The organism is Duganella qianjiadongensis (assembly GCF_009857915.1).
Taxonomy (GTDB): Bacteria; Pseudomonadota; Gammaproteobacteria; order Burkholderiales; family Burkholderiaceae_D; genus Rugamonas; species Rugamonas qianjiadongensis.
The window spans coordinates 1-55880 of record NZ_WWCM01000013.1; the positions used below are offsets into that span (position 1 = coordinate 1).

At 59.9% G+C, this 55880-nt stretch carries 52 protein-coding genes, 2 tRNA genes, 1 rRNA gene and 1 riboswitch (1 of these 56 running past the window's edge); of the genes, 22 read left to right on the forward strand and 33 right to left on the reverse strand.

From position 1 onward, the window contains the following. Positions 1-5 precede the first annotated feature (5 nt). A 5S ribosomal RNA gene (rrf, locus tag GTP27_RS17075) occupies positions 6-118 on the forward strand. 276 nt (positions 119-394) lie between these two features. Further along, positions 395-1765 carry a CHASE domain-containing protein gene (locus GTP27_RS17080; protein WP_161040378.1) on the forward strand — a complete coding sequence of 457 codons (1371 nt, stop codon included), beginning with the start codon at positions 395-397 and terminating at the stop codon, positions 1763-1765. A gap of 273 nt (positions 1766-2038) precedes the next feature. On the opposite strand, the gene GTP27_RS17085 is transcribed toward GTP27_RS17080, so the two are convergent. The 3 genes from GTP27_RS17085 to GTP27_RS17095 form a co-directional block, all read right to left on the reverse strand. After that, entirely contained in the window at positions 2039-3064 is a 1026-nt protein-coding gene (locus GTP27_RS17085) for an IS110 family RNA-guided transposase (protein WP_161040379.1), read from the reverse strand. A gap of 98 nt (positions 3065-3162) precedes the next feature. Next, the gene (locus GTP27_RS17090; RefSeq protein WP_161040380.1) at positions 3163-4419 is read right to left on the reverse strand and encodes a nitronate monooxygenase; all 1257 of its coding nucleotides are present in this window, start codon (positions 4417-4419) and stop codon (positions 3163-3165) included. A gap of 141 nt (positions 4420-4560) precedes the next feature. After that, complete coding sequence (locus GTP27_RS17095; protein ID WP_161040381.1) at positions 4561-5046, reverse strand: YajQ family cyclic di-GMP-binding protein; 486 nt, start codon at positions 5044-5046, stop codon at positions 4561-4563. A gap of 154 nt (positions 5047-5200) precedes the next feature. Here GTP27_RS17095 and murB point away from each other — a divergent pair, with 154 nt between their 5' ends. Further along, complete coding sequence (murB, locus tag GTP27_RS17100; RefSeq protein WP_161040382.1) at positions 5201-6229, forward strand: UDP-N-acetylmuramate dehydrogenase; 1029 nt, start codon at positions 5201-5203, stop codon at positions 6227-6229. Positions 6230-6302: 73 nt separating this feature from the next. Here the strand turns inward: murB and ppnP are convergent, their stop codons facing one another. The 6 genes from ppnP to GTP27_RS17130 all read right to left on the reverse strand — a co-directional run bounded on the left by ppnP (position 6303) and on the right by GTP27_RS17130 (position 14166). Further along, on the reverse strand, positions 6303-6617 hold the full coding sequence (ppnP, locus tag GTP27_RS17105; protein ID WP_161040383.1) for a pyrimidine/purine nucleoside phosphorylase: 315 nt from the start codon (positions 6615-6617) through the stop codon (positions 6303-6305). 53 nt (positions 6618-6670) lie between these two features. Then, a complete protein-coding gene (locus GTP27_RS17110; RefSeq protein WP_161040384.1) occupies positions 6671-7903 on the reverse strand; it encodes an argininosuccinate synthase in 1233 nt (410 codons plus the stop codon). A 25-nt stretch (positions 7904-7928) separates the two neighbouring features. Then, positions 7929-8855 (reverse strand): ornithine carbamoyltransferase, encoded by a 927-nt coding sequence (argF, locus tag GTP27_RS17115; RefSeq protein ID WP_161040385.1) that lies wholly within the window; start codon positions 8853-8855, stop codon positions 7929-7931. 150 nt (positions 8856-9005) lie between these two features. Beyond that, the gene (locus GTP27_RS17120) at positions 9006-11837 is read right to left on the reverse strand and encodes an ATP-binding protein (protein WP_161040386.1); all 2832 of its coding nucleotides are present in this window, start codon (positions 11835-11837) and stop codon (positions 9006-9008) included. Between the two features lie 92 nt (positions 11838-11929). Further along, positions 11930-12901 (reverse strand): ribosome small subunit-dependent GTPase A, encoded by a 972-nt coding sequence (gene rsgA, locus GTP27_RS17125; protein WP_161040387.1) that lies wholly within the window; start codon positions 12899-12901, stop codon positions 11930-11932. Beyond that, positions 12898-14166 carry a M48 family metallopeptidase gene (locus GTP27_RS17130; protein WP_161040388.1) on the reverse strand — a complete coding sequence of 423 codons (1269 nt, stop codon included), beginning with the start codon at positions 14164-14166 and terminating at the stop codon, positions 12898-12900. The genes rsgA and GTP27_RS17130 overlap by 4 nt, the downstream gene beginning before the upstream one ends. Positions 14167-14219: 53 nt before the next feature. Between GTP27_RS17130 and orn the strand changes: the two genes are divergently transcribed. Next, positions 14220-14816, forward strand: a complete 597-nt coding sequence (gene orn, locus GTP27_RS17135; RefSeq protein ID WP_202416891.1) for an oligoribonuclease — start codon at positions 14220-14222, stop codon at positions 14814-14816. 72 nt (positions 14817-14888) lie between these two features. Here the strand turns inward: orn and GTP27_RS17140 are convergent, their stop codons facing one another. Continuing rightward, positions 14889-15578 carry a UPF0149 family protein gene (locus tag GTP27_RS17140; protein WP_161040389.1) on the reverse strand — a complete coding sequence of 230 codons (690 nt, stop codon included), beginning with the start codon at positions 15576-15578 and terminating at the stop codon, positions 14889-14891. Between the two features lie 125 nt (positions 15579-15703). Here GTP27_RS17140 and GTP27_RS17145 point away from each other — a divergent pair, with 125 nt between their 5' ends. Together GTP27_RS17145 and GTP27_RS17150 are read left to right on the forward strand one after the other, a co-directional pair. Beyond that, positions 15704-16720 carry a serine/threonine protein kinase gene (locus GTP27_RS17145; RefSeq protein ID WP_443093192.1) on the forward strand — a complete coding sequence of 339 codons (1017 nt, stop codon included), beginning with the start codon at positions 15704-15706 and terminating at the stop codon, positions 16718-16720. Positions 16721-16836: 116 nt separating this feature from the next. Continuing rightward, entirely contained in the window at positions 16837-19134 is a 2298-nt protein-coding gene (locus GTP27_RS17150) for a coiled-coil domain-containing protein (RefSeq protein WP_161040391.1), read from the forward strand. Between the two features lie 85 nt (positions 19135-19219). Here the strand turns inward: GTP27_RS17150 and GTP27_RS17155 are convergent, their stop codons facing one another. From GTP27_RS17155 to GTP27_RS17165, 3 genes are read right to left on the reverse strand one after another with little or no spacing between them, the layout of a single operon-like run. Continuing rightward, positions 19220-20176, reverse strand: coding sequence for a hypothetical protein (locus tag GTP27_RS17155; RefSeq protein ID WP_229634112.1), 957 nt, complete (start codon positions 20174-20176; stop codon positions 19220-19222). A gap of 2 nt (positions 20177-20178) precedes the next feature. Beyond that, on the reverse strand, positions 20179-20556 hold the full coding sequence (locus GTP27_RS17160; protein WP_161040392.1) for a DUF8785 domain-containing protein: 378 nt from the start codon (positions 20554-20556) through the stop codon (positions 20179-20181). 36 nt (positions 20557-20592) lie between these two features. Further along, positions 20593-21651 (reverse strand): DUF475 domain-containing protein, encoded by a 1059-nt coding sequence (locus GTP27_RS17165; protein ID WP_161040393.1) that lies wholly within the window; start codon positions 21649-21651, stop codon positions 20593-20595. A 120-nt stretch (positions 21652-21771) separates the two neighbouring features. On the opposite strand from GTP27_RS17165, the gene GTP27_RS17170 reads away from it, so the two are divergent. The 4 genes from GTP27_RS17170 (at position 21772) to GTP27_RS17185 (ending at position 28710) form a co-directional block, all read left to right on the forward strand. Then, the gene (locus GTP27_RS17170) at positions 21772-22200 is read left to right on the forward strand and encodes a divergent PAP2 family protein (protein WP_161040394.1); all 429 of its coding nucleotides are present in this window, start codon (positions 21772-21774) and stop codon (positions 22198-22200) included. Between the two features lie 246 nt (positions 22201-22446). Continuing rightward, positions 22447-23655, forward strand: a complete 1209-nt coding sequence (locus tag GTP27_RS17175; protein ID WP_161040395.1) for an efflux RND transporter periplasmic adaptor subunit — start codon at positions 22447-22449, stop codon at positions 23653-23655. Positions 23656-23668: 13 nt separating this feature from the next. Further along, entirely contained in the window at positions 23669-26896 is a 3228-nt protein-coding gene (locus GTP27_RS17180; RefSeq protein ID WP_161040396.1) for an efflux RND transporter permease subunit, read from the forward strand. Between the two features lie 392 nt (positions 26897-27288). Then, positions 27289-28710: an OmpP1/FadL family transporter gene (locus tag GTP27_RS17185; RefSeq protein ID WP_161040397.1), complete on the forward strand. Its 1422-nt coding sequence runs from the start codon at positions 27289-27291 to the stop codon at positions 28708-28710. 66 nt (positions 28711-28776) lie between these two features. Here GTP27_RS17185 and GTP27_RS17190 read toward each other — a convergent pair whose 3' ends face one another. Next, a complete protein-coding gene (locus GTP27_RS17190) occupies positions 28777-29019 on the reverse strand; it encodes a hypothetical protein (RefSeq protein WP_161040398.1) in 243 nt (80 codons plus the stop codon). 58 nt (positions 29020-29077) lie between these two features. Further along, complete coding sequence (locus GTP27_RS17195) at positions 29078-30478, reverse strand: L-cystine transporter (protein ID WP_161040399.1); 1401 nt, start codon at positions 30476-30478, stop codon at positions 29078-29080. Between the two features lie 290 nt (positions 30479-30768). On the opposite strand from GTP27_RS17195, the gene GTP27_RS17200 reads away from it, so the two are divergent. Both GTP27_RS17200 and GTP27_RS17205 read left to right on the forward strand, forming a co-directional pair. After that, the gene (locus tag GTP27_RS17200; RefSeq protein ID WP_202416893.1) at positions 30769-32388 is read left to right on the forward strand and encodes a methyl-accepting chemotaxis protein; all 1620 of its coding nucleotides are present in this window, start codon (positions 30769-30771) and stop codon (positions 32386-32388) included. 33 nt (positions 32389-32421) lie between these two features. Next, positions 32422-32868 carry a hypothetical protein gene (locus GTP27_RS17205; protein WP_161040401.1) on the forward strand — a complete coding sequence of 149 codons (447 nt, stop codon included), beginning with the start codon at positions 32422-32424 and terminating at the stop codon, positions 32866-32868. 13 nt (positions 32869-32881) lie between these two features. Here the strand turns inward: GTP27_RS17205 and GTP27_RS17210 are convergent, their stop codons facing one another. Then, on the reverse strand, positions 32882-33478 hold the full coding sequence (locus tag GTP27_RS17210) for an IMPACT family protein (RefSeq protein WP_161040402.1): 597 nt from the start codon (positions 33476-33478) through the stop codon (positions 32882-32884). A 72-nt stretch (positions 33479-33550) separates the two neighbouring features. Further along, positions 33551-33865: an NINE protein gene (locus GTP27_RS17215; RefSeq protein ID WP_161040403.1), complete on the reverse strand. Its 315-nt coding sequence runs from the start codon at positions 33863-33865 to the stop codon at positions 33551-33553. Between the two features lie 172 nt (positions 33866-34037). Between GTP27_RS17215 and GTP27_RS17220 the strand changes: the two genes are divergently transcribed. Both GTP27_RS17220 and GTP27_RS17225 read left to right on the forward strand, forming a co-directional pair. Further along, on the forward strand, positions 34038-36020 hold the full coding sequence (locus tag GTP27_RS17220) for a helicase-related protein (RefSeq protein WP_161040482.1): 1983 nt from the start codon (positions 34038-34040) through the stop codon (positions 36018-36020). 151 nt (positions 36021-36171) lie between these two features. Beyond that, positions 36172-37299, forward strand: coding sequence for an acyltransferase family protein (locus tag GTP27_RS17225; RefSeq protein ID WP_161040404.1), 1128 nt, complete (start codon positions 36172-36174; stop codon positions 37297-37299). A 6-nt stretch (positions 37300-37305) separates the two neighbouring features. Here the strand turns inward: GTP27_RS17225 and GTP27_RS17230 are convergent, their stop codons facing one another. From GTP27_RS17230 to GTP27_RS17255, 6 genes are all read right to left on the reverse strand, one after another. Next, positions 37306-37602: a hypothetical protein gene (locus GTP27_RS17230; RefSeq protein WP_161040405.1), complete on the reverse strand. Its 297-nt coding sequence runs from the start codon at positions 37600-37602 to the stop codon at positions 37306-37308. Positions 37603-37850: 248 nt separating this feature from the next. Next, entirely contained in the window at positions 37851-38507 is a 657-nt protein-coding gene (locus GTP27_RS17235; protein ID WP_161040406.1) for a VOC family protein, read from the reverse strand. Between the two features lie 92 nt (positions 38508-38599). Further along, positions 38600-39523 carry a TIGR02285 family protein gene (locus GTP27_RS17240; RefSeq protein ID WP_161040407.1) on the reverse strand — a complete coding sequence of 308 codons (924 nt, stop codon included), beginning with the start codon at positions 39521-39523 and terminating at the stop codon, positions 38600-38602. A 246-nt stretch (positions 39524-39769) separates the two neighbouring features. Further along, entirely contained in the window at positions 39770-40030 is a 261-nt protein-coding gene (locus tag GTP27_RS17245; RefSeq protein WP_161040408.1) for a hypothetical protein, read from the reverse strand. Between the two features lie 246 nt (positions 40031-40276). Then, on the reverse strand, positions 40277-40780 hold the full coding sequence (locus GTP27_RS17250; RefSeq protein ID WP_161040409.1) for a hypothetical protein: 504 nt from the start codon (positions 40778-40780) through the stop codon (positions 40277-40279). A gap of 7 nt (positions 40781-40787) precedes the next feature. Continuing rightward, positions 40788-41495 carry a hypothetical protein gene (locus GTP27_RS17255; protein ID WP_161040410.1) on the reverse strand — a complete coding sequence of 236 codons (708 nt, stop codon included), beginning with the start codon at positions 41493-41495 and terminating at the stop codon, positions 40788-40790. A 363-nt stretch (positions 41496-41858) separates the two neighbouring features. Between GTP27_RS17255 and GTP27_RS17260 the strand changes: the two genes are divergently transcribed. The 3 genes from GTP27_RS17260 (at position 41859) to drt2 (ending at position 45232) form a co-directional block, all read left to right on the forward strand. Then, a complete protein-coding gene (locus GTP27_RS17260) occupies positions 41859-42497 on the forward strand; it encodes a hypothetical protein (RefSeq protein WP_161040411.1) in 639 nt (212 codons plus the stop codon). A gap of 6 nt (positions 42498-42503) precedes the next feature. Further along, the gene (locus GTP27_RS17265) at positions 42504-43589 is read left to right on the forward strand and encodes a helix-turn-helix domain-containing protein (RefSeq protein WP_072790423.1); all 1086 of its coding nucleotides are present in this window, start codon (positions 42504-42506) and stop codon (positions 43587-43589) included. Between the two features lie 350 nt (positions 43590-43939). Continuing rightward, positions 43940-45232: an antiviral reverse transcriptase Drt2 gene (drt2, locus tag GTP27_RS17270; protein ID WP_161040412.1), complete on the forward strand. Its 1293-nt coding sequence runs from the start codon at positions 43940-43942 to the stop codon at positions 45230-45232. A gap of 88 nt (positions 45233-45320) precedes the next feature. On the opposite strand, the gene GTP27_RS17275 is transcribed toward drt2, so the two are convergent. The 10 genes from GTP27_RS17275 to GTP27_RS17320 form a co-directional block, all read right to left on the reverse strand. Beyond that, positions 45321-45396 (reverse strand) — tRNA-Lys (locus GTP27_RS17275). A gap of 11 nt (positions 45397-45407) precedes the next feature. Further along, a tRNA-Lys gene (locus GTP27_RS17280) sits at positions 45408-45483 on the reverse strand. A gap of 56 nt (positions 45484-45539) precedes the next feature. Next, positions 45540-46295, reverse strand: coding sequence for a tol-pal system protein YbgF (gene ybgF / locus GTP27_RS17285; protein WP_161040413.1), 756 nt, complete (start codon positions 46293-46295; stop codon positions 45540-45542). Positions 46296-46402: 107 nt separating this feature from the next. Beyond that, the gene (pal, locus tag GTP27_RS17290; RefSeq protein WP_161040414.1) at positions 46403-46933 is read right to left on the reverse strand and encodes a peptidoglycan-associated lipoprotein Pal; all 531 of its coding nucleotides are present in this window, start codon (positions 46931-46933) and stop codon (positions 46403-46405) included. A 26-nt stretch (positions 46934-46959) separates the two neighbouring features. Further along, complete coding sequence (gene tolB / locus GTP27_RS17295; protein WP_161040415.1) at positions 46960-48252, reverse strand: Tol-Pal system beta propeller repeat protein TolB; 1293 nt, start codon at positions 48250-48252, stop codon at positions 46960-46962. Beyond that, positions 48252-49163 carry a cell envelope integrity protein TolA gene (tolA, locus tag GTP27_RS17300; protein WP_161040416.1) on the reverse strand — a complete coding sequence of 304 codons (912 nt, stop codon included), beginning with the start codon at positions 49161-49163 and terminating at the stop codon, positions 48252-48254. Before tolA ends, tolB begins: the two co-directional genes overlap by 1 nt. Before the next feature lie 12 nt (positions 49164-49175). Further along, positions 49176-49613 carry an ExbD/TolR family protein gene (locus GTP27_RS17305; RefSeq protein WP_161040417.1) on the reverse strand — a complete coding sequence of 146 codons (438 nt, stop codon included), beginning with the start codon at positions 49611-49613 and terminating at the stop codon, positions 49176-49178. Between the two features lie 13 nt (positions 49614-49626). Further along, positions 49627-50319: a protein TolQ gene (gene tolQ / locus GTP27_RS17310; protein WP_161040418.1), complete on the reverse strand. Its 693-nt coding sequence runs from the start codon at positions 50317-50319 to the stop codon at positions 49627-49629. A gap of 5 nt (positions 50320-50324) precedes the next feature. Beyond that, positions 50325-50747, reverse strand: a complete 423-nt coding sequence (gene ybgC / locus GTP27_RS17315) for a tol-pal system-associated acyl-CoA thioesterase (RefSeq protein WP_161040419.1) — start codon at positions 50745-50747, stop codon at positions 50325-50327. A gap of 185 nt (positions 50748-50932) precedes the next feature. Then, positions 50933-51682 (reverse strand): SDR family oxidoreductase, encoded by a 750-nt coding sequence (locus GTP27_RS17320; protein ID WP_161040420.1) that lies wholly within the window; start codon positions 51680-51682, stop codon positions 50933-50935. A gap of 154 nt (positions 51683-51836) precedes the next feature. After that, positions 51837-51960: riboswitch (ZMP/ZTP riboswitch) on the forward strand. 96 nt (positions 51961-52056) lie between these two features. Here GTP27_RS17320 and glyA point away from each other — a divergent pair. The 5 genes from glyA to GTP27_RS17345 all read left to right on the forward strand — a co-directional run. Beyond that, positions 52057-53304 (forward strand): serine hydroxymethyltransferase, encoded by a 1248-nt coding sequence (gene glyA / locus GTP27_RS17325; RefSeq protein ID WP_161040421.1) that lies wholly within the window; start codon positions 52057-52059, stop codon positions 53302-53304. A 56-nt stretch (positions 53305-53360) separates the two neighbouring features. After that, the gene (gene nrdR / locus GTP27_RS17330; protein WP_161034735.1) at positions 53361-53831 is read left to right on the forward strand and encodes a transcriptional regulator NrdR; all 471 of its coding nucleotides are present in this window, start codon (positions 53361-53363) and stop codon (positions 53829-53831) included. A 113-nt stretch (positions 53832-53944) separates the two neighbouring features. Next, complete coding sequence (gene pilV, locus GTP27_RS17335) at positions 53945-54514, forward strand: type IV pilus modification protein PilV (protein ID WP_161040422.1); 570 nt, start codon at positions 53945-53947, stop codon at positions 54512-54514. Beyond that, positions 54511-55479 carry a PilW family protein gene (locus tag GTP27_RS17340; protein WP_229634114.1) on the forward strand — a complete coding sequence of 323 codons (969 nt, stop codon included), beginning with the start codon at positions 54511-54513 and terminating at the stop codon, positions 55477-55479. Before pilV ends, GTP27_RS17340 begins: the two co-directional genes overlap by 4 nt. A gap of 2 nt (positions 55480-55481) precedes the next feature. After that, on the forward strand, positions 55482-55880 hold the 5' portion of the coding sequence (locus GTP27_RS17345; RefSeq protein ID WP_161040423.1) for a pilus assembly protein. The gene runs 99 nt beyond the window's last position; only the first 399 of its 498 coding nucleotides appear in the window; its start codon is at positions 55482-55484; its stop codon lies off the right edge, out of view.

A 55880-nucleotide genomic window follows, 5' to 3' on the forward strand; every position in this document is an offset into this window, starting at 1 on the left:
CAAAGCTTGATGACCATAGCAAGTTGGTCCCACCCCTTCCCATCCCGAACAGGACCGTGAAACAACTCTGCGCCGATGATAGTGCTGCAACCAGTGTGAAAGTAGGTTATCGTCAAGCTAGTTATTAGAAGAACCCCCATCATCTGCCTGAACGCGCTCAAGATCGCGTTCAGCGCCGAAGATGGGGGGTTTTTGCTTTGCGCCTGCGTAAATGAGCCTGTTTTTCCCTTCTGTTCGCTGCCATGATGAGTCTGTTGGGCAACTAAAATTGCGTCTGGTAATTCTTTTCTTGGCAAAATCAATTTAATCGCCTAAATTGATAAAAACGAGAGAAATATGTCGCGGGTAAGGTGTAACAAGGTTATGGCCCGCCTGTAGTGAGCTGGAGGTGAATATGAACGCTTTCCGGGAACGTCTGGCGCGGACGTCCAAAAAAATCGCGCAATGGTGGTTGGCCCTGCGGCCTAATCGTACTGCTGCTATCGCAATTCTGCTCGGTCTGGCGGTGACGCTGGCCGGCTGGCAGTGGATGCGTATGCAGGAACGCGTAGATGACCTCGCCCAGTTCCAGACTTCGTCCGATCGCCTGCTGACCACGCTGCAGCAGAGAATCGACCAGCATCAGTTGATACTGCGGGGCGCGGTAGCCTATCGTCAGGCCTATCCTGGCATGAACGAGAGCGACTGGCATCGTTATACCGAGAGCATGAAGCAGGGCCAGACCCTGCCTGAGCTGCTGGCACTGGAGTTCCGGCCTGCGGCGGGCGAAACCCTGGCGCCGACTGATCCACGGCATACGGCATGGCTGAAAGCGCGTGATAGCGGTCAGCTGGTAATGAGCGCACCGCTGGCTGCGAGCGCATTGCCTGAAGCAGGCAAAGGCTTGCTGGTGGCGCTTTATCTGCCCGTGTATCGTCAGGACGCGCTGTTGCAATCGGTGGAACAGCGCCGTGCGGCGTTGCAGGGCTCGGTCGTTGCGCTGCTCCGTCTTGATGTGCTGCTGAACCGCCTGCTGGTGCGCGCCTACCCTGATGTGGCAGTTCAGCTTTATAGCGGCATACTGGCCGATCCGCAACGGCAGGTATATGGCACGCGCAAGTCTGGTGCCAAAGAGCTGAGCCTGACCCGTCAGCTCACGTGGGGCGGGCAGAACTGGACCGTAGTGTTCAATTCGCGTACGCCTGCGGGTCTAGAAAGTCCTAGTTGGCAGTGGCTGCTGTTCGGTCTGTGCGTGAGTGCTGCGCTAACGCTGCTGCTCAATCATCAGGCCATTATCCGCGCCCGCGCCGACAGTGTTACCCGCATGATGAGCCGTCGATTGGTGCGTAGCCAGACCGAATTACGTGCAGTGCTTGATGCTGCCGTGGAAGGCGTGCTGAATCTCGATAGCGATGGCTGTGTGGTGTCGGCCAATCAGGCGGCCGAACATATTTTCGGGGTCGCTACCGGTAAGCTCATCGGCGTCCGGCTGGATGCCCGTATCCCCGGTTTCGATAAACTGCAACTGTCGGCGCTGTGCGGCGCCCATGTTTCGACAGCCGGGCTGATGCCCATGGTGCGGGCCGAAGCGACGGGCGTGCGTTCCACCGGTAGCCGGTTCCCCTTGGCGCTGAGCCTGCGCCGTTTCGAGCTGGATGGCGAAGCTCATTATTCGCTGATGCTGCGTGATGTGAGCGACGAGAAGATGGCGGAACTGATGATGCAGCAGAGCCTCATGAGTCTGGCTGCAGCGCGCGAGGCACCAGCTCTGACGCCCGCTGCCTGATAGATAAAAAATCTATGGTCACCCTCTTTTTTGCAAGCTGATTTTTTGTATGCTGTAAGTAGGCTCGCTTAAATCTATCCGGCGTCTGGTTGGAGATAGTCTCCGCGCCACGATGAGAGTCGCGCCTGTCGGTCCTAAAAAACGGCTCGGCTTCTCAAGCAGCCGATTTTTTTATCAGGGTTTCCGTCAGGCCGGTGTGCCGTTTACGTCATCCAATCTATCAGCAGTCGCAAAACCGGTAGGTGTACTTCAACTGTGAGTCCGAGGTTCCGCTTATTGTGCAAGCGGGACCTCTTTTATTTTAAATTGCTCGTGGTGAGCCGCGATGGCCCAAGTGATTCGTGCCAGCTTATTGGCCAAGGCACACGCCACTACGTTGGAATGCCGACGCATCAACATGCCCCTGACCCACTGAGCCAGGCGCCCCTGCTGCCGCTCTAGGCGCTGCATATACGCTCGGGCGCACTGTACCAACAAGCGCCGTAGATCCTTATCTCCGCGCTTGCTGATGCCCAGCAGCTTACTCCTGCCTCCCGTGCTGTACTGGCGCGGCACCAATCCGACCGACGCCGCAAAATCCCGCCCGCAGCGGTAGTGCTTGCCATCGCCCACTTCTGCGGCGAGCACGCTGGCTGTGATCGGTCCAATACCTGGCACGGTCATCAGCCGCTGGCCCAGGTCATCCTCGGTCACCTCCCGGGTCAGCTCTTTTTCAATGTCGGCGATCTGCGCCTCAAGATATTTGAAATGAGCATGCAGTCGTTCCAGCACCTGCACCAGCTTTGGCGGAAGCTCCTGCTCTGCCAGGACGAGGGCTAGGCGGCGGATCGCCGCATGCCCAATTGGCAGGCTGATACCAAACTCCAGCAGAAAACCATGGATTTGGTTGCTAGCCTTGACGCGCTCACGTACTAACGAATCACGCACCCGATGCAATGCCGCTAAGGTTTGTTGTGCCTCATTTTTGGGTGTCACGAAACGCATCGTCGGACGGCAAGCTGCCTCGCAAATTGCTTCGGCGTCAATGAAGTCATTCTTGTTACTCTTAACGAAGGGACGCACAAACTGCGGCGAGATCAGCTTCGGTTCGTGCCCCAGTGCGGCCAGCTGCCGCGCCATATGGTGTGCGCCAGCGCAGGCCTCCATCACGATAGTGCAGGGAGGGAAATTGGCGAGGAACTCCATGAGCTGCTTACGGCTGAACTTCTTGCGCAGCAGTGCCTTGCCTTGACGGTCCTGTCCGTGGACATGGAAACTGTGTTTGCCAAGGTCGATACCGATCAACGTTACGCTGTCCATGATGGCGCCCTCCAGAAATGAAAACACCCTATAAGTTTAGGACTTATAGGGTGAGGGTGACCATCTCATTAACGGCGCTCAGTGAGCGCCGTTATCGTTTATTCCGCTTCCTTTTCAGGCAGGGCAATCTGGTTGTCCGTGCTGAACTGGTAATCCTTGAAGATGTGTTCCGCCGTCAGCAGCTGGTATTCGCCGTTGGCCTTCTTGTGCGTGGTGTCCTTGAGGCGGTAGGTGTAGTGGCCGCAGGTCCAGCAGTTGAAGTTGCGCATATGGGTGCACAGGCAGGTCTTGTCCATGATGACCAGATTCTTGTCGGAACCCGTGGCGGCCACTTCGCGGTTATACGAATTGATGTAGGCGCAGTTGCCCGTCGAATCCAGCAGGTAGCCATACGATTCGCAGCCGGGACGGATGCCGGCGCCGATGGCCGGCGTGTTCTTCAGCATGCGCATCGGGTAGCCGGTAGGCGAGACGCCGTTGACGATGATGTCTTCTTCGCTGGCCTTGAAATATTCCTGCTTGACCTTGTCCGGCAGGCCGCATTCCTTGGCGACCGTGAAGCGGGTAGCAACCTGCACGCCGGCGGCACCTGCTTCGAGGAAACGCACCGCATCGCTACCGGTGAAGATACCGCCTGCAGCGATCAGCGGGATGTCGAGGTTTTCGGCTTTCAGGTAGTCCAGCAGTTCCTTGGTGATGGTCATCAGGTCGAAGTCGGCCCAGTCCATGCCGAAGCCGAGGTGGCCACCAGCGAGCGGGCCTTCGACGATGATGTAGTCAGGCAGACGGTCCAGCTTGGCGTTCTTGCGCAGGAAGATCTGCAGTGCACGCACCGACGAGACGATGATGCCCAGCTTGGCTTCGCGGAAGCGCGGGTGATCAGCCATCAGCGCGAACGAGCCGAAGTGCAGACCGGCGGACAAGGTAATGCCGTCCACGCCAGCGTCCAGTGCTGCGTTCAGGCGGGTGCGCAGGGTTTCGCGCGGGCCGTTCATGGTCAGCTTTTCCATGCAGTTCACGAAGATCAGGCCCGGGCCTTTTTTCGCTTCCATGGTTTTGCCGATGTGCAGGCGCTGTGCTTCGGCCAGATTGGCCAGGTCGAACTGCACCAGCGCCTTGTCCATGTTGTTGATGTTGTGTTTGTAGAGCTTGGTCTTTTCCTTGACGAAGCCCGTATCGAAGCGGCGGTCCGACACATCTTCCACCATGGCATCGGAAATATGGCCGATACCGCCCAGACGGGCTGCTTCCAGCGCCAGTTCCGAGGTCGAAATATCCACACCCATTCCGCCTATCATGATGGGCACATACTCGTTTTTGCCAAAGCGCAGGCGGAAATCATCAACACGTTTCATTGCTATCCTTAGACTACCGAAAGTGGTTGCCGGGCAGTACACCCGGCGTTAGCGCAGTAGTAGCGCGCAGGAAGTCCGAGACGATTGTACTCCTGCTGTACTACAGCTTTGTGACGGCGCGTCTGTGCGCGCCGGAGTGGTTTAATCGCGGAAGTTGTTGAACTCCAGCGGGGTCTCGGGTACTTCTTTACGCAGCATCTGCATGGCGGCCTGCAGGTCGTCGCGCTTGGCGCCGGTAACACGCACGGAGTCGCCCTGTATGCTGGCTTGCACTTTCATCTTGCTATCCTTGATCACGCGGACGATTTTCTTCGCGCTATCGGACTCCAGACCATTTTTGACCTTGATCACCTGTTTGACCTTGTCGCCGCCGATTTTCTTGATGTCGCCTTCTTCGAGGAAGCGCACATCAACCTTGCGCTTGGCCAGCTTGTTGGTCAGTACTTCGCGTACCTGCTGCAGCTGGAAATCGGAATCCGCGATCACGGTCAGTTCGGTGTCTTTCTGCTCGACCGAAGCGCCGGTGCCCTTGAAGTCGAAGCGGGTGGCGATTTCTTTCTGGGCTTGCTCGACACCGTTTTTTACTTCGATCATATCGGCTTCAGAGACTACGTCAAACGATGGCATGCTGGTTTCCTTTTCGTGTGGCTTGCAGCGGCCGTAAAAGCCGCGCATCAAAGGCTGATATTTTAACGGACAACTGTCCACAAGCCGTCATATACACCGTGGTTTTTTACGGGTTTGGCTCTATAATCGTCAAAATATTTTGCTTTTCTCCTTCATGTCCTCCCTCTCCGCGATCCAGTACGATTTTCCGCTGCAAACTCTCAACACTTTTGGCATCGCCGCGAAGGCGCACGCATATTTGCGCGTGACGAAAACCGAGCAACTGTTCGGCGTTTATGCTGATGCCATATGGGCTACTTCATCGAAGCTGATACTCGGCGGGGGCAGTAATCTGCTGTTCACGCAGGATTTCTCCGGCCTAGTGCTGCATATGGATCTGCGTGGCCGCGAGCATGTGCGCAGCGATGCAATGCACCACTATGTGCGTGCGGCGGCCGGTGAAAACTGGCATGCGTTTGTGCAGTGGACACTTGTACATGGATATGCGGGACTGGAAAACCTGTCGCTGATTCCGGGCACGGCCGGCGCCGCGCCTATCCAGAACATCGGCGCTTACGGAATCGAAGTCAAAGACGTGCTGCACAGCGTGACGGTGTTCGATGCGGGCACCCGGAGTACGCGCGAAATGCTGGCCGCCGAGTGCCGCTTCGGCTATCGCGACAGCATCTTCAAACAGCCCGAAGGACGTGATCTGATCGTGCTGGATGTGACGTTTGCACTGCCGCGTGCCTGGCAGCCCAACCTGCGCTATGCCGAACTGGCGCAGGCGCTGGCGCAGCAGAATCTGGCGGCGCCCACGGCCCAGCAGGTAGCCGATACGGTGATCGCCATCCGCCGCCGCAAACTACCTGATCCTGCGCAGATCGGCAATGCCGGCAGCTTCTTCAAGAACCCGGTAGTGAGCGGCGCGCAATGCGCGGCATTGCTGCAACAGTTCCCTGCGCTGGTGCACCACCGTCAGCCGGACGGCAGCGAAAAGCTGGCAGCAGGCTGGCTGATCGACCAGTGCGGCTGGAAAGGGCGCACGCTGGGTGCTGCCGGTGTGTATCCGCAGCAGGCGCTGGTGCTGGTGAATCAGGGCGGCGCAACAGGCGCCGAGGTGGTGGCGCTGGCGCGGGCCATACAGGCCGACGTGCAGGCGCGCTACGGCGTGCTGCTGGAACCGGAGCCGGTGTTTATCTAGACAGGGAAGTGCGCGGCAGCGAGTCTGGCGATGCGGACAGCGCGCAGGCGGATGCTGCGCGCTGTGGAGGCGATTAGCCGAAGTGGCAGACGTAGTCGAGCAGTTCTACCGTTTCGATATCGAAGCTCGAATTGGCAGCGATGCTGAACGACTGGCCAGCACCGTAGGTGGTCCACTCGCTGGCACCGGCCAGACGTACTTTGCACACGCCGCCGAGAATTTCCATCACTTCCGGCGCGCCCGTGTTGAAGGTCAGGCTGGAAGGGAAGATGACGCCGACACTCTTCTTGCTGCCATCGGCGAACAGCACGTTATACGAAATGCATTTGCCATCAAAGTATTTGTTGGCCTGTTTGACCACGGAGACCTGGTCGAATTGCTTGCTCATGCTAACTATCCTATTAAAAAAAAGGCCGCTCAGGGAGCGGCCTTCGAATGCGATTATTGACCGCGTTTCAGGCGGGCATTGGCAGCGATGCGCATACGCAGCGCGTTCAGTTTGATGAAGCCCCCGGCGTCGGCCTGGTTGTAGGCGCCGCCGTCTTCATCGAAGGTCGCAATGTTCATGTCGAACAGCGAATCGGTTTTGGAATCGCGCGAGACGACGATCACATTACCCTTGTACAGCTTGACGCGTACCCAGCCGTTCACGGTGGCCTGGGTGTGGTCGATCAGGGTTTGCAGCGCAACGCGCTCTGGTGCCCACCAGTAGCCGTTGTAGATCATCGAAGCGTAGCGTGGCATCAGGTCATCCTTCAGGTGCGCTACTTCGCGGTCCAGCGTGATCGATTCGATGGCGCGGTGCGCCTTGAGCATGATGGTGCCGCCCGGGGTTTCGTAGCAGCCGCGCGACTTCATGCCGACGTAACGGTTTTCTACCAGATCCAGACGGCCGATGCCGTGCTTGCCGCCCAGACGGTTCAGTTCCGTCAGCACGGTGGCCGGCGACATGCGCACGCCGTTCAGGGCGACGATGTCGCCGCGCTCGTATTCGATGTCCAGATACTCCGGCTGGTCCGGTGCCGCTTCTGGGCTGACACTCCAGCGCCACATGCTTTCTTCCGCTTCGGCGCTCGGGTTTTCCAGATGGCGACCTTCGAACGAGATGTGCAGCAGGTTGGCGTCCATCGAGTAGGGCGCGCCGCCGTTCTTGTGCTTCATGTCGATTTCGATGCCGGCGTCTTCGGCGTACTTGAGCAGTTTTTCGCGCGACAGCAGATCCCATTCACGCCATGGAGCGATGATCTTCACGCCCGGTTTCAGCGCGTAGGCGCCCAGTTCGAAACGCACCTGATCGTTGCCCTTGCCGGTGGCGCCGTGCGAGATGGCGTCGGCGCCGGTGGCGTTGGCGATCTCGATCAGGCGCTTGGCGATCAGCGGACGGGCGATCGACGTACCGAGCAGGTATTCGCCTTCGTACACGGTGTTGGCGCGGAACATAGGGAAGACGAAGTCGCGCACGAATTCTTCGCGCACGTCGTCGATGTAGATATTTTCCGGCTTGATGCCGAACTTCAGCGCCTTGGCGCGGGCTGGCTCCAGTTCTTCGCCCTGACCCAGGTCAGCGGTGAAGGTGACGATTTCGCACTGGTAGTTATCTTGCAGCCATTTCAGAATGACGGAAGTATCGAGGCCGCCCGAGTAGGCGAGGACTACTTTTTTAATATCGCTCATGCTAGTTCCAATGGGTTGAAGTGTGTTATTTGGTGTCGACGCGGCCGATCAGCAGGTATTCGATCAGGGCCTTCTGGATGTGCAGGCGGTTCTCTGCTTCATCCCAGACCACCGATTGCGGGCCGTCGATGACGTCGGCGGAGACTTCCTCGCCGCGGTGCGCTGGCAGGCAGTGCATGAACAGCGCGTCCGGTGCGGCGCGCGCCATTTTGGCGCTGTCCACGATCCAGCCGTCGAAGGCTTTGATACGGGCAGCGTTTTCGGCTTCGTAACCCATGCTGGTCCACACGTCGGTGTTGACCAGATGCGCGCCCTGGCAGGCATCGGACGGGTTGTCGAAGAAGGTAAACCGTTTGGTCGAGACCAGCGACATGTCCATGTCGTAGCCTTTCGGGGTGGAGACATTGACGTGGAAGCCGAACACTTCCGCTGCCTGCAGCCACGAGTACAGCATGTTGTTGGCATCGCCTATCCACGCCACGGTCTTGCCCGTAATCGGGCCGCGGTGTTCGTAGTAGGTGAAGATATCGGCAAACACCTGGCATGGGTGGTGTTCGTTGGTCAGACCGTTAATCACCGGCACGCGCGAATTGGCAGCGAAACGCTCGATGATGTCCTGACCGAAGGTACGCACCATGATGATGTCGCACATGCGGCTCATCACCTGGCCGGCGTCTTCCACCGGTTCGCCGCGGCCCAGCTGCGAGTCGCGCGTGTTCAGGTAGATGGCGGCGCCGCCCAGCTGGTGCATGCCCGCTTCGAACGACAAGCGGGTACGGGTGGAGTTCTTCTCGAACACCATCACCAGCGTACGGTCGATCAGCGGATGGTAGATTTCATAGTTCTTGAACTTCCGTTTGATCAGGTGCGCACGTTCGATGACGTATTCGTATTCTTCCAGCGTGAAATCGGAGAACTGCAGATAGTGCTTGATCGGTTTTTGGGTAGACATAGTGGCAACTAACAGAAGTGCTGGCGTGAGACAAGAGGCCTGACCAGCTGAACCGGTCAATTATAAAGGCAATTCGGTGCAAAGGTCGAATTGCCGCACATTCTCCTGTCTATACAGCTGTCCCGTGGCTGGCATGGCAGGCCAGCCTGCTCAGGTGTAGATCTGGGTAGTGGTGGCTTGCTGATGCTGCGGCGCCGTGAGCGGCAAGTCGAGCGTGAAGCAGGTGCCGGCAGGTGAACTCTCCACACTGATCTGGCCGCCCAGTAGCGAAGTGACAATGTTGTAGCTGATCGAGAGTCCCAGCCCGCTGCCGCCCTGACCGAGCTTGGTGGTGAAGAAGGGATCGAAGATGCGCGACATGTTTTCGGCGGCGATGCCGCTGCCGTTGTCGCTGAAAGTGAGCTGAACGCGTTCCTCCGCCAGCGTGCGGGCGCTCAGGCGCATCAGGCCACCCTGTGCGCGGCCAAAGGCATGGAGCAGGGCGTTATTGATGAAGTTAGCAATCACTTGCCCGTACGGGCCCGGGTAGCTGTCCATCACGATGGTATCGGGCAGTTCCAGCTCGATGCGGTGGCTGGCTGCGCGCACCCGGTTCATCATGGTGGCGATGACTTCGTGGCTGACCTGATGCAGATTGAAGCTGCGCCGCTGCTCGGTGGTGCGGTCCACCGCTACCTGCTTGAAGCTGTTGACCAGATCGGCCGCGCTGGTCAGGCCGCGCATCACCAGTTCGTGCGCCGTGCGCGCGTCGTTCATATAGCTGGCCAGTTCCGAGCGGCGCAGGCCCGGCCCGTCGAGACGGCTGGCCAGCTCCTCGGTTTTCTGCGCCAGCGTGCTGGCGATCAGCAGGCTGTTGCCGATCGGGGTGTTCAGTTCGTGCGCCACGCCGGCCATCAGGGCGCCCAGCGCGGCCAGCTTTTCCTGCGATACCAGCTGGGTCTGGGCATCCTTGAGCTGGCGGTAGGCCTGCGCGTTGTCGAGCGCAATTGCGCCATAGGCGCACAGGGTGCGGAAGATCAGCCGTTCGCGCTCGCCGAAAGCATCGGCGTGCTGGGCCTGCACCGTCATGGCGCCCAGTGTGCGTTCGCCCACGATCAGCGGCACATACAGGGCACTGGCCATGAGCTGGGTGCCGGGCGCCAGCACGATATCGTCCGGCCCGACGCTGGCGATATAGATTTCGCGCCGTTCGCGCAGGCAGCGCGCCGCATTGGCGCGCGGGTGTTCGAGTGCGATGGTGTTGCCGGCCAGCTGGCGGCCATTTTCCATGCCGAACACGCGGCTGATGCTGTTGCCGTCGCGGCTGGCCAGATAGATGGCATAGGTATTGGCGGGCAGTAGCGCCTGCACGTGGCGGTTCAGCGCTTCGTACACGGCGCCCGCGTTCAGGTGGGTCGTGATTTCCTGTCCGATGGCAGACAGGCGCTCCAGTGTGTCGCTGGTCTGCTGTAGCAGTTCGGCGCGGCGCGCTTCCGAGGTAGCCAGTTCGCGGTGATGCAGCCCTTCCGCGCGGGCCTGCTCGGTCTGATGGTGTACCTGCATGGCGATGGCGCGGTTGGTCGCCTCCTGGCTATGGGTTTTCTGCCGCGCCGCTGCGGCCGTCTGGGCGCAGGCGTAGGCCTGGGCATAGTCGCCTATGCGGGCGTATTCGCGCCCCAGCGCATCGTGCAGGTCGCCGGGCAGGGTATAGCCTTCGATGCCTGTGCCTACTGCCAGAGCCTGATGCAGGTAGTGCAGCGTGGCGTTGGGCTCCGTCATGCCGGCCGGTGCGGGCAGGGTATGGCGCTCGTGGATCAGGGCCAGCACCCGCAGTGCTGCCACGTGGTTGTACAGATTGGTCTGCTCGGCGGCCAGCGCGACCGCGCGCAGGGCGATGCTGCGTGCTTCGACGGGACGGTCGAGGAAGCACAGGGCATGGGCCTGGCCGCGCCGCGCAATCGACTGGAAGTCGGCCTGCTGCATGGCGTCGGCGCGCGCCTGCATGCGCTCGAAGGCTTCCAGCGCCGTGACGTAGTCGGCCTGATCGAGCGCCAGATCGCCCAGATAGGATAGCGCGTGGGCATAGCTGCGCGCGCCGGGCAAGGGCGTCAGCACCTGCAGCGCTTCGCGCAGCAGTTCTTCGGCGGCGTCGAGCCGGCCCACGCGGCGCATGGTCTCGGCCGTGTGTACCAGTGCCGCGCCTATGCTGCGGGGCCAGCCGGTAGGGCGGGCCAGATCGAGTGCACTCTGCATCCATTCGAGCGCAGCGTGGTGGTCGTTCAGGCTGGTGAAATTCAGGCCGATGTTGATGGCTGCTGTGACGGCAACGCGGATCTGGCCCGTTTCCAGCGCCGCTTCGTAAGCGCGGATGTAGTAGCGTACTGCCGCGCCGTTGTTGCTGTGCTGGCTGGCCGCCAGTCCGATGAAGTCATATACGCCGGCCAGCACGGCAGGCGGATAGTCAGCGTTGGCGGGGAAGCGCGCGCCCCAGCGCCGCTCGGCGGAGGTCAGATCGTGCATCACCGCCCAGCGTGCCGACGCTGCTTCGGCAATGTCCACCCGCTGCTGGTCGCCGACACTGCGGGCGGCGGCGGCCATCAGTTCCAGTTCTTCGCCGGCGTCCTGATGCTGGCCGTGGTCGATGGCTATCCCTGCGCGCAGCCAGTGGGCATCGGCACAACCCTGATGGTCGCCCAGATGGCAGAAGGTCTGGTAGGCCGGATCGAGCAGCTCGCTGGCACTTTCCAGATTACCGCTGAGCCAGACGGTTTCGGCCTGCACCAGCTGCAAGCGGGCGTTGAGCTGGCGCTGGTGCGCAGCGGGCAGGGTAGAGGCGGCCAGCAGCTGCAGGCATTCCTGCACCAGTGCCGCAGCACGTGTACTGTCGCGCTGGCGCAGATGCCAGGTGAGCGGCAGCAGCACCGGCAGGCGCGCCGGGCCGCGCAGCGACAGCAGGGCGTGTTCCCAGCGTGCTAGCTCATCGTCATGCGCGAACATCTCCATCGGCATCCTTGCAGAGTAAAGGTTAATATTGCTCTGTGGAATTATACGGTGCAGCTCGCCGCAAGGGGGAGTGCGGCCCGGAGTTGTTATCCTTAGTACAGCGTTTGTGCTGATTCGTGCAACAACTGCCCGTACAGAGTATGCCGCATTTTGGCGATTTTGCCATCGGCCACGGCATCGAGCACGGCGCACTGGGGCTCGCTCAGGTGGCGGCAGTTGTAGAACTTGCAGTGGCCGAGATAGGCGGAGAACTCGACGAAGGCGCGCTCCAGCATGCCTTCGCTCAGGTGGTACAGGCCGAACTCCTGAAAACCGGGCGAGTCGATGATGGCCGAATCCGGCCCCAGTCCGGGCAGCTGGTACAGGCGGGTGAAGGTGGTGGTGTGTTTGCCCGTATCGAGCGCGGCGGAAATTTCGCGCACGGCGATATCGGCTTCCGGCACCAGCAGATTGATCAGCGACGATTTGCCCATGCCGGACTGGCCGATCAGGATGGACGACTGGCCCGCGAGCAAAGGCTTGAGGGTGGCCAGCGTCTGTTCCGGTTGCGCCTTGGCCGACACTTCATAGACCGGGTAGCCCAGCGCGGCGTAAGGCTGCACGCGCTCGCGGGTTTTGGCCAGCGATTCCACCACATCGACTTTGTTGAGTATCAGATGGGCCTTGATGCCTGCAGCTTCCGCCGCCACCAGTGCGCGCGAGACCAGATCGTCGGCGAAGCCCGGTTCGGTAGCCACCACGATGAACAGCTGGGTCAGGTTGGCCGCCAGCAGCTTGGATTTGTACTGGTCCGAGCGGTACAGCAGGGTGCGGCGTTCGCTGATTTCGTCGATCACGCCCTGATCGGCCGAAGTGCGGGTCAGCATGACCTGATCGCCCACCGCTACATTGGTTTTTTTGCCGCGCGTGACGCATTGCAGTTTTTCGCCGTCCGCTTCGGCCAGATAGTGGCGGCCGTGGGCGGCGATGATGACCGCTTGCAGTTGTTCGCCGCTGGCGTCGGCACCGTTGCTGCGCCGGGCGCTGGCCTTGCCGCTGGCGCGGCTGTGTTTGGGCGCGCTCATGCTGCCGCCGCGTGCAGGTGGCGGATGCGCACGCTGGCCGGCGGATGGCTATCGTAGAAAGCCGAATGCAGCGGATCGGGCGTCAGGGTGGAGGCATTGTCTTCGTACATTTTGACCAGTGCCGATACCAGATCCGCGGCCTGGGAGTGTTTGGCAGCGAAAGCGTCCGCTTCGAATTCGTGTTTGCGCGAGCTGAGCGAAGTCAGCGGGCCGAACAGGAAGGTGAACACGGGCAGCACCAGCATGAACAGCAGCAGGGCCATAGCGTCATTGCCCTGCGCGGGCAGCAGCAGCGGATCGACACCCAGCCCCGTGTAGAACCACAGCTGGTTTTTCAGGTAGCCGAGCAGGGCGAGGAAGCCTAGCGACAGGGCGAACATCATGGCGATGCGCTTGATGATGTGCTTGAGCTTGAAGTGACCGAGTTCGTGCGCTAGCACGGCTTCGATTTCCTGCGGCTGCAGGCGCGACAGCAGGGTGTCGAAGAAGACGATGCGCTTGTTGGCGCCAAAGCCGGAGAAGTAGGCATTGCCGTGGGCGCTGCGTTTGGATCCATCCATCACGAACAGGCCTTTGGAAGCAAAGCCTACGCGCTCCATCAGGCCTTCGATGCGCTGTTTGAGCGCGGCGTCTTCCAGCGGAGTAAATTTGTTGAACAGGGGCGCGATCACAGTCGGGTACAGTACCATCATCAGCAGCTGGAAGCCGCTCCACACGGCCCACGCATAGAACCACCACAGTGCGCCCGATTTTTCCATCAGCGTCAGCACCAGCCAGATCAGGGGCAGGCCGATCACGGCCGCCAGCAGCGCGCCTTTTAGCATGTCGGCGAAGAACAGGCCCGGCGTCATCTTGTTGAAGCCGAAGCGCTGTTCCAGATTAAATTGTTTGTAGTAGTCGAGCGGCAGGTCGATCAGGCCGGAAATCACGGTAAAAGCGGCCAGCAGGGCCAGCTGATAGGTCATGCCGGGGCCGGTGAGCTGGAACACGTGCAGCGACAGCCACTGCAGGCCGCCCAGCAGGGTGAAGGCGATCAGCATGCCGGTGCTGACCAGCAGGCTGACCAGCCCCAGCTTGGTGCGGGCGATGGTGTAGTCAGCCGCTTTCTGGTGGGCGGCGAGGGGGATTTTCTCGGCAAACTCGGCGGGAACGGCGCTGCGGTGGGTCAGCACATGGCGGATCTGGCGCGAAGCGAGCCAGAAACGCACGATCAGCGTCAAAATGATGAAAGAAACAAACAAAATCGAAAACGCGAGTGAATACATTCTATGCCTGTGAGAAAATGGCAGATTAGGATTAATTAAGCCAAGAGAGAATTATGTCACAAGCTAACGAATTGCCAGAAGGTTCCGAATCCGCCGCCATCAAGCCGGTGCAGAATGAGTTCAATCTGGTGTGGGTGGATATGGAAATGACGGGTCTGGAGCCCGACACCGACCGCATCATCGAAGTGGCCGTGGTGGTGACCGATATGCACCTGAACGTACTGGCCGAAGGCCCGGTATTTGCGATTCACCAGAGCGATGAAACGCTGGACAAGATGGATGCGTGGAACAAGGGCACCCACGGCCGTTCCGGCCTGATCGACCGCGTCAAGGCGTCCACCGTGTCGGAAGCCGAGGCCGAAGAAGCGCTGATCGCCTTCATGAAGCAGTGGGTACCGAAGGGCAAAGCGCCGATGTGCGGCAATACCATCGGTCAGGACCGCCGCTTCATGGTGCGCTACATGCCCAAGCTGGAAGCCTTCTTCCACTACCGGAATATCGACGTCTCCACGCTGAAAGAGCTGTGCAAGCGCTGGAAGCCGGAAATCGTGGCCGGTTTCAAGAAGCACCAGAAGCACACGGCACTGGCCGACATCATCGAATCGATCGAAGAACTCAAGTACTACCGCGAGCACTTCATCCAGCTGTAAGCAGCACGCCAAGCTAGCGGCAATAAAAAAGGGTCAGGCTAGCCTGACCCTTGTTACATCACGCCGCAGCGCTTATTCGTCGGCGCCACAGCACTTCTTGTATTTTTTGCCACTGCCGCATGGGCAATCGTCATTGCGGCCTACTTTCGGCTCGTCGCGCTTGACGGTGCTGACGGCAGCCTTGCGGCGCGGGACCCAGAACTTGTGGATGGCCGGCAGGTTGGCTTCCAGTTCCAGCGCCAGTTTGTGCGCTTTCACCGGGTCTTCTACCAGCGGCAGTTCGGCTTCGTCGATTTCGTCCGCGCCCAGCAGGTAGATAGGCTGCATCAGGTCTTTCAGCTCCGATTCCCAGATCGCATCCCACGAGCCGGGACGCAGTTCCATGCCTTCCCAGAAGCCCCAGCACCATGCTTCGGCATCGATCAGGGTCTGGCCTAGGTGTTCGTGCTCGACGAACAGGGGCTCGAATTCTTTCGGCGCGACTTCAAAGGTCACCAGCACTTCGTTCATAAAGCGCATGATCAGGTTGAGGATGCGCTCTTCTTCCTTGGCGTGCTTGAATTGCGGGATGTCGGTGTCTTCCTGACCCCACACGCGTTTCAGCCATTCCGCCGGCATGATGGTTTCCGGACCGATAGCGATGGCGGTCAGGTAGCCGTGCAGCATGTCCATGGTCATGGCATCTTCAGGGCTGCGCTCGGACAGCAGGAAACTGTCGAGTTCGTCGAATTCTTTTTCGCTCAGGGGCTGGTCGAGTTGCATAATCTGCTCTTTTTATTGGTTGGAAGCCGACAGTATACACGCCGCCCCCTTACAATGCCGTTATGAACCAAGATGACTACGATGACGAGGCGGCCGATGCCCGCGCTGCGGCGCTGGCGGCAGCCATGGCCGGACCGCCGGACAGCACGGTGGACCAGTGCCAGCCTGTGGCGCACCCCTATTCGGCGCTGACGCCCGATTGCGTGCTTGATGCACTGGAAAGTCTGGGCATCCACAGCGATGGCCGGCTGCTGGCCTTGAATAGCTACGAAAACCGGGTCTATCAGGTAGGCGTGGAAGAGGGCGCGCCGCTGGTGCTGAAGTTCTATCGTCCCCAGCGCTGGAGCGACGCTGCCATACTGGAAGAGCATGCTTTCACCCGCGAACTGGCCGAACGCGAAATTCCCGTGGTGCCGGCACAGGTGTTGAATGGCCAGACGCTGCACCATTATCAGGGTTTCCGTTTTGCCGTGTTTGCCCGGCATGGCGGCCGCGCGCCCGAACTGGGCGACCCGCAGGTGCTGGAATGGACGGGGCGCTTTATCGCCCGCATTCATGCCGTCGGCGCCCGGCAGGCATATACAGAGCGCCCTGCGCTCGACATCGCCAGCTTTGGCCACGCGTCTTGCGCTTTTTTACAGGAGCGGCGTTTTATACCGCCCGATCTGGCTGCGGCCTACGCCAGCGTGAGCCAGCTGGCGCTGGACGGCGTGCAGCGTTGCTACGAGCGGGCCGGCGCGCTGCCGCAGCTGCGGCTGCATGGTGATTGCCACGGTGGCAACGTGCTGTGGACCGACGCCGGTCCCCATTTTGTCGACTTTGACGATAGCCGCATGGGGCCGGCCGTGCAGGATCTGTGGATGATGCTGTCGGGCGAACGCAGCGAACAGCTGCGCCAGATGGGCGACATACTGACCGGTTACGAAGATTTCTGCGAGTTTTCTCCACGCCAGATGCATCTGGTGGAAGCCCTGCGCACCCTGCGCCTGATGCATTACTCGGCGTGGCTGGCGCGGCGCTGGGACGACCCGGCATTCCCGCTGGCTTTCCCCTGGTTTAACACCCAGCAGTACTGGCAGGACCGCATACTCGAACTGCGCGAGCAGGTGGCCCTGATGGACGAGCCGCCGCTGGCGATCTAGCGAATTAGCGGGATTTTCCCGCTCTGCTTGGCTTTAGGCGCTGGACAGCACTGCTTGATAATGAGAACTCAGAAATCCCGGCGGGTGCCGGGGTACATCGTCTAGCGAGAGTTCTCATGCAAGCACAACTGGCCCAGCGCAACAGCGCTCAAGACAGCGGTAACCTCAGCAATGCTGACCCTCAGTTGCAGCCACTGGTGGCACTGCACGATCCCGACGATGCCCCTGCCACCCCGCGCGCGGCGATGGAAATGAAGGCCATACAGGAAGCCATCGCCCGCGTCGAAGCGGACGCCAAAGCTGCCTGTGCTGCCGAAAGCCGCGCCCACGCCGAAGCCCGCGCCCGCGCACTGGCGGAAGACCGTGCCGCCATGGACGCTGCGGCGGCGGCGGTCGCACTGCAAAATGCCCAGGCCTCCGAAGAAGCGATTAGCGCCAACCGCGAGCGGCTGGAATCGCTGCGCGCTGCCGCCCAGGCCAGCGTGGCCCGGCTGGAAGCGGTCAAACAGGAAACCGCCGAACTGCGTGCCCGGGTGGAAGCCGATACCCAGATCCGTCTGGCCGCCGAACAGCGCGCCCGCGCCGAACAGGAAAGCCGCCAGCGCGCCCACGAACAGCTGGCCGCCGAAGCGGAACTGGCCGAGCAGGTGCAACGCGCCGCCTCCGAACTGGAAGCCCAGACCGAGCAAGCCCGCATGCAGGCCGCCGAACGTGTCGCCGCCGTGGAAGCGGCCAAGGAAGAAGTCGTGGGCATCGCCAGTGCCGATGCCCGCGTGGCCACGCTGGCGCGCGAACGCGAGCGTCATGCCCATGCTGCGCGCCAGACCGCACAGATGCTGGCGCAGGCCGAAGCGGAAGCGCTGGAGCTGACCGTCAAACGTGAACGTGCCGACCAGATCGCACTGGAAGCTGCGCTCAACCGTGCTGCCGCCGAAGTGCGCGCACTGGAAGAAGCCCGCGCGCTGGCCCATCTGGAACAGGAGCGCGAGCAGATCGCTCTGGCCAAGGCCGAATCCGACCGCAGCGCGGCCCAGTCGCTGCACCTGCGTCTGCAGACCGAAAAAGAAATCCGCGATGCTGCCATCCACCGCGAACGGCTGGAAATGGTGGCTGCCGCCAGCGCCCAGGCCCGCCGCGAAGCCGATGGCAAAATCATCGCCGCCACCGAAGCCCGTATCGAAGCCGACAGCCAGCTGCGTGCCGTGGCGCTGTCGCGCGTGCAGGCCGAACAGGAAGCCGAACTGGCCACGCTGGCCAAAGTGGAAGCCGAAAACCAGTTGACCGAGCAGGCGCGCCAGCGCGAAATCGCCGATGCCGCCGCCGCCGATGCCGCCCGCAGCGAACGCGAAGCCCAGCAGCAAGCCACCGAGCTGGCGCAGCAGCAGGCTGCGCTGACGGCCGAAGCTGCACAACTGGTGATCAGCCAGAACGCTGCTGCCGCACAGGAAGTGGCGACGCTGGCCGAGCAGGTGGAAGCCCAGCGCGTAGCCGATGCGCTGGCACGGGAAAAAGCCGAACATGCTGCTGCGCTGCTGGCTGCCGAACAGTCCCGCGCCGAAGCCGAACAGCAGGCCATCACCGCGCTGAAAGAAAAACTGGCACTGGAAGAGCAGGCCCGCAACGCCGCCCTGATCCGCACCGAAGCCGAGCGTGCCCAGGCGGAAGCGCTGGCGCAGAGCCAGGCGGCTGACCAGCGTCTGGCCGCCGCCGCCGAACAGGAAGCCGAAGCGCTGCGCGTGCTGGCCGAGCAGACCGCACTGGAAGCTGCACAGAAAGAAGTGGTCGCGCAGGCCCAGGCAGCGCAGGCCCGTCTGGCGCTGGAACTGGGCGAAGTCACGGCAGAACGCGCCCGCGTCGAGCAGGAAAAGGAAGTGGCAGCTGCCGCGCAGCTGCAGGCCGAAAAAGAATTTGTCGAAGCCGAGCGCAAATCGCTGGCGCTGATCGACCAGAAACTGACCCAGCAGCGTCTGGCCACGGCAGCAGAAAACCGTGCGTCGGAAGCTATCGCTGGCCGTCTGGAAGCAGAAAAAGCTGCCGTGCACGATGCCCGTCTGGCAGCGCAAGCCCAGCAGGCTGCCGAGCAGGCCATGGCGGACAAGACCGCCGCCCAGCACGCGCTGGTGGAAGCGGCCATGGCGCACGCCGCCATGCAGCGCAAAGTGGCCGATACCACGGCTGCCATGACGGCCGCCAAGATCAAGCAGCTGGAACTGGAAACCCGCCGCCACGCCGCTGCCCAGAAAGCGCTGGCAGCCGTGCAGGCCAAAGTGGCCGAAGCAGAACGGCTGTGCCAGAGTGTAGAAGACGGCTCCATCGTGGCTACTCTCGATGCCGCCCGTGCCCGCAAGGAAGCGGCCCGTCAGGGTGCCATGGCCGAAGGCAAACTGGTGAAAGCTGTGTGGCGCGCCCGCTAAGCGGTTTTACCCGCCGGCCCTAGCGCTGGCAACGCAGATCGACGACCACGCTTCGCTGTGGTCGTTTGTTTTTGTGGGGCGAAAATCAGTAGGTGTAGCCCAGACCCAGCATCAGCAGGTCGGCGTCGCGGTGGTAGTCGGTCACCACGCGATTGAGGCTGAGGGTGCCCACCACCCGTTTGCTGAAGTGGTAGCGCGTGGCCAGCGAGGCCAGTCCGGCCTTGTGCGAACGGGCGCCCGGCACATCGTGCACGTCGATGGCCAGATATGGCCCGACACCCATGCCCAGTTCGAGGTGGGTGGTAAGCGAACGGATCAGCCAGAGCTGGCTGGCCAGTCCGGTGCGGTGCGTGGCGGGCGAGCTGCCTTCGTAGAGATAGTTGACGGTCCAGTCGACGTAGCGGCCTACGGCGCGGCGGTATTCCAGACTGTAGGCGTGGGCCCGCTCCGATTCGAAACTGTTGACGATGCTCTGTCCCGACAGCAGGGTCAGGGTATCGTCGGTGGAAGGGCCATCGAGGTGCAGCTTGTCGCCGCGCACGCTGTCGAAGCGGTAGCCCACGCCCAGCATCAGCGAAGTGGTGGGATCTTTGGCGCCCTGCGGAATCACCCGGTTCAGCTGTACCTGGGTGTACCAGCGTTCGGGATGGTGCCACAGCGCCTGCACGCTGTAGATAGGCGCCCAGCCGTGGTCGTTGATGTAGGGGCCGCTGCTCGCATCATGCGGACGCGACGTATCAAAGAAGTAGTACTGGCCGGCGCCCACCGCCCATGACAGGCCATTCTGGCCTACCGGCGTACGCAGCCAGATCTGGCCGGAAATGCCATCGCGATGGTGGTTGCGCGGATGGCCTTCGTTCAGATAGCCCAGGCTCAGGGCCAGATAGTCGCCCACCGGGTGCATGTAGTTGAGCCCCACGGCAAAGCTGTGCTGCTGCGTGCCGCTGACCCACAGGCCGCCTGTCTGCGCAGTCAGATCCTGCGCTTGCACAGCGCAAGTGGCCAGCGCGAGGGCGGCAGCGAGGGGGCACAGTCGGTTCATGATTAGGGTGTGCTCTGGAGCTGGACTTTGGTGATGTAGTACTCGGTTTCGCCGAAGCACTGGGTCGGTATGCCTTTGTGCTGGGCGTAGGTGAGCAGCACGCGTTTGCCGGTGGCGGCCATCAGCTGCTGCGCCACCATTTCATCGCGCACGCTGAACTCGAACTTTTCCGGAATCGCGCCCGGCATCGAAGTCAGCAGCATTTCGCCTTCCCAGGTTTTGCACACCCAGCCGCGACTGGAGAACTTCTGCAGATAGCCGGCCCGTTCGCCGTCCGAGTAGGACAGGTGCAGCATGACCCATACATAGGCCGCGAACAGCAGCACGGCAGCGACCAGCAGGCCGGAGAAATACAGGGTGACACGTTTGGCTATCGTCATATCAGTTTTGATCTATCTGCAATATTTAAAATTCTATCATGCGCCCAGACGCTGCTTATAGCGCACTGACGACCACAGCGAGACAGCAATAAAGGCCACGCCCGACAGGCCGGTGAACCATTCGGGGATGTGGTATTCCACGCTGGCCAGCATGATCAGGGCCAGTATGCCGATGGCGTAATGGGCGCCGTGTTCGAGGAACACATACTCGTCCAGCGTGCCTCTGTGGACCAGAAAGACGGTGAGCGAACGTACGAACATGGCGCCTATGGCCAGCCCCAGCATGATGATGACGACATCGCTGGTGATGGCGAAGGCGCCGATCACGCCGTCAAAACTGAACGAAGCATCGAGCACCTCCAGATACAGAAAGCCGCCCAGACTGCCGCGCGCCATGCTGGCTGCCACGTTGCCCACGCCCGCTTCGGTGATGTCGTCGTCTTCGTCCGGCTCGGCCTCTTCCAGCAGGCCGCTGATCCAGCCCACGGCCAGATACACCAGCACGCCCAGTACGCCAGCCGCCAGTACCGTGTATTTTTCAGCGTCGGGCACCAGACTGACGCAGGCAAAGACGGCGGCCAGGGTCAGCAGCACGGCCAGCGCTTCGGTGCCGTGCTGGCCCAGTTTCTCTTCTGCCCAGCCCAGCCAGTGCAGCTCTTTTTCTTCGTCGAACAGGAAATTGAGGAAGACCAGCAGCAGGAAGGCGCCCCCGAAGGCGGCCACCTGCGCATGGGCGCCGGTCAGGTAGCGCGCATATTCATCCGGCGTGGTGCTAGCCATATGCCACACATCGAGCAGGCCCAGCCCCGTGGCGAGCGCGACTATCAGCAGGGGAAACAGCAGGCGCATGCCGAATACGGCCACCAGTATGCCCGCGGTGAGGAAGAGTTTCTGCCAGAAGGCGTTCCAGTGGCGCAGCACGCCCGCATTCACCACCGCGTTGTCGAAGGAGAGCGAGACTTCCATCACGCCCAGCACGGCGGCGATCCAGACGGCTTGCAGCAGGCCGGCGCTGCCGCCGTGCTGATAACCCCAGTAGGCGGCCAGAGCCAGCAATATGGCAGTAAGGAAGAAAGAGAAACGGAAGGCTTGCATAGGCGGTCTGGTAGAAATGTTAAGTGTAACAACAGCTATATTACCTGCTTCCGGCGAGGGGAAGCCATCTGCGATAATGGCGGCAACTCTGTGCGACCAATTTAAAGCTAAGGAATTCTTATGGATATCGCGTATCTGGTAACGCCGCTGCTGACGTGGGTGACGGTGGGGCCGATCAAATTTCTGATTAATAGTGCCAAAGCACGTCAGTGGGCCTTCAATCTGGTGGGCAATGGCGGTTTTCCCAGCAACCATAGCGCCGTTGTGTCGAGCATGGCCACCCTGATCGCCCTGCGCGAGGGGATAGGCCATCCGGCCTTCGGCGTGGCGGCCACCCTGTGCTTCATCGTGATTATCGATGCCAACAGCCTGCGCCAGCATGTGGGCAAGCAGGCCGCGGCCATCAACCGGCTGGCCGACGAGACGGGCTCCAAAGCCCATAGCTGGCTGCGCGAGCGCATGGGCCATACGCTGGTGGAAATTGCCGGCGGCCTGTGCACCGGCATCGCCATGGGCCATTTGATCCACGCCCTGTTCGGTCGCGGCTGATTTACCTTCCAGCCGGACAGCGAAGCGGACACAAACTGTCCGCTTCAGCCCCACTTGCTTGCAATCTGCTCGCGTCCGCACGTCCCCGCTTTTTGCAGTCCATCCTGTTATTTCGCAGTTCAGCCCCCGTTTTTCCCCTCCAGTCGCAGCTACGTTGACCATTTCCCAACACTAGCCGATACTCTGCGCCCTGTAGTCTGGCTAAATTATATTCAGCACCTCGGTGCCACTTTCCGGAGATCTTTTATGTTGCGCAAATCTTTTATCGCTCTCGCCGTTGCATCAGCACTGGTGGCGTGCGGCAAATCCTCGCAAGAGCCAGAAAAAGCCAGCGCCAGTGCTTCTGCCAGCGCCACGGCCGGTAAAGATGGCAAAACCGATGGTAAAACCGCCGGCAAGGACGGCAAGCAGGAGCCGCTGGTCACCCTGCAGATGGCGCCCGAGGATACCGTCACGGTGGAGTCGAATGCGCTCGCGTCGGGCCCGGTGATCACCGGTTCGATCGAGCCGGAACGCCGTGCCGACCTGCGCGCCGAAGTGAGTGCCGTGGTGGTACAGGTGCTGAAGGAAAACGGCGAAGCCGTGCGCAAGGGCGATGTGCTGGTGCGCCTCGATGAAACGTCTATCCGCGACAGCGTGAACTCGGCCGATGAAGCTACCCGTGCTGCCGAGCAGACGCTGGCCCAGGCCCAGCGCATGTTCGAGCGCCAGACCACGCTGCGCAGTTCGGGCATGGTTTCCACCCAGGCGCTGGAAGATGCCGAGATCCGCCGCAACAATGCCCAAAGCGATCTGGCCGCGGCCAAGTCGCGCAGCGTTTCGGCGCGCCAGCAGCTGACCCGCACGCTGGTGCGCGCACCGTTCGACGGCATCGTCAGCGACCGCAAGGTGTCGAACGGCGATACGGCGCAGATCGGCAAGGAACTGATCAAGGTGATCGATCCGCACAGCATGCGTTTCGAAGGCAAGGTTTCGGCCGACAAGATCGGCGTGGTGAAAGTGGGCCAGCCGGTGCTGTTCCGCGTCAACGGCTATCAGGGCCAGAGTTTTAACGGCAAGGTCAAGCGGGTCGATCCTGCTGCCAGTTCCGTCACCCGTCAGGTGGAAGTGCTGGTGGAATTTGCCGATGCCACCCAGCCCGGCGTGGCCGGTCTGTATGCGGAAGGCCGGGTCGAGTCGCAGATGGCGTCGGCGCTGATGATACCGCCGTCGGCACTGGTGCAGACGGGCGACACAGCCTATGTCTGGCGCGTCAAGGGCGGCGTGCTGTCGAAAGTGAACCTGACGGTGGGGGCACGTGATGAACGTAGCGGCCGCTGGCAGGTGCTCAGTGGTCTGAACAATGGCGATATGGTGGTGCGGGTGCCGGCCTCCGGCTTCAAGGAAGGCCAGAACGTCGAGCTGAGCACGCCGAAAGCCGTGGCTTCGGCTTCTTCCACCGTGGCAGAAAAATAAAGGATAGACAGCCATGTTTTTATCGGATTTCAGTATTAAACGGCCCATTGCGACGATAGTGCTGATCGTCGCCATGATGTGCCTGGGCCTGATGGCGCTAAAAAAACTGCGCGTCAACCAGAACCCCGATGTGGAAGTGCCTTTCATCGTGGTGAATATTCCGTATCCGGGCGCGTCGCCGGAAACGGTGGAACGCGAGATCGTCAACCGGCTGGAGAAGTCGCTACAGTCGATCACGGGCGTGACGGAGATTAATAGTACGGCGTCGGAAAGCTCGGCCTCCATCTTCATCCGCTTCACCTTCTCGAAGAACCTGATCGAAGCGTCGGACGAGATCCGCAATGCGATTGCCGCCGTGCGCTACAAGCTGCCTACCGAGATGCGCGAGCCCATCCTGCAGCGGATCGATCCATCGGCCCAGCCGGTGATGCAGCTGGCGCTGTCGTCCAAGACCCAGAGCCATGCGGTGATTTCGCGTCTGGCCGAGGATAAGCTGGCCGACCGTTTCCGCGCCATCGATGGCGTGGCTTCGGTGAATATCGACGGTGCCCTGCGGCGCGAGCTGAGCGTGCTGCTGAAAGCGGAAAAGCTGCGCGAATACAATGTGTCGGTAGGCGATGTGGTGAATGCCCTGCGCAACCAGAATACCAATGCGCCAGTCGGCAAGGTGCGCGGCGAACTGGGCGAACAGTCGATCCGTCTGGTGGGCCGTATCGAGCGTCCGGAAGAATTCCAGCAGGTGGTGGTCAAGCGCAATAACGGCGAGCTGGTACGTCTGTCGCAAGTGGCCACCATCGAAGATGGCTTTGCCGAAGTCAACAGCCTGAGCGTACGTTCGGGCAAGCCGAACGTGGGGATTTCTGTCACCCGTTCGCGTGATGCATCGACCGTTACCGTGGCCAAGAAAGTACGCGATCTGGCGGCCGAAATGCGCAAGGAACTGCCGGAAGGCACCGTGCTGGAAGTGACGGAAGACGATGGCGAAAATGCCGAGAGCAGCCTGAACAACGTGATCGAATCGCTGGTGTTCGGTGCCGGCCTGACCATTTTCGTGGTGTATGCCTTCCTGAACTCGTGGCGTTCGACGCTGATTACGGCGCTCAGCCTGCCGACCTCGGTACTGGCGGCCTTCATCGGCGTGTGGCTGTGCGGCTTCACGCTGAACTTCATGACGCTGCTGGGCTTGTCGCTGGCGATCGGCGTGCTGATCGATGATGCCATCGTGGTGCGGGAAAACATCGTGCGCCATATGCAGCTGGGGGCCGACCGTCGCACGGCAGCGCTGAAAGGCACGGCAGAAATCGGTATGGCGGTAGCCGCTACCACCTTCTCCATCATGGCCGTGTTCATACCCGTGGCCTTCATGCCCGGTATCACGGGCGAATGGTTCCGTCCGTTCGCGCTGACGGTGACCTGCTCGGTGGCCGTATCGCTGCTGATCTCGTTCACGCTCGACCCTATGCTGTCGGCCTTCTGGGGCGATCCGCCCGATCACCACACGGCGCCGCGCAAAGGTTTCGAGAAAGTGCTGGCCCGTTTCAACCACTGGTTCGACCATCAGGCCGACCGCTACGGTAACGTGATTGCCTGGGCGCTGCACCACCGCCGTTCGATGGCCGCTATCGCCGTCGTCACCTTTGTCGCGGCCATCGGCCTGCAGGCCAAATTCGGCGGCGCCAGCTTTGTGCCATCGTCGGACTGGGGCACGATCGCCATCGACGTGCGGACGCCGTCGTCGAGCTCGCTGGAGTATTCGCGCCTGAAGCTGGAAAAAGCGGCCGTGATTGCCCGCAGCATCAAGGAAACCAAGGAAACCAATAGCTATGTGAACCTGAGCGGCGGCCGTATCTACGTCGACATCGGCAAGAAAACCGAGCGCAAGCGTGGTGCCATCGAGGTGGCCAAGGAGCTGCGCGAGAAGCTGGCCGGTCTGGTGGGCGCCGAGTACACCGTGCTCGACGACCTCAGCAACGGTGCCCGCAAACCCGTGCAGATCGAATTCACCGGCGCCGATTCGCGCAAGCTGATGGAGATCACCAACATCTTCATGGACCGGCTGCGTAAAGTGCCCGGTGCAGTGGATGTGGGCCTGTCCGAACAGGATCCGAAAGATGAACTGCAGATCGAACTGAACCGCGGTCTGGCCAACTCCATGGGCATTGCTGCCGGTGATGCGGCGCAGGCACTGCGGGTGGCGTTTGCCGGTATCGAAGTGGGCGACTGGGTGGACCCGACGGGCGAATCGCGCGATGTGGCCGTACGTCTGGCGCCGGAAGACCGCACCAGCTCGGAAAACATCGAGCGCCTGCCGATCGCCGTCTCCGGTACCAACCAGATGGTGCCGCTGGACCAGATCGCCCGCGTCACCATGGGCAAAGGCCCTTCGACCATCAAGCACAAGGATGGCAAGCGGGTGATTTCCGTCAGCGCCAACGTGCAGGGCCGCTCGCCCGGCGAAGTGACGGCGGATGCCATGAAACTGGTCAAGGATATCGACTTCCCGCCCGGCTATGGTCTGGCACTGGGCGGCGCCGGCAAGGACATGAACGAAGTGTTCGGTGCCATGGCGATTGCCCTGGTGGCCGGTGTGGGCCTGATGTATCTGATTCTGGTGATGCAGTTCGGCTCGTTCACGGCGCCGCTGGCGGTGATGCTGTCGCTGCCCCTGTCGCTGATCGGTGTGGTGCTGGGCCTGCTGGCGACCAGTAGCACGATTAACCTGATGAGTCTGATCGGGGTGATCATGCTGATGGGGCTGGTGGCGAAGAATGCGATTCTGCTGCTGGACGCAGCGCGCAAACGCGAGGAAGAGGGCTTTGGCCGCGAAGATTCGCTGATGTACGCGGGCCGTATGCGTCTGCGGCCGATTCTGATGACCACCTTCGCGCTGATCGCCGGTATGTTCCCGGTGGCGCTGGGGCTGGGCGAGGGCGGCGAGTTCTACCGTCCGATGGCGATCGCCATCATCGGCGGCACCATCACTTCCACCCTGCTGACGCTGCTGATGGTGCCGACCTTCTACGACAGCATAGAAATCAGCAAGGACCGCGCCGTCGCCAAATTCCAGCGCCGTGCCGTACGCTGGAGCGCTGCACCGGCCTTCGTGATGACGCTGGTGGAAGCCTTCCTGACGTTGCTGTTCGTGCGCGCCGTGTTCCGCGGCGTGCTGGCGCTGGTGGCCAAAATCACGGGCCGCAAAGGCAGCGGCCTGCCGGGCGCGCCACTGCCGGACGCGCACTGATAGCTGCTGCCGGGCGCGTCTGCATCAAGTCCCGCCGGCTGCGGCAGGCGGCGGATTTCAAGGGGAAATGCGACAGTTGGTTTCAAATTTGCCAACTGTCGCAGTTGGTCTCGGGCAAGTAGCGCAGCGCGCAAGCGGTGCCGGGCAAGTAGCAGCGTCGACGACTAAGTTGTTGTTTTAAAAGTAGTTGAAGAGGGCCGCTCCGGCCCTTTTTTAACGTTCGTGTACAGAGCATTCGCTCGGTTTCAAGGTTTTCTTTAGTGTGTGCACTCTAAGGTCTTGCCTTTTGGTTTGTTTTATAAGTGTAGTATGCTGCTGGCCTCTCTGCACCTTTCGCGATGCAGAGACCAGAAGAACCCGGCGCGCGGCGCCCTACATAAAGTGAGACTACCATGCAACATAAAACCCTCCCCCTGATGATTGCTGTCGCCCTGGGCGTCATGTCGGTTGGCGCGCAAGCGTCGGGCTACCGTTTCGGTTCGCAAAGCGTGGCTGCGCAAGGCACGGCCGAGGCCAATGGTGCCGAAGCCAATGACGCGACCACCATTTTCGCTAACCCGGCCGGTCTGTCCCGTCTGGACGGCATGCAGATGAGCGTGGGCGCAACCGTGGTGGTGCCGCACTCGACCTTTAGCGATGCCGGCTCGACCCGCTTCACCGGCCAGCCTACCGGCGGTACTGCGCCGGATGACTATGTGCCGACCGCAGTGATGGCACCATCGTTCTACCTGAGCAAGAAGATCAACGACCAGTGGAGCGTAGGTCTGGGTTCCTTCGTGCCATACGGTACGAAAATCAACTACGGCAATACCTGGACCGGCCGCTACGCGCTGACCGATGTGAAACTGCAATCGCTGACCCTGAACCCATCGGCTTCGTTCAAACTGAATGAACAGCACGCCTTCGGCTTCGGTATCGATGCTGAATTCATGAAAGCCGAACTGGGCCAGGCAGTAGATGTACCGGGCTCTATCGTGGCCCTGTCTACCGGTGCGGGCGCGGCCCAGGGCGCCTTGCTGGCCAAGCAGATCGCTGCGCTGGGTGGCAATCCTGCGCTGCTGCGCACGGCAGGCGATGCCCACGGTTCCAACGACGGCAAAGACTGGGGCTGGGGCTTCAATCTGGGCTATATGTTCACGCTGGACCAGAACACCCGCTTCGGTCTGGCCTATCGCTCGTCGATTTCTCACCAGCTGCGCGGTAGCACCATCTGGGACTTCTCCAAAGTGACCACCGATCCTGTGGTGAACGGCGTGCTGTCGGCAGCTTCGCACAAAGTCAACTCGGCGGCACTGGTCGCCCTGCGTACGCCGGAAACCCTGTCGGCCAACGTGTTCCACCAGTTCGATTCGAAACTGTCCGGCATGGCCGACATCACCTTCGTGCGTCACAACCGTCTGGGCGATCTGGACATCCAGTTCCCGGGCACCACCGAAGGCGCAGAAGTGATCCGTCAGCAATGGAAAAACACCATCCGCGTTTCGCTGGGCGGCAACTATGCCTACAACGAGAAGCTGACCCTGCGTGCCGGTGTGGCGTATGACGAATCGCCAGTGAAGAATGCAGAGCTGACCCATCCTGCTCTGCCAGACAGCACCCGCATCCAGTACTCGTTCGGCGCCAACTGGAAAGTGGCGAACAACGCTTCCATCGATCTGGCCTACAGCTACCTGAACTTCAAGGATGCACGCATCAATTACACCAACCAGTGCAATCCGCTGATGACTACCTGCACGGGTAATGGCGAAACCACGCGCGGCAACTACCAGACCCATCTGCAACTGATCGGTCTGGCTTACAACTACAAGTTCTAAGTCTTACCGTAGCAGCACAAAAGGGCCCTCGGGCCCTTTTTTTTCGTCCGTACAAAAACGCCTGGCCTACTGGCGGGTGGCAGGCGCCGGTGCGCTGGCAGGTGGCGTTGCGTTGGGATTGGTGGAAGGATTTGCCGGGGGCGGATTATCGGGCGTGGTGGCCGGAGTGGCCGGGGCCGGTGTGGCGGGTTCGGGGCTGGTGGTCGGCGTAGGCGGCTGGTCGGCCGGACGCTTGTTGCAGGCGGCGAGGGCAGTCAGGGCTAGCACGCTGGCCAGCAGGGCACGGAGCAGGGGACGGGAGGTGGTCATAACGTTTCCTTTCATAAAAGCGAATTCGTTAGACCACCTGTATGCCGTCAGGTTCCGTTCAGGCGGCTGTCGGCTCCTGATCGACGGGCAGGTCGGCGTCGCTGTTAAACACTTGCTGGTCGGTTTCGCCCAGGATGCGGCTGGTCAGCGTGCCGGCAGTGACCGAGCCGCTGACGTTGAGCGCTGTGCGGCCCATGTCGATCAGCGGCTCGATGGAAATCAGCAGGCCGGCCAGTGCGACCGGCAAATTCATGGTCGACAGCACGATCAGGGCGGCAAACGTAGCGCCGCCGCCCACGCCGGCGATACCGACCGAGCCGATGGTGATGATGGCCAGCAGCGGGGCGATAAAGCTCAGGGTGTAGGGATCGATGCCGACGGTGGGGGCAATCATCACGGCCAGCATGGCCGGATAGATGCCGGCGCAGCCGTTCTGGCCTATGGTAGCGCCGAACGAAGCGGCAAAGTTGGCGATGCCTTCCGGTGTGCCCAGCCGCAGCGTCTGGGTCTGCACGCTCATCGGAATGGCGCCAGCGCTGCTGCGCGAGGTGAAGGCAAAGGTCAGCAGTGGCAGCACCTTCTTTACGTAGCGCAGCGGGTTGAGGCCGGCACTAGCGACCAGCAGCAGATGGATGCCGAACATCAGCACGATGGCGCTGTACGAGGCCAGCACGAAATCGATCAGGTGCAGGATGTCGGTGTAGCTGGAGGTGGAGACCACCTGCGCCATCAGCGCAAACACGCCGTAGGGCGTCAGGCGCAGTACCATGCGCACCAGTTTCATTACCAGCGCATGGGCTACCTGGATGAAATGCTCGAAGCTGGCATACAGGGCAGGCTTTTCCGTATGGACGCCGCTGGCAGCCACGCCGATGAAGACCGAGAACACCACCACCGCGATGGTCGAGGTCTTGCGCGCACCCGTCATATCGAGGAAGGGATTGGCGGGGATGAAGCTCAGTAGCATGCCGGGCAGGGAGATCGCCTGTGCTGCTTCCACTTTGCCCTGTAAATACACGCCGCGCGCAATGTCGGCCGCCGAGGCGGTCAGGCCCACGGCAGTCAGGCTGAACAGCTTGGCCATCAGGATGCCGAGGCTGGCTGCGATCAGCGTGGTGAGCATCAGCGTGCCGATGGTGAGGGCGCTGATTTTGCCCAGCGCATTGATGCCCTTGAGTTTGAGGATGGCACCGATAATCGACACCATGATCAGCGGCACGATCACCATCTGTAGCAGTTTGACGTAGCCGCTGCCGACGATGTCGAGGTAGTTGCCAGTGGTGACCAGGTCGGCGTGGCTGGCTCCGTAGATCGCCTGTAGCGCTGCACCAAGGAGCACGCCCAGCCCCATGCCGGTGAATACGCGCACTGAAAAGGACGCGGTATGGCGTTGCTGCCGATACAGCAGGACCAGCAGCGCCAGGGCGGCCAGCAGATTAAAAATTACATTCAGAGTCATAGGTCTTGGTTCCATTGGGCAAGCTTGTCCTGAACAGCAGATTGATACTTTCTTAACGCTGTCTGGCCGGCATTGTATCGTCTCCAATCTGCCAGAAGCGAGGCATTATGCGGCTTTAGCGTCGAATTTTTCGCTATATTCATATACAAATCCCGTCAAATCGGCTAACTTCGTAACTGAAAGTTTTTCCAGGGCAACTTATACGACAACTGCTGCCTAGGTTGAAATATTCTCGGCTTTGAAATATAGAGTTTTGTTCATGAAAAGGTGGTTTTATGTCGATTGATCACATGCGTGTCAGTACTCGTCTGGGGGGCGGTTTCGGGCTGGTGCTCGCCTTGCTGCTGCTGATCGCAGGGCTGGGCCTGTATGGGATGAGCATGATCCATGCCAAACTTGGAGAAATACTCCATAGCAATGTTGCCAAGACGGCGCAGGTGCAGGATATGTCGGAAGCGGTGCATGTGATGGCCCGGGTTAGCCATTCCATGGTGCTGATGTCGGAAGCGGCCGCCATCGAAGCGGAACTGGCCAAGCTGCGCCAGGCGCAGGCTGGCTATAACACGGCCCATGACGCGCTGGAAAAGCTGGGAGCAGAGGGGCAGGAGCCGGCCTTGCGCCAGAAAATTGCTACCGCGTCCAGGCAGACTCTCCCGCTGATAGAAAAAGTGGCGCTGCTGGCGAAAACCAATCAGGATGCCGAAGCGCTGGAGCTGCTGTCGAAAGACGCCGGGCCGGCACTGCAGCGCTGGCAAGATGAGATGGATGAGTACATCGCGCTGCAGAAGAAGAATAATGTCGATGATGCCGCCGATGCCGAAGCTGCGTACGCAAGTGCCCGCCAGTTCATGCTGGTGCTGAGTGTACTGGCGCTGCTGGCTGGCGCCGCTGCGGCCATGCTGATCAGCCGTTCGCTGCTGCGCCAGCTGGGCGGCGAGCCGGCGTTTGCCGTAAAAGTAGCGAACCGGATTGCGGAAGGCGATCTGACCGTGCACATCCGTATCAAGCCGGGCGATGAGCACAGCATGCTGCATGCACTGGAAAGCATGCGTGCTGCGCTGTATGACATCGTGGCCGAGGTGCGCGGCGGCACGGTGGCGATCGCTGCGGCCACCAGTGAAATTGCGCATGGCAATCAGGATCTGTCCAACCGTACCGAAGAACAGGCGGGGGCGCTGGAAGAAACTGCCTCGGCGATGGAACAGCTCACCGCGGCAGTACAGCATAACAATGAAAATGCCCAGCATGCCAACCAGCTGGCGCAGTCGGCGTCTGCCGTGGCGTCGCAGGGCGGCACGGTGGTGGAGCGGGTGGTGGAAACCATGGGGGCCATCAATGAATCGTCGCGCAAGATCGTCGATATCATCAGCGTGATTGATGGCATTGCTTTTCAGACCAATATTCTGGCGCTCAATGCTGCCGTGGAGGCGGCGCGGGCCGGCGAGCAGGGGCGCGGTTTTGCGGTCGTTGCCAGCGAAGTGCGCACCCTTGCGCACCGTTCGGCATCGGCCGCCAAGGAAATCAAGGAGCTGATAGGCGATTCGGTGGAGCGGGTCGATACCGGCAGCAAGCTGGTAGAGCAGGCCGGCCTGACTATGACGGAAGTGGTGGCCAGCGTGGAGCGGGTGACCAACATCATGGGCGAGATTTCCACTGCAGGCGAGCAGCAGAGTGCCGGTATCGAACAGATTAATCAGGCCGTCACGGAAATGGATGTAGTGACCCAGCAGAATGCGGCGCTGGTGGAGGAAGCGGCGGCAGCCGCCGACGCGCTGAAGCAGCAGGCTGCCCATCTGGAGCAGATGGTAAGCATATTCCGGCTCGACCAGCAGGACGCTTTAGCGGGGCGTGCGCGGACGCGGTCGGCATTGGCGGGCTCTGCGGCACGGCTGGCGATTTCGACTATATAATCATGCCACCTTCAATACTCTGAAAGTGCGGCAATGAAATCACTGTGGGTTCTGTTATTCGTCTCGGGTGCGGCACTGGCCGATGATGCAGCCATGCTGCGTTGCCGCCAGCTCGGTGATAGCCAGGCCCGGCTGGGCTGCTACGATGCGATCCAGTTAGGCACGCCTGCCGCCGCCGTGGCGGCAGCGCCGTATGCGCCGAGCAAAGCCGACCTTGAGCGCGGTTTCGGCAACGAACATAACAGCCCTGCTGCCAAACTGGAATTCATCGAAACGTCCATCGTGGGCGAGTTCGACGGCTGGGTACCCAAGCAGCGCATCCGTCTGGCCAATGGTCAGGTGTGGATGATCGTTGACGATAGCCAGGCCATACTGGACCTCGTCAATCCCAAGGTAAAGCTGGAAAAAGGCATGATGGGCGCCATCTATATGGATATCGAAGGCGCCTCGAATTCGCCGCGCGTCAAGCGCATCAAATAGAGCGAAGAACCGGCTAGAGCTGGTCGTCGGCCAGCCATTGCAGGCGGCCGTGGCCGGCTTCGCTGAGGCGGCTGACCAGTGCAGCCGCCGCCGTATCGGGCAGCTGGAATGCGAACTGCACCAGATCACTGTGGCTGACCTGCGTCAGGGTGGCGCCAGCCAGTTCGATTTCGCGCCGCACCAGGCCCTCCAGCGCATACGGAGCGTGGCAGCGCAGCTGCTGCAATTTGATGATGGCCACTTTTTCTGCCTTGAGCAGGGCCTGCGCCACGCTGTCCGTGTAGGCGCGCACCAGTCCGCCTGCGCCCAGTTTGATGCCGCCAAAATAGCGCACCACCGTGGCCTGTACGCCTTCCAGATCCTGATGGCGCAGCACGTCGAGCATGGGGCGTCCGGCAGTGCCGCTGGGTTCGCCGTCATCGACCGCGGCCGACTGGCCACCTGCCAGCAGCGCCCAGCAGACGTGCACAGCGCCGGGATGCTGGGCCCATAGCTCCGCCACCACTTTCTGTGCGGCGGCGCGATCGGTCATGGGCTGTACGCAGGCAATGAAGCGGCTTTTCTTGATGATCAGCTCGCTATGGACGGGACTGGCGATGGAATAAGGCATGAGGACTTCTGGCAGGAAACCGGTGTAAACCGGCTTATGGTGCCAGAAATCCGTGGAATTACAAAGGACGCTTCAGCCGTTTTTGATTTTCAGGCCGTCGCTGTCGGTGAAGTTGCCCATGACGATGACGATGAAATCGATCAGCGTCCAGATGCCCAGGCCGCCAAAAGTGAACAGCATCAGCAGGCCGGTGCCGACTTTGCCCACGTAGAAGCGGTGCACGCCGAACATGCCGAGGAAGAAGCACAGCAGTATGGTGAGGACGAAGTCCTTTTCCGAGCGGTTGCCGCCAGTGCCGCGGATATTTTGCGGTGCGCCGCAATGCGGGCAAGCAGGTGCTGATTCGTGAATTTCTTTGCCGCAGCCGCGGCAGAATACCATGCCCATAAAGTCCTTCCAGATCGGTTATTGTTATGTACTCGAGGTTAACAGCATAAGTTAGCCAGCCAGAGCTGACTAGCGCAAGATTATAGTAGGCCATGGACTGTGGCTTTCTCACCAACTCTCACCACCTGCTAAAATTCCGCCCCTTATTTAGAAATTGCCGAAATTGCCCATGATGTCGCCATCTTCCCGTTTGCCTGCTGCCGCTGCTGCCGATCCTGAACAACTGGAGGACGACGAGCTGATGCGCCAGCTCGATCTGACCGCGCAGGGCGTACAGCTGGCGCGGCAGGATGGACGGGTGTTTCTGCGCTTTAGCGGTAGCGTGCCATATGCGGGCCGGCTGGTGGCCTATGATCTGGTGCCGGCCTACGGTGTGCTGGCCAAAGCGTCGAAGTGGCGCAAGATGGATGTGGCCACGCGCAGCGCGACGTTGCGCGAGCGCGCCAGTGCAGCCGCTGCAGACGCGCTGTACGCGGAAGTCGCGGCCTTCGTGGTGGAGATTGCCGAAGCCTGCGACGATTGCGAGATCGATGCTGCGCCGTTTCTCGATGCGCTGGCGAGCATGCAGCTGGCCGAACCGGCCGGTGTCGTGTTCGACCGCCTGCGCCAGCGGCTGGAGCACGCCGTCGAGCGCGAAATGGAAGAACAGCACGCCGAGCGTACGCGCCAGAGCATCAATCTGGCCGAGTATCCGGCCACGTTCGACGTAGCGCGCCGCATCAAGCGCCGCTTCATTGCCGTGCTGGGGCCTACCAATTCCGGCAAGACCCATATGGCCATCGAAGCGCTGGCCAAGGCGCCGAGCGGCGTCTATCTGGCACCCTTGCGCCTGCTGGCGCTGGAAAACTATGAGCGTCTGCAGGGCATGCAGGCACGCGGCAAGCCGCTCGCGGTCAGTCTGGTGACGGGCGAAGAGCGCCGGCTGGTGCCCGGTGCCACCCACGTCGCCAGCACGGTGGAGATGCTCGACACCCGCAGCGAAGTCGATGTGGCCGTGATCGATGAAATCCAGATGCTGGCCGACCGTGACCGCGGCGCCGCATGGACGGCCGCCGTATGCGGTGCGCCGGCCCATACCGTGTATCTGGTGGGGGCGCCGGAAGCGCGCCGCGCCATCGAAGCGCTGGCGGCGCGGCTGGAGTGCGAGCTGGAAGTGCACATCCTCAAGCGCAAGGGCCCGCTGACAGTGGAGCCTACGGCAGTGCGCAAACTGGGCAATCTGCGCCGTGGCGATGCCGTGATCTGCTTCTCGCGCCGCGAGGTGCTGATGTGGCGTGACATGGTGACGGAACTGGGGCTGTCGGTGGCGACCGTGTACGGCAACCTGTCGCCGGAAGTGCGGCGTGCCCAGGCCCAGCGTTTCCGCGAGGGGGCGGCCGATGTGGTGGTGGGGACGGATGCCATTGCCATGGGGCTGAACATGCCGATCGCGCGCATCGTGATGACCACCACGGTCAAGTACAACGGCTATGAAGAAGAGGAGATTCCGGCGGCGCTGGCGCGCCAGATCGCGGGCCGGGCCGGGCGCTTCGGGGTGCATGAGGAGGGGCTGGTGGCGGGCTACGACAACGAGACCCACAGCGTGATGCGCTCGCTGCTGAAGGAAAAGCCGCTGCCCATCAAGACCAACGGTTTTGCCGTGGCGCCTACGCTAGAGCATCTGCACCGGATTTCTTCCGTTACTCAGGAACAGTCGCTGGCCAGATTGCTCAAGCGCTTTGTGCACAATATCGACGTGCCCGATGGCTTCTTCTATCCGCGCATTACCGAGGAACAGTTCGAGCGCGCCGCGTGGCTCGATACGCTGGACCTGTCGGTGGCGGAAAAATTTGCCCTGTCGCTGGTGCCCATATCCAGCAAAGTGCCGTCACTGCAACGTGCATGGGAGCACTGGGCGACTGCCCTGGCTGCGAAAAAAGTGACCGGGATGAAAGCCGTGCAGACGCCGCTGCACTATATGTCGCTGCAGGAAGTGGAAGACGCCTGCCGGCTGTATTCGGCCTATGCATGGCTGGCCTACCGTCAGCCTGAACACTTCCCCGATACCGAGCTGGCCCAGCAACTATCACGGCAGGCTTCGGACCGGGTGGATGCGCTGCTGCATGAACACAACTCGGCTGCCCGCAAGCGGCAGCCTAAGCGCTTCCGCCGTTAAACAATCGCGAGGCCCAAGGGGCCATAGGCCGAATAATGTCGGGTTTTTCATGACTAGCGAGGCCAGCAGTGCGCCACGAGGGGGCAAGGTCGGCTATCATATTGGCCTTTCGTTTTGTCCCTGTGTTTGTCTGCTTAGCCTGAGGAAGTGAATGACTGTGGTAGTACGGGAAATTTCTGCGGTGCCTGCATCGGCGCCGCCGCAATTCGGTTTGATCAATCTGCTGAAAGCAGGCGCGGCGCAACTGATCGTGCTGCATCATCTGGCCTTTTACGGCCCGATGTCGGATCACGCCCATATCCTGTGGCCGGAACTGTTCTCCTTCCTGAGTGGTAACGCGCGCATCGCGGTGCAGGTATTCCTGGTGATTAGCGGTTTTCTGGTGGCCAAATCGCTGGCGCCGTCCGGCCATGCCGGCGTACTGGAACCCGTCTCCGCCATCTGGCGCCGCTACGCCAAGCTGGCGCCGCCGTTCTTTGTGGCGACCCTGCTGGCCGCTGGCGCGACCTATTTTGCTTCGCAGTGGATGAGCCATCATTCGATTTCGGAACCGGCCACGCTGAGCCAGCTCAGTGCGCACGCGCTGCTGTTGCATGGTGTGCTCGGCTATCCTTCGCTGTCGGCGGGCGCATGGTATGTGGCTATCGATTTCCAGCTGTATAGCTCGGTAGTGCTAGTGCTGTGGCTGGTGGGGCGCTTTAGCGGCGCGCGCCGTCTGGGCTGGCTGGTGCCGGTGCTGATGGCGCTGGGCGTTACCCTGTCGCTGCTGCATTTCAATCTCGATACTGACTGGGATAACTGGGCGCCGTATTTCTTCGGTAGTTATGGTCTGGGTCTGCTGGCGTGGTGGGGCAGCGATGCCCGCCGCAAACCGCTGGCCGTGGCCATGCTGGTGCTGATGGCGCTGTTGCCGGCGCTGGTGGCCTTGCTGGTGGACTTCCGCAGCCGCATTGCGCTGGCGCTGCTGGTGGCCGTGCTGCTGATGGTGTGCGGCCGCATCAAGGTGCCGGCCCGTGGCCGTTTCTGGAGCGCCATTCATGGCATGGGCAAGATTTCCTATGCCGTGTTCCTGATTCACTTCCCCGTCTGCCTGCTGGTGAATGCTGCGTTCACCCGCTTTGCGCCGGCCGAACCGCTGCCGCAGGCACTGGGCATGCTGGGGGCATGGATGCTGAGCCTGATGGCGGGCGCCGTGTTCCACCGCTGGGTGGAACTGCCGCTGGGACGCCTGCTGCAATCGACCAGCACCCAGCTGGCTGCCCGTACCGCCACTGCCTGAGACGGGCTAGGAGCTGGTCGCTACGCTACCGGCAGTACTGTCTAGCCGCGTCAGCAACTGCTGGCGGTGGTTCAGCACAAATTCTACAAACGCCGGTTCTTTCACTACTAATCTGAGCACGCCGGGCAGCAGCGGGTAGCAGAAGCTGGCTACTTTGCGTACCGCTTCATCCTGTTTCAATGCTTCCGTCAGCGTGGTGTTTTGCGCCAGTATGCAGCGCAACTGGTGGCCATGTTCGATAATGATGCGTTCCAGTGGTACGGTCAGCTGTTCCGGCATGGCGGCGCTCTTCAGGCTGGGCATGGGGGCTCCTGTGGTGGGAAAGAGCGTCTATCATGCCGCGCTGCGCCAGCTGCTCCTTGATGCTGGTCAGCAAGTACTAGCCTGTTTAGGTTGCGACGGGATTGGCGGGGCGGCTGTAGATGATGGTGCTGACCTCGGCGCAGGCGGGGAGCATGGGGGGGCACCGGTAGCAGGACCATAGCGTCAATCCGCGGCAGTTCCAGTTCCGCTTTGCGTCCCACGCTGTCGTTGGTATGCCGGCCGAAGGGCTATAGGTGCAGCACTAATGGCAGGGTAGGGCGCAAGTCGATATGACGGCCATGTTTGGCGCCATCAAAGCTGAGCTCCAGCAGATGACTGGTGCCCCGTTGCAGCGTGATGGCGCCACCGGAGCTGGCGGCCTGTGCGGCTGGTGACCAGTCCGCATCGGTTGCGACGGTGAGCGTCACGGCACTGATGTTGCACAGGCCTAGTGCATGCTGCAATGGCTGGCGTCGCGCTGGCGCGGCCTGTGCCGGAGCTAGGGCTTGCGCCAGAAAGAACCACATGGGTTCGTGCAAGGGCGCGCCGCTAGCGATATCGATCTGCATGCCGGCAGGCAGATATGCGGGGCGGTAGGGCCAGCTAGGGAAAGGCGGTGTCTGCTGCTGATGCGCAGGGCGGAAGCACAGGCCGAAAGGAGAACTGTTACCTTCGCTGTCCAGCCGTTCGGTCAGTTGCGTGGGACTGGTGGCGGTATTCGAAACCTGTGCTGCATCCTCTATCCATAGCAGTTCGAGAAACGCGTTGTGGAAGAAGAAGCGCCGATTGGCGGTGCCCTGACCCGGATGCCGGTTGGCGCTGCCTTCGCTCAGCCCCAGTGCTATCAATGCCGCAGCTTCCGGAGCGCCGCGGCGGGCGCGCAAAAATATATGATCGATTTCCATGCTTCGCTAGGCGGTGGTTTGCTGTCTGGTTTCATGCCATTTTAGCATCGGCCCGGAAGGCGGCTGGACAGCCCAGCAATTAGCCCGTCCCGTTATGGACAGGCGGGGTCGCACGCCAGTGTTTTGGCACGGTTGCGATAAAACTGCTGGTATTCGTATTTATGGACGCGCAGCTCATCTTTCGGTAGCCAGCGTTCCAGTGCTTGCCGATAGGCCGGTGTGGCTGCCAGCTTACGCAGCTCCGCATCGATGCGCTGGGTAGTGGCGGCGCCCCACTCGCTGCGCGTGCATAGCACATAGCTGTCGAGGAATGGGGCGGCTTCCAGTATCGGCAGGCTGGTCAGGCTGTCGGGAATATCGCGACGTTTCACGCTCCATTCAAGCAGCTCCGGGTATTCGATCGTGTAGTCGGCACGCCGGTGTTCTATCATGCGCAGAGCGTTGCTGGCGCTGGCGCTGCTGTTGGGCTTGAGACCGACGTTGGCCGGCGATTGCAGGATCTTATTGAGGTTTTCGCCGTAGGCGCGTTCTATCTGATATTGGCCGCGCAGGGCCGGATCGGCACTGATGGCGGCCAGCGAGACGCCGTTTTTCCATTCCGGATGGCGTGCCAGCAGTTGCTTGCTCAGGACCAGTTGCGGGCCGGGTGTCTTGAGCAATGGCGTGGCATAGGCGATCTTGGCCCGTTCCGGCGTGAGCTGTACATTCAGTACGCAGAGCGGCTTGTCGGCCTTCATTTCTGCCATGATGCGGGGCATCGTCATGACGGAAAATTTGTGTTCGTATTCGGGTAAAGCCTGCACCAGCAGCTTGAGCAGGTTGTCGCCTATGCCGTCGCCCAGTGTCTCGTAGGTGGGCGCGCTGGAGACGAAATACGATGGGGCAAGGTCGTAGATGGCCCATGAAATGCTCTGTGCTTCGCCTGCCAATGAAGCTTGCGCGCAGCCTAGCGCGAATACCACGGCGGACAGGCCGCCATAGAAAGTGCTGGCAAGTTTTCTTTTGGGTGTAGTCATTTCCTGCGTACCTGCGCAACATGCCAGACGAGAATTAGTAATTCCACAAATCCAATGTTGCTTTATGTGATTTTACCCAGTAAACGGCGCCGCTGCAGCGCCGCGGCATCAGCAAGGGGCGGGCGGGAAAGTTGATAGGAGCGCAATGCTGATCGGCGCTGCTTCCGCTCTGTTCCGGATTGCGCAGCAGATCAGCCGTCGGACTCGCTGTGGATCAAGCCGTGTTCTGTCGCGATGGTGGGGGGATCAGTCGGCTAGGGCTTTTTTCAGCAGCGTGGTGACGACGGTGCCCACATCATTGCCCTGCTGCTTTGCCAGCGCGTGCAACTGGGCGACCAGTTCCGAGTTGAGTTTGGTCGCAAACGGTACCAGCCCGGCTGCCTGATCGAGGCGGCGCTGTTCGCGCTTGTCGATGGTGGTCACGGCTTTGCCGAATTCCGCGCCCGGAACCGTCATCTTGTTCATCAGTTTTTTGGCGTCGTACTTGGCCAGATCGGTTTTTCTCATGTTGCGCTTTCTTGGCTACTGGGGGCCATGGTGGGGGAGGGCAGTATTCTAGCACTTAGGGAGTGCAAGCAAATATTGCGTGTGCCCGACCTATGGCCGTGTACATAATGCAGCCGCATTTACGATGGGCGAGCGTTAGCATGCTTCAGACTGTGCCGCCGGAGTAGCGAAAACATGGCGGATTATCAGATTGGTGTCAGTTATTTCATAGGCCAGATATGCCTGCCGGAGTGGCGCAAGTCCATCTCATGAGCTTGCACTGGCTGGCTGATTCTCTGTGCGCACTTGCTTTGCGCATGGTTGTGTCGATATCTGGAAGCAGTGAAAGAACGTAAATGGACGGTGTACGCCTAAGGGCGAGCCGAGTATCGGAAGGAAAAACTGCTTTCTTGAGAAGAGCCTGAGCGTCCAAGTGCTCTCGCCCAAGAAGTGAAAGCGAGCGGTATTTGCTTCGCTGAGGTCGAGCCTGGAAAAAATCCCCGTCGAGTACGCAGCGTACATCAGCGCATAGTCCACCACATTCAGATGCCGGTCAAGCAGATAGATGTTTAGCGAATCTTCAAAGGGCACATCGTTAGTGAGAAAGATTAGGACATAGTCGTTCCAGCGTAGTGCAGCTTCAAACACTGCGCCCTCAAGGAGTTTCCCCGTCGCTGCGCCTGCAATAATCACCTCGGAGATCGGCACGGTCTCTGAGCTTGATTCGACGACGCGGCGTATCGAGAAGTCTGGTGCGTGCACTAATTTCATCGAAGTTCTACCAGCTGTAACTCAGCCCAAATGCGGCCAATGCGCCTCCCGCAAATGCTCCGACTGTAACGCAGACTGGTGCCGCGGGACCGCAAACCAACCCAGCTAGTGCACCACCGCCTATGCCGCCAGCGATGCTGGCGCCGTTGATTGCAAGCTCTCTCCGGAATGCAGACGCCTTGTTTGACGAGGATGCAAGCTGATACGTGGAAAGAGCGATACTCAGGAAGAGTAGGCTGCGTCCAGCAAAAGCAATTCCTGTCATGGCGCGCGTGACTTGTCTGTTTGATTTGCCTGCCGATGCCACTATGCTCGCATAAATGGCATTCTGTTTGGCGCCCGATAGGCGAGAGAAAATAGCGTTCTGGCCGTGTAGTTCCATTGTCTTGGCTGCGATCAACTGATTTAATGTATAGCCCTGAAGCTTCAGTTTTTCAGCAATTGCCCGTCCCACAGGCGTGCTACGTGTACGCATGATGCCCATGATGAGATTTCGCGTTTCCTGCGCTTCACTTGCCGCCTCAGCCCAAGTCAGTCTGCCGGCAACTGCATCGGCTCGCAGCGTGCTCGACATGCGTTTGATTTCCTGAGCATAAAGTACTCGCACATGAGTATCGATGGTCAGATGTGCCCCCGCACTGCTTATCTGGCTTTCCAGCGACTTCATGGTACTTTCAAAAAGATCTTTCCCTTCGTGGACTTTGTTCGGTTCCATACGCGCTCCTCGAATGTGTTTTCGGCTAGCGTAGGCTGCGCGGATAGTCGGCGGCTTGCGACCACGCAAGGTGATAGTTCGGTAAGAGACACGGAGTTCGAATCCGTGGCACTGGCAAGATTCTTTTGTCGAAAAGGAAATGGCGTGCGTGAGCGCAGGTCGCATCAAGGGGGCCTTGTGGGCTGCGAAATCGTCCGGTGCGCTCCGGTCAATTTCTGGTCTTGCCGGAAAGCTGGCTCAGGGCGGGCTCAAAGGCTGTACAGGCTTAGCCGGGCTCTTTGATGTGCTGCACAATCGAAAGTTACCCAATGTCCATTTTTTCCATTACAATTGTGTTGGGAAAAATGGACATTGGGAGCTTCTATGGATGCGATCGTTCGACAGGATTCTGGTGACGTGCATGCACGTTTAGCTGAACTGGGCTTGACCCGTGAGCAATTGCTAGACGTGGTGAGGGCTTGCGTCGCGGGATTCACTAGTGCGACGGATAACGATCCTCCCGGTGCTCCCGGCTGGTTGTCGTGGCGCGCAGGAGTGCGGCGTGCTAGAGAGGTCCTAATGCCATTGGGGTGGGAGAAAAGTGATTCCGGCATCTCTACGGTCTTCAGCCGGTCCCTCAAGATGCGATTAGCTATTTTGAACGCGGACGAGGGAACGGGATCGAAGGATTCTGTGCCTCAAAATCGGTCGAGAAAAGGTCCTAACTCGGAGCGAGCGACACAGGTCAACAGGGAAATGATGCCTGGGGCAGAAGATTGGCCGATTCCTGCAGGTAAGCCGGTAGAATCCATTGAGGATTTTGCAACTTGGCATCTGTGCGTTAACGTTGGAATGGACGAGGTAACGGCTGAGCTCACTTTGTTGTCAGATATTGAGGGTGGATACTATACCGGGTTCATTGAAAAGATTATCGTTGTCGGACCTGGCGAGTGGAAAGCGATTGAGTTTAGCGAACCTGATGATGATTCACCTGAGCCCGAGGTTCGTGTGGTTAGGAAATAAGTTTTAATGTTTAATCCTTTGAGATTGAGTTTGGCGCGGCGTCGCAAAAAGTTAACAAAGAAAGCCTTAGCGGAGGCAGCAGGCTTTGAGCAGAAGACCATTATTAGATACGAAAGTGGTGAGGTAGATCCGCCTGCGGAAAGTGTGGCTGCGTTAGCCGCTGTTCTTCAGTTTCCGCCATTGTTTTTTTTCGGGACCGACGTGGACGAGCCAAGCGCGGAGGCTGCTAGTTTCCGTTCGCTAAGTACTATGCCCGCACGAGACCGCGATGCGGCTCTCGCGGCTGGTGCATTTGCGTTCATGTTTAGTGATTGGGTGGATTCTCGATTCCATTTGCCTGAGTGTGATTTGTTTGATTGCAAGGAAGATACTGATCCAGAAGCTGCTGCAAGAATATTGCGAGAGAAGTGGGGTATAGGGGAGCGTCCTATACGCAATATGGTTCATCTCCTCGAGTCGAAGGGTATTCGTGTGTTTTCGTTAGCGGAAAACACGAAAACAGTCGATGCTTTTTCTATGTGGCGTAATGACGTTCCCTACGTTTTCCTGAATACTACGAAAACCGCAGAAAGAAGTCGCTTTGACGCTGCGCATGAGCTGGGGCATCTTGTCCTTCATAAACACGGTGGGCCGCAGGGCGGGCGAATTGTGGAGGATCAAGCAAATCAGTTTGCGTCTGCCTTTTTAATGCCCGAATCCCAAGTTAAGGCGAAGATGCCTAGAGTTGATAGTTTGGCCAATATTGTGAGTGGGAAGCAATATTGGAAAGTATCGGTGGCTGCGCTGAATTACAGGCTGCATAAGCTGGGCATTACCACTGATTGGCAGTATCGGAATTTCTGTATTCAAATTGCAGAAAGATACCGTCAGGTTGAGCCTCAAGGGATCAGTCGAGAGACCTCTACAGTTTGGGAAAAGGTGTTGGGTGAGCTCCGAACGGAGGGGATTAGTAAGACTACTATTGCGAATGACTTAGCTTTGCCTGTTTTCGAAATTGAGAATTTGGTGTTCAGGCTGACCAATATGCAAAGTATTGATGGCCTTGGGGAAAACACTGCTAAGAGAACAGGGCATTTGAAGGTAGTCGGATAACCATCCAACGGTTTGTTGCGCCTACAATATTGCAAGTTAAGAAAATTGCCATCCAGACTTGGGAATGATGCTATAGTAAGAATGCTCCACGTAAAGACGTGGAGGTGTGTTACAAGTTGTCAATTCCGCCCGGCAGCGTGATCGCCAGGACGATTGATAGCAGAGCGATGACAGGATTCCGCAAGGATACCTCCAGTAGCATGTGAACATTGTACGTCATTCCTAACATATGCGGCTCGGCCCCTCTCGGGGTGAGATGGTAAGAAGATTACTTGGTTTATCCGGAAGGGCGGTTAGTAGAATGCCGCCATCTTAGCCCTTCCGGTTTGCTAGCTTAAGGCGTTTCGCAGATGCAGACGACTAGAGAGCCTTGGTTCCGTAGAAGAGGGTATCTTCACTTTGATCGTCCCGTAGGCCAAGCGGCGGCACTAACTATCGTTAGTGATCCTGTTCGCGTCGCTCAGCGTAGTTTTTTTCCTTTCCTTGACTTCGATATTCTCAGTACCAAAGTAAAGTGGGATGACGATCTGAAGCAGCTTGTGCGAAAACGCAAGGAGCGAAAGGTCGCTTATGCATCGCATATCGATAGTCACATTTACTCTTATTATTGCCAATTGCTGTCTGCTCGATACGAGCAAGAATTGACTCGGCGCGGACTAGGGGATTGCGTTTTAGCCTTTCGCTCGCTAGGGAAAAGTAATATCCACTTTGCTGCGGAAGGGTTCGCAGAGGTCTCGCGACGTAGCAATTGCTTTGTCCTTGGCCTGGATATTCGCGGTTTCTTCGATACACTGGATCACAAAATACTAAAGTCGGCCTGGATGTCCGTCCTTGGTGTGGCGCAGCTTTCTCCTGATCACTACGCGGTATATAAAGCCATCACTCGATTTTCGATGGTGAATCTCGATTCGGTATTGGAACTGCTTGGTATATCGAAGAATAATCCAAGAAAAGGTCGTAATCGCCTGTGCACCCCTGAAGACTTTAGGGATAAAGTCCGCCCCTCAGGCATGATTCGGGCAAATAGTACCGGAAAAGGAATCCCGCAAGGCTCGTCAATCAGCGCACTGCTATCAAATATCTATATGCTAGAGTTTGATTGTTTCATCAATGAGTATGTTGCGGGATTAGGAGGGAAATATTTTAGATATTGTGACGATATGTTGTTTGTATTGCCACTGGCCGCGAAACCTACCTGCGAGGCAGTTATTAAGGGTGCTATCTCAAAGTGTAAGCTGGAGATTCAGGATGCGAAGACAGAGCGCCGTGATTTTGTGACACGAGGAGGCCGCTTGGTGACGGATAAGCCTCTTCAGTATCTAGGTTTTCTCTTTGACGGTGAGCGAATTTACCTTCGTTCAGCCTCTCTCGCTAGATACTCGGATCGGCTCACGCGGGGCGTGCACCTAGCGAAAGCAACCATGAGAAAGCGCAATCGGGCGCGAGTTGCGCGAGGAGAAGACCCCCGCCCGCTCTTCACGGGGAATCTCATGCGGCGTTATACCTACTTCGGGAGACGGAACTTCATTAGCTATGGATATCGGGCTGCCAAGATAATGAACTCGCAGAGTATCAAGAAGCAGCTTCGGCCCTTGTGGGGGAAGTTCCAGTTGGCTTTGAAGGAAGAGCGACGAAAACGATAGGGACGGCAGAGGGCTTCGTTCTGACCAGAGAGCGACCAGAAACAAAAAAGCCCACGAACCGAAATTCGTGGGCTTCCTTGATAATTCTTGGTAGGCCGTGCGGGATTCGAACCTGCGACCAACGGATTAAAAGTCCGCTGCTCTACCAGCTGAGCTAACGACCCAAGGGCTTCGGTGGTAGGCCGTGCGGGATTCGAACCTGCGACCAACGGATTAAAAGTCCGCTGCTCTACCAGCTGAGCTAACGACCCCCGAAGAAGCAAGATTATGGCGGAATTTAACTGATCTGTCAAATGCCCCCGAGTAATTATTTACCGTTCAGTCTATCCTTGGCGGCAACTGCGGCGGCCGAATCAGGATAAGTCTTGATCAGGTCCTGCAAAGTTTTCTTGGCAGCCTTGTCTTTGAGCTCGATCTGGCAGCTGGCGATGTTGAGCATCGCGTCCGGCGCTTTCGGGCTGTCCGGATAGTTTTTCAGCACCAGTAGTTGCGCATTGATGGCGCTCTTGCAGTCGCGCTGGGCGTAGAACGCGCTGCCCAGATAGTATTGCGCATTGGCAGCATAGCTCGAGCCCGGATAACGCAGCACGAAGTCGGACAGGGCCGTACCGGCCGCTTTGTAATCGCCCGATTTGAAGGTCTGCATGGCCGCTTCGTAATTCTTCTGCTCGGCCGGATCAACTTGCGTGGTCTTGCCGTCGATTACCACTTCGCGTGGCTCCAGCTTGCGCAGGCGGTTGTCGAGGTCCACATAGAAGTCCTTCTGGCGCTTCTGGGTGTTGGCGATATCATTGGCCAGCACTTCGATCTGGCCGCGCAGTTTGGCCACTTCCTGCAGCGTCAGCTCGTTCTGGCTGACCAGATCGAGGGTGCTGGACTTGTCGGATTTGGTGTCGATACGGGCGTTCAGTTCGGCACGCATGGCTTCCACTTTGGCGCGCAGGTCGAGTAGCGCGCGGCGCGCTTCGTCGTCGTCGAACAGGCCGGCGTGGGCTTGCAGCGGCAGCCAGGTCAGTGCAGCCAGCAGGGCGGCGCTCAGGCCGGATTTGGAGAATTTCTTCATGTCGGGCACTTTCACACTCTTCTAAAAGGAAAACGGGGCAGCGTACGGTATTTCCGTCGGCTGCCCCGTATTATGCCTGTCACCCGGCAAAAGGGTAGTGCTTTTGATTACTTGTAGACGATGTCTGCGCGACGGTTCTGGGCCCAGGCTTCTTCGTTCGAGCCGGAAGCTTTAGGCTTTTCCTTGCCCAGCGAGACGGCTTCGATCTGGCCTTCGGCCACGCCCAGCGTGGTCATGGCTTTGCGCACGGCTTCGGCACGTTTTTGACCCAGCGCCAGATTGTATTCGGCGCCGCCGCGTTCGTCGGTGTTACCTTGAATCAGAATCGAACGGGCTTTGTTTTTGCCCAGATAGGCCGAGTGGTTTTCTACCACTGGCTTGCCGTCTTCACGTACCACGTAGCTGTCGAAGTCGAAGTACACGCTGCGGTTAGCCAGCACGCCTTTTGGATCGTCCAGCGGATCCAGCGATTTGGTTTCAACTGGCTGCACGGTGCGGGTGTCGGCTGGCGGCGTGGTTTTCTGTTCAACCTGACGCTCGACCACTGGAGGTGGTTCCGAAATTTTCACCGGAGTCGAGCAGGCCGACAGAATGGCGGCGCTGGTGAGGACGAAAGCTAAGCTGCTGATTTTACGCATGGATTGCTCCTAGATGGATGAGTGAATTACTGCATGAACGGGCCCCAGGTGGGCTCCTTGATATTGCCCGCCTGAGTGGTCAGGCGTTGTTTTACACGTCCGTCTACCGATACCACAGCCAGCGACTTGCGGCCACCTGCCTGCGTGGCGTACATGATGTAGCGGCCATTCGGAGCAAAGCTCGGGTATTGGTCGTCGGTGCTGTCAGACAGGCGCTGTTCCTGGCCGCTAGCCAGGTCCAGAGTGTAAAGCTGGAAGTTGCCGTCGCGCCGGGAGATGTAGGCCAGAGTCTTGCCGTCTGCCGAGATGCGCGGGCTGATGTTGTAGTTGCCGCTGAAGGTGATGCGCTTCGGATCGCTGCCGTCCACGCCCATGCGGTAGATCTGCGGGCCGCCGCTGCGGTCGCTCATGAAGTAGATGCTGTTGCCGTCCGGCGAGAACTGGGCTTCCGAGTCGATGCCGTTGCTGTTGGAAACGCGGCGCAGATTGCTGCCGTCAGCGTTCACCGTGTAGATCTGGGTGTGGCCGTCCTTGGACAGCGACACGGCCAGCTTGTTGCCGGCTGGCGCCCAGGCTGGCGAGGAGTTGCTGCCTTTTTCGTTGGCGACCACGGTGCGGGCGCGGGTGATCAGGTTCTGGATGTACACCACCGGCTTCTTCTGCTCGAACGAGACATAGGCCACCTTGGTGCCATCGGGCGACCACGACGGCGAAATGATAGGCTCGTTGGAGCGCAGCGCCATCTGCTCGTCTTCGCCATCGGCGTCGGCCACCAGCAGTTCGTAGTGGCGTTTGTCGTATTCCTTGACGTAGGAAATACGGGTGGAGAAGGCGCCGCGGATGCCGGTCAGTTTCAGGAAAATGTCGTCGGCAATGGTGTGGGCCGTCAGACGGGTGTATTGCGGTGCGCGCGAGACGCCCAGTTGCGACAGCTCGGTCTGTTTGACGGTGTCGAGCAGCTTGTAGCGCACTTCGTAATCGCCGCTGGCGGCTTTGGCCACGGTGCCGATCACGAGAGCATCGGCGCCTTTGGCTTTCCAGCCGGCGTAGTCGATGTTGTTCATGCTGGTGATCACGCCAGCGTCGATCAGCTTGAAGGCGCCGCTGCGTTCGAGGTCGGCCTTGATGATGGCGGAAATCTGCTGCGGAGCGATGGCTTCGTCGGCAAAACCGGCCACGGCGACAGGGATCTGGTTGCTGCCGACACCGGAAATTTCGATGCGCATCTGCGCCTGTGCCGTGCCGCACAGGGCTACGGTCAGGCCCGCAGCCAGACCGGCTGCCAGCCATACCTGATTGAATTTTTTCATGGTGTACATCAGTGCATATCCTTCATATTGAAATCGGCGACAAATTCGCGCTCTACCGTACCATCTTTTTTCTTGGGTAGTGGGGACGATTTGGCAATCGCGTTCTCGATTGCACTATCGTAAGCAGCCGAGCCGCTGCTTTTCATTTTGCGCACGCCGATGATTTCACCGGTAGGTAACTGGGTAATCTGGTAGGTGGCGCTGAGCGTATCGTCCACCGTACCGTAGATCAGGTTGCTCTTGATTTTGGCGCGGATCGCGGCCTGATAGCCGCCATCAACGCGGCCGCCGGTCGATTTTTCAGCTGTACCGGTACTGCCTTTGGCGGCATTGCCGGTGATGCGGCTCATCTCGGCAGCAAAGGCTTTATCCTTGGCGGCTTTTTCCGCTTTCTCGGCCTTCTCCTTGGCCAGCTTGTCGGCCGCCGCTTTCTTCTTGTCCTTTTCGGCCTGCTCTTTGGCTTCCTTGGCTTTTTGCTCGGCTTCCTTCTTCTCGGCCAGTTTCTTCGCTTCCAGTTTGGCCTGCTTGTCGTCGGCCTCTTTCTTCAGCTTGGCCTGTTTGGCCGCTTCCAGCTTTTCCTGTTCCAGCTTCTGTTTGGCTTTCAGGCGTTCGAGCGCGATGTCCGGCTCTTTCGGCGTGGGCGGAGCAGGGGTGGGCGTCGGCGGCGCAACCGGGGTTTCCGGTTCCGGTTCGGGCTGCGGTTCGGGTTCCGGCGCAGGCGGTGCCGGTGGCGCCGCGTCCTGCACTGTCATGTCCCAGATTTCAGCCTGCACTTCGGTAGGCGTGGTGTTCTGCCAGCTTACGCCTACCCACAGGAACAGCAGCAGAATGGCGTGCACCGCCGTAGCCAGCACGAGGGCGCGCCAGCCTTGGGATTGTCGCGGCACCCTGTACGGGCCGCCTGCCATTGCGGGTTTCATGTTCTGCACGGTTTATTTGGTGGACAGGCCTACGCGGCTGATGCCCATTTTCTTCGCTTCCGAAATCAGCTGGATCACGTCGTCGTACTTGCTTTCCTTGTCGCCGGCGATCAGCACCGGATAGTCAGGATGGTCGGTATGGATGGTGCGCAGTTTTTTCACCAGCGCGTCGCGGTTGGGCGCTGTTTCCGGCGCTTCTTCGCCCTTGCCTTTGATGCCTATGGACAGGGCGCCGTTCTGTTTCAGCACGATCTGCACGTAGTCGGCGGGCGGCTTGGTGGATTTTTCCGCGCTCGGCAGATCCACCACGCTAGGGTCGTTGGCCGACGGCATGACCATGAAAATGATCAGCAGTACCAGCATCACGTCGATGTACGGCACGACGTTGATTTCCGATTTCAGCTTGCGGCCACGGCCGCCGCGCATGCTGCTGGAGAAAGACGAAGCCATGAATGCTGCCCTCTTAACGCGACTGACGCTGCAGAATGTTGGAGAACTCTTCGACAAAAGTCTCGAAGCGGATCGCCAGACGATCCACATCGTGCGAGAAACGGTTATAGGCCACGAAAGCGGGAATGGCGGCGAACAGGCCGATGGCGGTAGCGATCAGCGCTTCGGCGATGCCGGGCGCAACGGCCGCCAGGGTAGCCTGCTGCACGTTAGCCAGACCACGGAAGGCGTTCATGATGCCCCACACCGTACCCAGCAGACCAATGTAGGGGGAGACGGAACCGACCGAAGCAAGGAAGGCCAGATGCGATTCCAGTGCATCCATTTCACGCTGGAAGGCGGCGCGCATGGCACGGCGGGCGCCGTCCAGAATGGCGCCGTGGTCCATGGTGTCGCGGCTGGCGCTGTAGGCGGCCTTGCTCTTGATGAACTCGCCCATGCCGGCTTCGAAAATGCGGGCCAGCGGGCCGCTGCTGGCGCGGTCCTTGCCGGCGTTCTGGTGCAGGGCGTGCAGATTGCCGCCGGCCCAGAAAGTCTTTTCGAATTCCACCGTCAGGCGGCGCGCCGAACGGATGGCAAACAGTTTGCTGAAAATATAGGTCCAGCTGGTCAGCGAAATAACGAACAGCAGCGCCATGATCAGCTGCACGATCAGGTGGGCATTGGCGATGAGGGACAGGAAGGACAGGTCTTGGGTGACGTTCATGGGGTTCAGTCTGGGCTAGCTGTTTTGATGGTACTGCGCATTTTGTCGACGATCGAAGCCGGGATGGCATGGGTGTTCAGATCCAGCCCGACGCATCCCACTTTCACCCGGGCCGTGTTGAGCAGCCGTTCGCCGCACCAGACCTGCTGGATGAACTGGATGGAGACGCGCCCCATTTTTTCGATCGAAAGGGTTAATTTTAGTACATCGTCGAGTTTTGCGGGGGCGTGATAGTCGCAGCTCACGCTTTTGACGACGAACAGGATGCCGTGTTCCTGTGCTAAGACGTGCTGCTCCACCTGCAGGGCGCGCAGCCATTCGGTGCGGGCGCGCTCGTAGAATTTCAGGTAATTCGCGTAATAGACGATCCCGCCGGCGTCGGTGTCTTCGTAATAGACCCGTACGTTCCAGATAAACTCTGCTGGCATGTTTGTTTACACAGGTGAGAATGCAGGTGATGATGAGCAATATTTTACTATAGTAAAGCCTTTTCCCCGCCGGATGCCAAGGATTGTAACAAGCGCTTACGTTTTGTTTAGCAATATACTAAAACTGGGACCGTTTGCGCTTGTTTCAACTGACTTCTCACCTTTGAGAAGTAATTCAAGGCCGCTTACAGCTCGCGCTTGATGGCCAGCGGGCCGTAGGCCTGGCAGGTCGGCATCATTTCGATGCGGTTGATGTTGACGTGGGCTGGCAGGGTGGCAATCCAGTAGGCAGTATTGGCTACATCGTCGGCCGTCAGCGGCTGGGTGCCTTCATATACTTTGGCCGCAGCGGCATCGTTGCCTTTCAGGCGCACATTGGAAAATTCCGTGCCGCCGCATAGTCCCGGCGCCAGATTGGTGGCGCGCACGCCCGTGCCTACCAGATCGGCACGCAGATTCAGGGTGAACTGTTCGACGAAAGCCTTGGTGGCGCCATACACATTGCCGCCCGGGTAAGGAGTTTCACCGGCCACCGAGCCCAGATTGATGATGGTGCCGCTGTTGCGGGCCACCATGCCGGGCAGGATGGCGCGTGTCATCGCTACCAGACCGCTGCAGTTGGTGGCGATCATGGTATCCCAGTCGGCCAGCGAGGATTCGTGCGCGGGGGTGACGCCCAGCGCCAGACCGGCATTGTTGATCAGCACATCGATGGCTTGCCATTCGGCTGGCAGGCCGGCCAGTGCGTGTTCGATGGAACTGCGGTCGGTGACGTCCAGTTGCACCGGCAGGGCCAGTTCGCCCAGTTCTGCCGCCAGTGCCTGCAGGCGGTCGAGGCGGCGGCCGCTGATCAGTACCTTGTGGCCGTTGCGGGCAAAAATGCGGGCCATGGCAGCGCCGAAGCCGGCAGTGGCGCCTGTGATGAAGACGATCATGATCTGTCCTTGTGGGTGAGTAGGAGGGTGGGCAAAATTGTAGCCGAAATGTTTGCGCGATCGCGGTGCAAGGTATAAAACGCGTGTTTAATTGCCATATTGACAATCAATTCCTTGCTCATTTCAAGCGCATAAATTACAATCGGGCTTCCATTACGTCTCACGTAACTGGCGAAAAGCTGCGCGACGCACCAGAATAGTGCATTATGCGGGCAGCGAAAGGTGGGGCTCCACCGGGAAACGTGAGATTTCAACAGCCGTTCGCCTGGGCAGCCATCGATGGAAAGCACGAAGAGGCTGCCTATGCGCTATTGGCGTCCCTCATTCGATCCAGCCTGCCAGTAACAAGTTACTCATTCGATTGGAGTTTTTACATGTTCGCAAAAGATCACACCCTCGCCAACGTCGATCCGGAATTGTTCGGCGCTATCCAGAACGAAAACACCCGCCAGCACGATCACATCGAACTGATCGCTTCGGAAAACTACACCTCGCCAGCCGTAATGGAAGCGCAAGGTTCCCAGCTGACCAATAAATACGCCGAAGGCTATCCGGGCAAGCGCTACTACGGCGGTTGCGAGCACGTCGACGTGGTCGAGCAACTGGCCATCGACCGCGTCAAGCAGCTGTTCGGCGCCGAAGCTGCCAACGTGCAGCCTAACTCGGGCTCGCAAGCCAATCAGGGCGTGTTCTTCGCCGTGCTGAAACCGGGCGACACCATCATGGGTATGTCGCTGGCCGAAGGCGGCCACCTGACCCACGGTATGCCGCTGAACATGTCGGGCAAATGGTTCAACGTGGTGTCCTACGGCCTGACCGCTGCCGAAGACATCGACTACGATGCCATGGAAGCCCTGGCCAAAGAGCACAAGCCTAAGCTGATCATCGCTGGCGCATCGGCTTTCTCGAAGAAGATCGATTTCGAGCGTTTCGCTGCCGTGGCTAAAGCCGTTGGTGCCTACTTCATGGTCGACATGGCGCACTACGCCGGTCTGATCGCCGCCGGCCTGTATCCTAACCCGGTTCCGCACGCCGACTTCGTCACCTCGACCACGCACAAATCGCTGCGCGGCCCGCGCGGCGGCATCATCCTGATGAAGGCCGAACACGAGAAGATCATCAACTCGGCGATCTTCCCCGGCATTCAGGGTGGCCCGCTGATGCACGTGATCGCCGGTAAGGCCGTTGCGTTCAAGGAAGCGCTGAGCCCAGAGTTCAAGGCTTACCAGCAGCAGGTAGTGAAAAACGCCGACGTACTGGCTAAAACCCTGATCAAGCGCGGCCTGCGCATCGTGTCGGGCGGCACCGAGTCGCACGTGATGCTGGTGGACCTGCGTCCTAAGAACCTGACCGGCAAAGAAGCCGAAGCGATTCTGGGCAGCGCTCACATCACCTGCAACAAGAACGGCATCCCTAACGATCCGCAGAAGCCATTCGTGACCTCCGGTATCCGTCTGGGCAGCCCGGCTATGACCACCCGTGGTTTCGGCGAAGTGGAAGCCGAGCAGGTAGGTAATCTGATCGCCGACGTGCTGGATAATCCGCACGACGCTGCCACCATCGACCGCGTCAAAGCGGCGGTGAAGGTACTGGCTGATAAGTTCCCTGTCTACGCCAAGTAATATCGTGGTAAGGTGGCGCTGACACTATCGGCGCCACCGCACGGAAGCAAGCACCTATGAAATGTCCTTTTTGCCAGCATGAAGATACTCAGGTCCTCGATACGCGCGTATCCGAGGAGGGCGATGCCATCCGCCGGCGTCGTCGCTGCGTGAATTGCGACAAGCGGTTTACCACCTACGAACGGATCGAACTGGTGATGCCGTACGTGGTGAAGAAAAACGGTAGCCGTACCGAATTTACTGCCGATAAGCTGCGCGCCAGTCTGATGCTGGCACTGCGCAAACGTCCTGTCGCGGCGCCTGCCGTGGATGCGGCCATCCTGTCCATCGAAGAGAAGCTGCTGACCAGCGGCCAGCGCGAGGTGGAGTCGGGCTATATCGGCGAACTGGTAATGCAGGAACTTAAGCGGCTCGACAAGATCGCCTATATCCGTTTCGCCTCCGTCTACAAGAACTTCGAAGATCTGGCCGAGTTCCAGGACGCGATTGCCGAAGTGGGGCAGGAACGCAAACCGCGTAAAGCCTGATCCGGCGCCTGCGATTATCTTCCATCGAACGCACCATTGAGGTGGCTCAGCCATTGCCTTTCCCCTACGCGTAACTTCTAGCATTATCGATTGCTGAAACGCGTAGGTGTGCCATGCGTGCACGATCCTCTCTGTCCGGTTTTACTGTGCTCGAAGTGCTCATTGCGCTGCTGTTGCTGGCGCTGGGCATCGTCGGCAGCGCGGCCATGCAGCTGCTTGCGCTGCGGGTTAGCCATCAGGACCAGTTGCTGGTGCAGGCCAATTATCTGGCCAGCGGGCTGGCGGAACGCATGCGCGCCAATGCTGCCGTGGCACGCGATGCTTCGGCGGCCAATCCCTATCTGTTCTTCTACGATGCTGCGGGCGATGCCGCGACCCCTGCGCCGCCTGTGCTCTGCCTGGACGCAGGCTGCGATGGCCGGCAGCTGGCGCTGTTCGATCGCTACGAAGCGCAGTGGCAGGTGTTCAAGCAGTTTCCGGCTGGCCGTCTGCGCATCTGTCATGACGATCATCCTGTGCAGGCCGGCAAGCTGCAATGGGATTGTATGGGCAGTGCTGCGGCGCCGCTGGTCATCAAACTGGGCTGGCGCGGCAAGCTTGCCGATGGCAGGGCCGAAAGCGATGCAGCGGCAGGTGTGACGGAACTAGTTCCTGCGCTAGCGATGACGGTGCAGGTGCCATGATGATCCGGTCCGAATGCCAAGTGGCGTGCAGTGCTGGCCGCACGCTGGTGGAATTTCTCATCGCGCTGGCGCTGACCATGCTGCTGGCGCTGCTAGCTACCGGCCTGCTGATGGCGGCGGCACATGGCTATCGCCAGCATAACGATCAGCAGGACCTGAACGACGCGGCGCAGCAGGCCCTGAGTGTTATTGCACAGGCCATCCGGCAGGCTGGCTACATGGATTGGGATAGCGACGCTGTGCCAGTCGGCTGGGCTAGCGATGTTCCGGCGGCAGTTGACGGACTGGATGGGCGCAGCCTGACCCGCAACAGTGATGGCATAGCGGCGCCTTTGCCCGGCGTTGCCCATGGTAGCGATGTACTGGCTGTGCGCTATGCCGGATCTGGCGGTAGCAGTTCGGGCGATGGGTCCATGCTCAATTGTGCCGGCTTCGGTGTGGCCTCACCTGACGCTCCGGCGGCGCAGGGCTGGAGTATATTCTACGTGGCTGCAGATGCTGCGGGCGTGATGGAGCTGCGCTGCAAATATCGCTCGGCATCGGGCTGGGGCAGCGATGCGCTGGTGCGTGGCGTCGAATCTTTTCAGGTGCTGTACGGGGTGGATACCGATATCCCCGCCGATGGCGTGCCCAATAGCTATTTCAGCGCGACGGCAATTAGCCGGCTGGATGCCAGTCTGGCACTGGAGGGGGCGAACGCAGCGCAGCGCCTGCTGGACCTGCAGCGCAAAACCTACTGGAAGCGCATCGGCAGCATCCGTGTAGCGCTGGTCCTGCAGGGCGACGTGGCGAATAGGGCCGATACGGGCACGCGACGGTTTGATCTGTTCGGGGCCAGCTATTCGGATGCGCATGGTGAGGATGAAGGTGTACGCATCGATGAAGGCAGGCTGGCGGAATCGCAGCGGCGCCGCACGCGCGTGATGCTGGGCACTACCGTTGCTTTGCGCAATACGCGGGGCTAGCAATGGCGCTCGATGCGCAGCGCGGCATGGCGGTGCTGCTTAGTCTGGTGTTGCTGGTGATCGTGCTGTTGCTGGGAACTTCGGCAGCACAGCTGAGTTTGCAAGGAGTGCGGGCAGCACGTGCGGCCCGTGATAGGGAACTGGCATTTCAGGCAGCGGAGGCAGCTGTGGCAGATGCAGAACATGATCTAGAGAACGGTAGTGCAGTACTGACGCCCTGTGCTCAAGCGCCGGCTTGGCAAAAAGTAGACTTGTCCGGGCATGACGATGACGGCGCCTGTAGCGTGGAATTTGGCGCCCACACGGGGGCCGCGTTCGATGTGGCTGGCGGCGCGCTGCCGTTCAGGCGGCCCCGCTATCTGATCGAGCGGCTGGTCTGCCATCAGCCCGGCGATGACGCT

Coding starts and splice junctions, on each gene's coding strand:
- GTP27_RS17080 (WP_161040378.1), top strand. CDS start 395: ATGAACGCTTTCCGGGAACGTCTGGCGCGGACGTCCAAAAAAATCGCG.
- GTP27_RS17085 (WP_161040379.1), bottom strand. CDS start 3,064: ATGGACAGCGTAACGTTGATCGGTATCGACCTTGGCAAACACAGTTTC.
- GTP27_RS17090 (WP_161040380.1), bottom strand. CDS start 4,419: ATGAAACGTGTTGATGATTTCCGCCTGCGCTTTGGCAAAAACGAGTAT.
- GTP27_RS17095 (WP_161040381.1), bottom strand. CDS start 5,046: ATGCCATCGTTTGACGTAGTCTCTGAAGCCGATATGATCGAAGTAAAA.
- murB (WP_161040382.1), top strand. CDS start 5,201: ATGTCCTCCCTCTCCGCGATCCAGTACGATTTTCCGCTGCAAACTCTC.
- ppnP (WP_161040383.1), bottom strand. CDS start 6,617: ATGAGCAAGCAATTCGACCAGGTCTCCGTGGTCAAACAGGCCAACAAA.
- GTP27_RS17110 (WP_161040384.1), bottom strand. CDS start 7,903: ATGAGCGATATTAAAAAAGTAGTCCTCGCCTACTCGGGCGGCCTCGAT.
- argF (WP_161040385.1), bottom strand. CDS start 8,855: ATGTCTACCCAAAAACCGATCAAGCACTATCTGCAGTTCTCCGATTTC.
- GTP27_RS17120 (WP_161040386.1), bottom strand. CDS start 11,837: ATGGAGATGTTCGCGCATGACGATGAGCTAGCACGCTGGGAACACGCC.
- rsgA (WP_161040387.1), bottom strand. CDS start 12,901: ATGAGCGCGCCCAAACACAGCCGCGCCAGCGGCAAGGCCAGCGCCCGG.
- GTP27_RS17130 (WP_161040388.1), bottom strand. CDS start 14,166: ATGTATTCACTCGCGTTTTCGATTTTGTTTGTTTCTTTCATCATTTTG.
- orn (WP_202416891.1), top strand. CDS start 14,220: ATGTCACAAGCTAACGAATTGCCAGAAGGTTCCGAATCCGCCGCCATC.
- GTP27_RS17140 (WP_161040389.1), bottom strand. CDS start 15,578: ATGCAACTCGACCAGCCCCTGAGCGAAAAAGAATTCGACGAACTCGAC.
- GTP27_RS17145 (WP_443093192.1), top strand. CDS start 15,704: ATGGCCGGACCGCCGGACAGCACGGTGGACCAGTGCCAGCCTGTGGCG.
- GTP27_RS17150 (WP_161040391.1), top strand. CDS start 16,837: ATGCAAGCACAACTGGCCCAGCGCAACAGCGCTCAAGACAGCGGTAAC.
- GTP27_RS17155 (WP_229634112.1), bottom strand. CDS start 20,176: ATGAACCGACTGTGCCCCCTCGCTGCCGCCCTCGCGCTGGCCACTTGC.
- GTP27_RS17160 (WP_161040392.1), bottom strand. CDS start 20,556: ATGACGATAGCCAAACGTGTCACCCTGTATTTCTCCGGCCTGCTGGTC.
- GTP27_RS17165 (WP_161040393.1), bottom strand. CDS start 21,651: ATGCAAGCCTTCCGTTTCTCTTTCTTCCTTACTGCCATATTGCTGGCT.
- GTP27_RS17170 (WP_161040394.1), top strand. CDS start 21,772: ATGGATATCGCGTATCTGGTAACGCCGCTGCTGACGTGGGTGACGGTG.
- GTP27_RS17175 (WP_161040395.1), top strand. CDS start 22,447: ATGTTGCGCAAATCTTTTATCGCTCTCGCCGTTGCATCAGCACTGGTG.
- GTP27_RS17180 (WP_161040396.1), top strand. CDS start 23,669: ATGTTTTTATCGGATTTCAGTATTAAACGGCCCATTGCGACGATAGTG.
- GTP27_RS17185 (WP_161040397.1), top strand. CDS start 27,289: ATGCAACATAAAACCCTCCCCCTGATGATTGCTGTCGCCCTGGGCGTC.
- GTP27_RS17190 (WP_161040398.1), bottom strand. CDS start 29,019: ATGACCACCTCCCGTCCCCTGCTCCGTGCCCTGCTGGCCAGCGTGCTA.
- GTP27_RS17195 (WP_161040399.1), bottom strand. CDS start 30,478: ATGACTCTGAATGTAATTTTTAATCTGCTGGCCGCCCTGGCGCTGCTG.
- GTP27_RS17200 (WP_202416893.1), top strand. CDS start 30,769: ATGCGTGTCAGTACTCGTCTGGGGGGCGGTTTCGGGCTGGTGCTCGCC.
- GTP27_RS17205 (WP_161040401.1), top strand. CDS start 32,422: ATGAAATCACTGTGGGTTCTGTTATTCGTCTCGGGTGCGGCACTGGCC.
- GTP27_RS17210 (WP_161040402.1), bottom strand. CDS start 33,478: ATGCCTTATTCCATCGCCAGTCCCGTCCATAGCGAGCTGATCATCAAG.
- GTP27_RS17215 (WP_161040403.1), bottom strand. CDS start 33,865: ATGGGCATGGTATTCTGCCGCGGCTGCGGCAAAGAAATTCACGAATCA.
- GTP27_RS17220 (WP_161040482.1), top strand. CDS start 34,038: ATGTCGCCATCTTCCCGTTTGCCTGCTGCCGCTGCTGCCGATCCTGAA.
- GTP27_RS17225 (WP_161040404.1), top strand. CDS start 36,172: ATGACTGTGGTAGTACGGGAAATTTCTGCGGTGCCTGCATCGGCGCCG.
- GTP27_RS17230 (WP_161040405.1), bottom strand. CDS start 37,602: ATGCCCAGCCTGAAGAGCGCCGCCATGCCGGAACAGCTGACCGTACCA.
- GTP27_RS17235 (WP_161040406.1), bottom strand. CDS start 38,507: ATGGAAATCGATCATATATTTTTGCGCGCCCGCCGCGGCGCTCCGGAA.
- GTP27_RS17240 (WP_161040407.1), bottom strand. CDS start 39,523: ATGACTACACCCAAAAGAAAACTTGCCAGCACTTTCTATGGCGGCCTG.
- GTP27_RS17245 (WP_161040408.1), bottom strand. CDS start 40,030: ATGAGAAAAACCGATCTGGCCAAGTACGACGCCAAAAAACTGATGAAC.
- GTP27_RS17250 (WP_161040409.1), bottom strand. CDS start 40,780: ATGAAATTAGTGCACGCACCAGACTTCTCGATACGCCGCGTCGTCGAA.
- GTP27_RS17255 (WP_161040410.1), bottom strand. CDS start 41,495: ATGGAACCGAACAAAGTCCACGAAGGGAAAGATCTTTTTGAAAGTACC.
- GTP27_RS17260 (WP_161040411.1), top strand. CDS start 41,859: ATGGATGCGATCGTTCGACAGGATTCTGGTGACGTGCATGCACGTTTA.
- GTP27_RS17265 (WP_072790423.1), top strand. CDS start 42,504: ATGTTTAATCCTTTGAGATTGAGTTTGGCGCGGCGTCGCAAAAAGTTA.
- drt2 (WP_161040412.1), top strand. CDS start 43,940: ATGCAGACGACTAGAGAGCCTTGGTTCCGTAGAAGAGGGTATCTTCAC.
- ybgF (WP_161040413.1), bottom strand. CDS start 46,295: ATGAAGAAATTCTCCAAATCCGGCCTGAGCGCCGCCCTGCTGGCTGCA.
- pal (WP_161040414.1), bottom strand. CDS start 46,933: ATGCGTAAAATCAGCAGCTTAGCTTTCGTCCTCACCAGCGCCGCCATT.
- tolB (WP_161040415.1), bottom strand. CDS start 48,252: ATGTACACCATGAAAAAATTCAATCAGGTATGGCTGGCAGCCGGTCTG.
- tolA (WP_161040416.1), bottom strand. CDS start 49,163: ATGAAACCCGCAATGGCAGGCGGCCCGTACAGGGTGCCGCGACAATCC.
- GTP27_RS17305 (WP_161040417.1), bottom strand. CDS start 49,613: ATGGCTTCGTCTTTCTCCAGCAGCATGCGCGGCGGCCGTGGCCGCAAG.
- tolQ (WP_161040418.1), bottom strand. CDS start 50,319: ATGAACGTCACCCAAGACCTGTCCTTCCTGTCCCTCATCGCCAATGCC.
- ybgC (WP_161040419.1), bottom strand. CDS start 50,747: ATGCCAGCAGAGTTTATCTGGAACGTACGGGTCTATTACGAAGACACC.
- GTP27_RS17320 (WP_161040420.1), bottom strand. CDS start 51,682: ATGATCGTCTTCATCACAGGCGCCACTGCCGGCTTCGGCGCTGCCATG.
- glyA (WP_161040421.1), top strand. CDS start 52,057: ATGTTCGCAAAAGATCACACCCTCGCCAACGTCGATCCGGAATTGTTC.
- nrdR (WP_161034735.1), top strand. CDS start 53,361: ATGAAATGTCCTTTTTGCCAGCATGAAGATACTCAGGTCCTCGATACG.
- pilV (WP_161040422.1), top strand. CDS start 53,945: ATGCGTGCACGATCCTCTCTGTCCGGTTTTACTGTGCTCGAAGTGCTC.
- GTP27_RS17340 (WP_229634114.1), top strand. CDS start 54,511: ATGATGATCCGGTCCGAATGCCAAGTGGCGTGCAGTGCTGGCCGCACG.